The 55,023-nt window shown below is 58.2% G+C and carries 62 protein-coding genes and 4 pseudogenes (2 of these 66 only partly in view); 22 read left to right on the top strand and 44 right to left on the bottom strand.

Annotated elements, in window-relative coordinates; translation table 11 throughout:
* Positions 1-710, top strand: partial view of a DUF6908 domain-containing protein gene (locus PspTeo4_RS28315; protein WP_009681543.1) — the final stretch only. The gene continues 5,371 nt to the left of window position 1, outside the view; the window shows 710 of its 6,081 coding nt (coding positions 5,372-6,081); the start codon falls outside the window, past its left edge; its stop codon occupies positions 708-710.
* A 41-nt stretch (positions 711-751) separates the two neighbouring features.
* Here the strand turns inward: PspTeo4_RS28315 and PspTeo4_RS28310 are convergent, their stop codons facing one another.
* The 17 genes and pseudogenes from PspTeo4_RS28310 to PspTeo4_RS28230 all read right to left on the bottom strand — a co-directional run bounded on the left by PspTeo4_RS28310 (position 752) and on the right by PspTeo4_RS28230 (position 15,821).
* A complete protein-coding gene (locus PspTeo4_RS28310; RefSeq protein ID WP_009681542.1) occupies positions 752-985 on the bottom strand; it encodes a hypothetical protein in 234 nt (77 codons plus the stop codon).
* A gap of 236 nt (positions 986-1,221) precedes the next feature.
* Positions 1,222-1,815 (bottom strand): annotated as a pseudogene (locus tag PspTeo4_RS28305) (Tn3 family transposase); the annotation flags it as partial.
* Between the two features lie 39 nt (positions 1,816-1,854).
* Positions 1,855-2,138, bottom strand: a pseudogene (locus PspTeo4_RS28300) (DUF4158 domain-containing protein); the annotation flags it as partial.
* Positions 2,139-2,141: 3 nt separating this feature from the next.
* Positions 2,142-2,702, bottom strand: coding sequence for a recombinase family protein (locus PspTeo4_RS28295; protein WP_009681541.1), 561 nt, complete (start codon positions 2,700-2,702; stop codon positions 2,142-2,144).
* A gap of 294 nt (positions 2,703-2,996) precedes the next feature.
* Positions 2,997-3,563 (bottom strand): OsmC family protein, encoded by a 567-nt coding sequence (locus PspTeo4_RS28290; RefSeq protein WP_004574805.1) that lies wholly within the window; start codon positions 3,561-3,563, stop codon positions 2,997-2,999.
* A gap of 14 nt (positions 3,564-3,577) precedes the next feature.
* Positions 3,578-4,354: an SDR family NAD(P)-dependent oxidoreductase gene (locus PspTeo4_RS28285; RefSeq protein ID WP_004574804.1), complete on the bottom strand. Its 777-nt coding sequence runs from the start codon at positions 4,352-4,354 to the stop codon at positions 3,578-3,580.
* Between the two features lie 59 nt (positions 4,355-4,413).
* Positions 4,414-4,998 carry a TetR/AcrR family transcriptional regulator gene (locus PspTeo4_RS28280; protein WP_004574803.1) on the bottom strand — a complete coding sequence of 195 codons (585 nt, stop codon included), beginning with the start codon at positions 4,996-4,998 and terminating at the stop codon, positions 4,414-4,416.
* Positions 4,995-5,675 carry a cupin domain-containing protein gene (locus PspTeo4_RS28275; protein WP_004574802.1) on the bottom strand — a complete coding sequence of 227 codons (681 nt, stop codon included), beginning with the start codon at positions 5,673-5,675 and terminating at the stop codon, positions 4,995-4,997. The genes PspTeo4_RS28280 and PspTeo4_RS28275 overlap by 4 nt, the downstream gene beginning before the upstream one ends.
* Positions 5,676-5,852: 177 nt before the next feature.
* A complete protein-coding gene (locus PspTeo4_RS28270; RefSeq protein WP_198528928.1) occupies positions 5,853-6,392 on the bottom strand; it encodes an enolase C-terminal domain-like protein in 540 nt (179 codons plus the stop codon).
* A 4-nt stretch (positions 6,393-6,396) separates the two neighbouring features.
* Positions 6,397-6,609: pseudogene (locus PspTeo4_RS28265) on the bottom strand (GntR family transcriptional regulator); the annotation flags it as partial.
* 121 nt (positions 6,610-6,730) lie between these two features.
* Positions 6,731-8,308, bottom strand: a complete 1,578-nt coding sequence (locus PspTeo4_RS28260) for an aldehyde dehydrogenase (NADP(+)) (RefSeq protein WP_049696799.1) — start codon at positions 8,306-8,308, stop codon at positions 6,731-6,733.
* A 17-nt stretch (positions 8,309-8,325) separates the two neighbouring features.
* Positions 8,326-9,333, bottom strand: coding sequence for an Ldh family oxidoreductase (locus PspTeo4_RS28255; RefSeq protein ID WP_047150112.1), 1,008 nt, complete (start codon positions 9,331-9,333; stop codon positions 8,326-8,328).
* 60 nt (positions 9,334-9,393) lie between these two features.
* Positions 9,394-11,076, bottom strand: coding sequence for a choline dehydrogenase (locus PspTeo4_RS28250; protein ID WP_016715857.1), 1,683 nt, complete (start codon positions 11,074-11,076; stop codon positions 9,394-9,396).
* Between the two features lie 13 nt (positions 11,077-11,089).
* Positions 11,090-12,589 (bottom strand): aldehyde dehydrogenase, encoded by a 1,500-nt coding sequence (locus tag PspTeo4_RS28245; protein ID WP_049696798.1) that lies wholly within the window; start codon positions 12,587-12,589, stop codon positions 11,090-11,092.
* Between the two features lie 54 nt (positions 12,590-12,643).
* Positions 12,644-14,125 (bottom strand): APC family permease, encoded by a 1,482-nt coding sequence (locus tag PspTeo4_RS28240; protein ID WP_110676715.1) that lies wholly within the window; start codon positions 14,123-14,125, stop codon positions 12,644-12,646.
* A gap of 69 nt (positions 14,126-14,194) precedes the next feature.
* Positions 14,195-14,470: pseudogene (locus PspTeo4_RS28235) on the bottom strand (transporter substrate-binding domain-containing protein); the annotation flags it as partial.
* Between the two features lie 451 nt (positions 14,471-14,921).
* Complete coding sequence (locus tag PspTeo4_RS28230) at positions 14,922-15,821, bottom strand: LysR family transcriptional regulator (RefSeq protein WP_029380371.1); 900 nt, start codon at positions 15,819-15,821, stop codon at positions 14,922-14,924.
* Positions 15,822-15,954: 133 nt separating this feature from the next.
* Here PspTeo4_RS28230 and glyA point away from each other — a divergent pair, with 133 nt between their 5' ends.
* The 7 genes from glyA (at position 15,955) to pabB (ending at position 24,140) form a co-directional block, all read left to right on the top strand.
* Positions 15,955-17,226, top strand: a complete 1,272-nt coding sequence (gene glyA, locus PspTeo4_RS28225) for a serine hydroxymethyltransferase (protein WP_009683820.1) — start codon at positions 15,955-15,957, stop codon at positions 17,224-17,226.
* Between the two features lie 58 nt (positions 17,227-17,284).
* Entirely contained in the window at positions 17,285-18,610 is a 1,326-nt protein-coding gene (locus tag PspTeo4_RS28220) for a D-serine ammonia-lyase (protein ID WP_009683819.1), read from the top strand.
* Positions 18,611-18,711: 101 nt separating this feature from the next.
* A complete protein-coding gene (folD, locus tag PspTeo4_RS28215; protein ID WP_029380372.1) occupies positions 18,712-19,614 on the top strand; it encodes a bifunctional methylenetetrahydrofolate dehydrogenase/methenyltetrahydrofolate cyclohydrolase FolD in 903 nt (300 codons plus the stop codon).
* An 11-nt stretch (positions 19,615-19,625) separates the two neighbouring features.
* Positions 19,626-20,522, top strand: a complete 897-nt coding sequence (gene purU, locus PspTeo4_RS28210) for a formyltetrahydrofolate deformylase (RefSeq protein WP_009683817.1) — start codon at positions 19,626-19,628, stop codon at positions 20,520-20,522.
* 225 nt (positions 20,523-20,747) lie between these two features.
* Positions 20,748-22,094, top strand: a complete 1,347-nt coding sequence (locus PspTeo4_RS28205) for a gluconate:H+ symporter (RefSeq protein WP_016715860.1) — start codon at positions 20,748-20,750, stop codon at positions 22,092-22,094.
* A 95-nt stretch (positions 22,095-22,189) separates the two neighbouring features.
* Positions 22,190-22,753, top strand: coding sequence for a 2-amino-4-hydroxy-6-hydroxymethyldihydropteridine diphosphokinase (gene folK / locus PspTeo4_RS28200; protein ID WP_009683814.1), 564 nt, complete (start codon positions 22,190-22,192; stop codon positions 22,751-22,753).
* 43 nt (positions 22,754-22,796) lie between these two features.
* Complete coding sequence (gene pabB / locus PspTeo4_RS28195) at positions 22,797-24,140, top strand: aminodeoxychorismate synthase component I (RefSeq protein ID WP_009683813.1); 1,344 nt, start codon at positions 22,797-22,799, stop codon at positions 24,138-24,140.
* Positions 24,141-24,145: 5 nt separating this feature from the next.
* Here the strand turns inward: pabB and PspTeo4_RS28190 are convergent, their stop codons facing one another.
* The 3 genes from PspTeo4_RS28190 to PspTeo4_RS28180 form a co-directional block, all read right to left on the bottom strand.
* On the bottom strand, positions 24,146-24,829 hold the full coding sequence (locus PspTeo4_RS28190) for a serine O-acetyltransferase (RefSeq protein ID WP_009683812.1): 684 nt from the start codon (positions 24,827-24,829) through the stop codon (positions 24,146-24,148).
* 449 nt (positions 24,830-25,278) lie between these two features.
* Complete coding sequence (locus tag PspTeo4_RS28185) at positions 25,279-25,644, bottom strand: histone-like nucleoid-structuring protein, MvaT/MvaU family (protein ID WP_009683811.1); 366 nt, start codon at positions 25,642-25,644, stop codon at positions 25,279-25,281.
* A gap of 143 nt (positions 25,645-25,787) precedes the next feature.
* Positions 25,788-25,994 (bottom strand): hypothetical protein, encoded by a 207-nt coding sequence (locus PspTeo4_RS28180; RefSeq protein ID WP_009683810.1) that lies wholly within the window; start codon positions 25,992-25,994, stop codon positions 25,788-25,790.
* Positions 25,995-26,715: 721 nt separating this feature from the next.
* On the opposite strand from PspTeo4_RS28180, the gene PspTeo4_RS28175 reads away from it, so the two are divergent.
* Complete coding sequence (locus PspTeo4_RS28175; protein ID WP_157050342.1) at positions 26,716-26,886, top strand: hypothetical protein; 171 nt, start codon at positions 26,716-26,718, stop codon at positions 26,884-26,886.
* A gap of 441 nt (positions 26,887-27,327) precedes the next feature.
* Here PspTeo4_RS28175 and PspTeo4_RS28170 read toward each other — a convergent pair whose 3' ends face one another.
* From PspTeo4_RS28170 to PspTeo4_RS28155, 4 genes are all read right to left on the bottom strand, one after another.
* Positions 27,328-27,525, bottom strand: a complete 198-nt coding sequence (locus PspTeo4_RS28170) for a hypothetical protein (RefSeq protein WP_033690579.1) — start codon at positions 27,523-27,525, stop codon at positions 27,328-27,330.
* Between the two features lie 65 nt (positions 27,526-27,590).
* A complete protein-coding gene (locus tag PspTeo4_RS28165) occupies positions 27,591-28,319 on the bottom strand; it encodes a metallophosphoesterase family protein (protein WP_009683806.1) in 729 nt (242 codons plus the stop codon).
* A gap of 92 nt (positions 28,320-28,411) precedes the next feature.
* Positions 28,412-28,807 (bottom strand): DUF6957 family protein, encoded by a 396-nt coding sequence (locus PspTeo4_RS28160; RefSeq protein ID WP_009683805.1) that lies wholly within the window; start codon positions 28,805-28,807, stop codon positions 28,412-28,414.
* 3 nt (positions 28,808-28,810) lie between these two features.
* Positions 28,811-29,191, bottom strand: a complete 381-nt coding sequence (locus PspTeo4_RS28155; RefSeq protein ID WP_028686728.1) for a hypothetical protein — start codon at positions 29,189-29,191, stop codon at positions 28,811-28,813.
* A 198-nt stretch (positions 29,192-29,389) separates the two neighbouring features.
* Here PspTeo4_RS28155 and PspTeo4_RS28150 point away from each other — a divergent pair, with 198 nt between their 5' ends.
* Positions 29,390-29,908 (top strand): helix-turn-helix domain-containing protein, encoded by a 519-nt coding sequence (locus PspTeo4_RS28150; protein WP_120170241.1) that lies wholly within the window; start codon positions 29,390-29,392, stop codon positions 29,906-29,908.
* A 121-nt stretch (positions 29,909-30,029) separates the two neighbouring features.
* Here the strand turns inward: PspTeo4_RS28150 and PspTeo4_RS28145 are convergent, their stop codons facing one another.
* From PspTeo4_RS28145 to PspTeo4_RS28135, 3 genes are read right to left on the bottom strand one after another with little or no spacing between them, the layout of a single operon-like run.
* Positions 30,030-30,863, bottom strand: coding sequence for a thymidylate synthase (locus tag PspTeo4_RS28145; RefSeq protein ID WP_144820921.1), 834 nt, complete (start codon positions 30,861-30,863; stop codon positions 30,030-30,032).
* Positions 30,860-31,372 (bottom strand): hypothetical protein, encoded by a 513-nt coding sequence (locus tag PspTeo4_RS28140; protein ID WP_144820919.1) that lies wholly within the window; start codon positions 31,370-31,372, stop codon positions 30,860-30,862. The genes PspTeo4_RS28145 and PspTeo4_RS28140 overlap by 4 nt, the downstream gene beginning before the upstream one ends.
* Positions 31,372-32,679, bottom strand: coding sequence for a site-specific integrase (locus PspTeo4_RS28135; protein WP_304642799.1), 1,308 nt, complete (start codon positions 32,677-32,679; stop codon positions 31,372-31,374). Before PspTeo4_RS28135 ends, PspTeo4_RS28140 begins: the two co-directional genes overlap by 1 nt.
* Before the next feature lie 57 nt (positions 32,680-32,736).
* Here PspTeo4_RS28135 and PspTeo4_RS28130 point away from each other — a divergent pair, with 57 nt between their 5' ends.
* Entirely contained in the window at positions 32,737-33,753 is a 1,017-nt protein-coding gene (locus tag PspTeo4_RS28130; protein WP_008435491.1) for an IS30 family transposase, read from the top strand.
* A gap of 93 nt (positions 33,754-33,846) precedes the next feature.
* Here PspTeo4_RS28130 and PspTeo4_RS28125 read toward each other — a convergent pair whose 3' ends face one another.
* From PspTeo4_RS28125 to PspTeo4_RS28105, 5 genes are all read right to left on the bottom strand, one after another.
* Positions 33,847-35,466, bottom strand: coding sequence for a DNA sulfur modification protein DndB (locus tag PspTeo4_RS28125; protein ID WP_043092171.1), 1,620 nt, complete (start codon positions 35,464-35,466; stop codon positions 33,847-33,849).
* A gap of 287 nt (positions 35,467-35,753) precedes the next feature.
* A complete protein-coding gene (locus PspTeo4_RS28120; RefSeq protein ID WP_009683798.1) occupies positions 35,754-36,104 on the bottom strand; it encodes a hypothetical protein in 351 nt (116 codons plus the stop codon).
* A gap of 54 nt (positions 36,105-36,158) precedes the next feature.
* Positions 36,159-37,019, bottom strand: a complete 861-nt coding sequence (locus tag PspTeo4_RS28115) for a SprT-like domain-containing protein (RefSeq protein WP_023118077.1) — start codon at positions 37,017-37,019, stop codon at positions 36,159-36,161.
* Positions 37,020-37,135: 116 nt separating this feature from the next.
* Positions 37,136-37,414, bottom strand: a complete 279-nt coding sequence (locus tag PspTeo4_RS28110) for an HU family DNA-binding protein (RefSeq protein ID WP_009683795.1) — start codon at positions 37,412-37,414, stop codon at positions 37,136-37,138.
* A 65-nt stretch (positions 37,415-37,479) separates the two neighbouring features.
* The gene (locus PspTeo4_RS28105; protein ID WP_131201113.1) at positions 37,480-37,767 is read right to left on the bottom strand and encodes a hypothetical protein; all 288 of its coding nucleotides are present in this window, start codon (positions 37,765-37,767) and stop codon (positions 37,480-37,482) included.
* 418 nt (positions 37,768-38,185) lie between these two features.
* Between PspTeo4_RS28105 and PspTeo4_RS28100 the strand changes: the two genes are divergently transcribed.
* The 11 genes from PspTeo4_RS28100 (at position 38,186) to PspTeo4_RS28050 (ending at position 45,665) form a co-directional block, all read left to right on the top strand.
* Positions 38,186-38,470 carry a hypothetical protein gene (locus PspTeo4_RS28100; protein ID WP_009683793.1) on the top strand — a complete coding sequence of 95 codons (285 nt, stop codon included), beginning with the start codon at positions 38,186-38,188 and terminating at the stop codon, positions 38,468-38,470.
* Positions 38,471-38,478: 8 nt separating this feature from the next.
* Entirely contained in the window at positions 38,479-39,411 is a 933-nt protein-coding gene (gene rdgC, locus PspTeo4_RS28095) for a recombination-associated protein RdgC (protein WP_023118078.1), read from the top strand.
* A gap of 5 nt (positions 39,412-39,416) precedes the next feature.
* Positions 39,417-41,492 (top strand): DNA cytosine methyltransferase, encoded by a 2,076-nt coding sequence (locus PspTeo4_RS28090; protein WP_049696793.1) that lies wholly within the window; start codon positions 39,417-39,419, stop codon positions 41,490-41,492.
* Positions 41,482-41,712, top strand: coding sequence for a hypothetical protein (locus PspTeo4_RS28085; RefSeq protein ID WP_009683790.1), 231 nt, complete (start codon positions 41,482-41,484; stop codon positions 41,710-41,712). The genes PspTeo4_RS28090 and PspTeo4_RS28085 overlap by 11 nt, the downstream gene beginning before the upstream one ends.
* Positions 41,709-42,245 (top strand): hypothetical protein, encoded by a 537-nt coding sequence (locus PspTeo4_RS28080; protein WP_009683789.1) that lies wholly within the window; start codon positions 41,709-41,711, stop codon positions 42,243-42,245. The genes PspTeo4_RS28085 and PspTeo4_RS28080 overlap by 4 nt, the downstream gene beginning before the upstream one ends.
* A complete protein-coding gene (locus PspTeo4_RS28075) occupies positions 42,242-42,925 on the top strand; it encodes a hypothetical protein (RefSeq protein WP_009683788.1) in 684 nt (227 codons plus the stop codon). The genes PspTeo4_RS28080 and PspTeo4_RS28075 overlap by 4 nt, the downstream gene beginning before the upstream one ends.
* 8 nt (positions 42,926-42,933) lie before the next feature.
* Positions 42,934-43,353, top strand: coding sequence for a hypothetical protein (locus PspTeo4_RS28070; protein ID WP_009683787.1), 420 nt, complete (start codon positions 42,934-42,936; stop codon positions 43,351-43,353).
* A gap of 28 nt (positions 43,354-43,381) precedes the next feature.
* Positions 43,382-43,858: a single-stranded DNA-binding protein gene (gene ssb, locus PspTeo4_RS28065; RefSeq protein ID WP_023118079.1), complete on the top strand. Its 477-nt coding sequence runs from the start codon at positions 43,382-43,384 to the stop codon at positions 43,856-43,858.
* A 489-nt stretch (positions 43,859-44,347) separates the two neighbouring features.
* A complete protein-coding gene (locus tag PspTeo4_RS28060) occupies positions 44,348-44,596 on the top strand; it encodes an AbrB/MazE/SpoVT family DNA-binding domain-containing protein (RefSeq protein WP_009684309.1) in 249 nt (82 codons plus the stop codon).
* Positions 44,593-44,946 carry a type II toxin-antitoxin system PemK/MazF family toxin gene (locus tag PspTeo4_RS28055; protein ID WP_023118080.1) on the top strand — a complete coding sequence of 118 codons (354 nt, stop codon included), beginning with the start codon at positions 44,593-44,595 and terminating at the stop codon, positions 44,944-44,946. The genes PspTeo4_RS28060 and PspTeo4_RS28055 overlap by 4 nt, the downstream gene beginning before the upstream one ends.
* On the top strand, positions 44,943-45,665 hold the full coding sequence (locus PspTeo4_RS28050; protein ID WP_009684311.1) for a hypothetical protein: 723 nt from the start codon (positions 44,943-44,945) through the stop codon (positions 45,663-45,665). Before PspTeo4_RS28055 ends, PspTeo4_RS28050 begins: the two co-directional genes overlap by 4 nt.
* Positions 45,666-45,715: 50 nt before the next feature.
* Here PspTeo4_RS28050 and PspTeo4_RS28045 read toward each other — a convergent pair whose 3' ends face one another.
* From PspTeo4_RS28045 to PspTeo4_RS27990, 12 genes are all read right to left on the bottom strand, one after another.
* Complete coding sequence (locus PspTeo4_RS28045) at positions 45,716-46,168, bottom strand: hypothetical protein (protein WP_009684312.1); 453 nt, start codon at positions 46,166-46,168, stop codon at positions 45,716-45,718.
* A gap of 236 nt (positions 46,169-46,404) precedes the next feature.
* The gene (locus tag PspTeo4_RS28040) at positions 46,405-46,854 is read right to left on the bottom strand and encodes a hypothetical protein (RefSeq protein WP_015026481.1); all 450 of its coding nucleotides are present in this window, start codon (positions 46,852-46,854) and stop codon (positions 46,405-46,407) included.
* 26 nt (positions 46,855-46,880) lie between these two features.
* Positions 46,881-48,227, bottom strand: a complete 1,347-nt coding sequence (gene dnaB / locus PspTeo4_RS28035) for a replicative DNA helicase (RefSeq protein ID WP_009684314.1) — start codon at positions 48,225-48,227, stop codon at positions 46,881-46,883.
* Between the two features lie 186 nt (positions 48,228-48,413).
* Positions 48,414-48,911 (bottom strand): hypothetical protein, encoded by a 498-nt coding sequence (locus PspTeo4_RS28030; protein ID WP_023118082.1) that lies wholly within the window; start codon positions 48,909-48,911, stop codon positions 48,414-48,416.
* Between the two features lie 156 nt (positions 48,912-49,067).
* Positions 49,068-49,385 carry a hypothetical protein gene (locus PspTeo4_RS28025; RefSeq protein ID WP_110389097.1) on the bottom strand — a complete coding sequence of 106 codons (318 nt, stop codon included), beginning with the start codon at positions 49,383-49,385 and terminating at the stop codon, positions 49,068-49,070.
* Between the two features lie 92 nt (positions 49,386-49,477).
* Positions 49,478-50,191 carry a hypothetical protein gene (locus PspTeo4_RS28020; protein ID WP_009684318.1) on the bottom strand — a complete coding sequence of 238 codons (714 nt, stop codon included), beginning with the start codon at positions 50,189-50,191 and terminating at the stop codon, positions 49,478-49,480.
* Positions 50,192-50,204: 13 nt separating this feature from the next.
* Positions 50,205-52,184, bottom strand: a complete 1,980-nt coding sequence (locus tag PspTeo4_RS28015) for a DEAD/DEAH box helicase (protein ID WP_009684319.1) — start codon at positions 52,182-52,184, stop codon at positions 50,205-50,207.
* A 78-nt stretch (positions 52,185-52,262) separates the two neighbouring features.
* On the bottom strand, positions 52,263-52,451 hold the full coding sequence (locus PspTeo4_RS28010) for a hypothetical protein (RefSeq protein ID WP_288250856.1): 189 nt from the start codon (positions 52,449-52,451) through the stop codon (positions 52,263-52,265).
* Between the two features lie 595 nt (positions 52,452-53,046).
* Entirely contained in the window at positions 53,047-53,511 is a 465-nt protein-coding gene (locus PspTeo4_RS28005; RefSeq protein ID WP_031642858.1) for a hypothetical protein, read from the bottom strand.
* A 188-nt stretch (positions 53,512-53,699) separates the two neighbouring features.
* On the bottom strand, positions 53,700-54,026 hold the full coding sequence (locus PspTeo4_RS28000) for a hypothetical protein (protein ID WP_009684322.1): 327 nt from the start codon (positions 54,024-54,026) through the stop codon (positions 53,700-53,702).
* A gap of 12 nt (positions 54,027-54,038) precedes the next feature.
* Positions 54,039-54,239 (bottom strand): hypothetical protein, encoded by a 201-nt coding sequence (locus tag PspTeo4_RS27995; RefSeq protein WP_023118085.1) that lies wholly within the window; start codon positions 54,237-54,239, stop codon positions 54,039-54,041.
* 234 nt (positions 54,240-54,473) lie between these two features.
* A protein-coding gene (locus PspTeo4_RS27990; protein WP_009684324.1) for a hypothetical protein crosses the window boundary here: on the bottom strand, positions 54,474-55,023 show its 3' end. The gene runs 857 nt beyond the window's last position; 550 of the gene's 1,407 nt are visible here — the last part of the coding sequence; the start codon falls outside the window, past its right edge — the gene reads right to left on this strand; the stop codon is at positions 54,474-54,476.

The following is a 55,023-nucleotide window of genomic DNA, read 5'->3' as shown; positions in this document are numbered from 1 at the left end:
CTGTCGCAGCTCTACAGACAGAAACGGCCTGGTCACGGTTGAAGAATGAACGCGGCGACGCCGGCATCGAGATGGAGCGGGTCGCCCAAGGCTACGCCGAGTTCATGAGAGCGCAGGATCCGGATCGCCACAGCGGGATCCCCGGCCGGATGCACCGCGAGTTCGCCTTGGCGTTGATCGACAAGGACATCGATCATTTGCTGGGGTGGCTGGCTCGGCCGCGGGGGCAAAACGATCTATCCAAGCGCTACTTCACACAGGTCACAGGCATCAAACTAGCCAAGACAGCCAAGGAGATCACCGTAGCGATCTATGGGTGGGCAGGATACTCGCCGGAGCAGGCCAGCCAGATGGAGGCGGAAAAGCAACATCGCCGCGACGCCGCTGCGCAGCAACGTGCTGCTGAGAGCCACTTGCAGCACGTGCTCGCTCAGCTTGACCGCACGCACTACCGTTACAACGGAAACGTGGTGACCGCACGCCAGTTCGTCGACGACATCATTGCAGGCGGCTTCGATTCGCTGCAGACGAAGCGAGTAGGTGCCGTCGATCGCTATCGGTTGGTCAATCGTGCCGAGGACCGGCTGTACGAGATCTCTGGCCACCTGGTCGACTATGCGCGGCATGTGCTTGCTCAACGTGAGCAGCGACTGGATCTTGAAACGGCTGAAGAGCCAGTTGCAGAACCTTCCCGGCCACGCCTCGGATGACTGTCCACCCGCCCCCCGAGACATCCGGGGGCGGGTTCCTTTCAGCTGGTGAGCAAGGGATCTGCGCCCAAGTCAGCGAGGCGTTTATCGCGGCGTTGCTCTGCGGCCTTTTGCAGGCGGTCAGCCTCCGCCTGGCTCAAAAGTCCAGCATCAGCCAAGGCGTCAATATAGCCCCAGACGTAGGCCATTTTGACACGCACCTGGATCGGATCTGCTTCATCTGTAATGAGCTTTAGTGCGGCCGCTAATTTGGCCTGCTGCGCTGCGGGGTGCATAGTTAGTCAGCCGCAGCTTTTGGATCGGTCGCGACGATCGTCGCGACGCTCCCATCCGAAAATTTCAGGCTCTCGACCTCCTGCCATTTCAGGTCCCGGATCTCCGTTACGCTGACAGAGGAAGTAGCACCTAGGAGTACCTTACACCCAGTGGAGATTTCGACCAGCTGAGGTGACTTTGCAGCGGTCTTACTGATCGATATGGGGCGAATAGAGAAAACGGAAAAAATCGTACGCTAGGGTTTTCCGGGCAGCCTTAGCGGCCGAAACTTCCCGTCCTCCAGCCTGCGGCTCTGCCGCCAGACGTAATTGCCGGTCAGGTTGATGTGTTCCCAGCCCAGCGGCGACAGGTATTGCAGCAGCTCGCCGTCCACCGGTTTGCCGGCCTCGACCAACCCCTGGGTGGCGCGCTCCAGGTACACCGTGTTCCACAGCACGATGGCGGCCGTCACCAGGTTGAGACCGCTGGCCCGGTAGCGCTGTTGCTCGAAACTCCGATCCCTGATTTCCCCAAGGCGGTTGAAGAACACCGCCCTGGCCAGGGAGTTGCGTGCTTCACCCTTGTTCAGACCGGCATGCACGCGGCGGCGCAGTTCGACGCTCTGCAACCAGTCGAGGATGAACAGCGTGCGCTCGATCCGGCCCAGCTCGCGCAGGGCCACGGCCAGGCCGTTCTGGCGTGGATAGCTGCCGAGCTTGCGCAGCATCAGCGAGGCGGTGACGGTGCCCTGCTTGATCGAGCTGGCCTAGCGCAGGATGTCATCCCAGTGGGCGCGGACGTGCTTAATGTTCAGGGTGCCGCCGATCAGCGGGCGCAGCGTCGGGTAGGTGCGCAGTTCCTGGGCGTGCTCGCGGCGAGTCACGTCTCGCTCGCCGTACTTCGGCCAACTCGCCGGGTCGGCCTGAACTTGCTTGGCCACCCATAAGATGACCGGCTCGGGCGGCTCGCTGTCGGTGCCCAACGCATAGCCGGGGTAGCGCAGCAGGCTGAGCTGCACCGCGAAGCCAAGGCGGTTGGCGTCGCGCGTCGCTGGCGGATCAGCGACAGGTCGGAGTCGTTGAAGGTGTAGTAGCGGATCAGGTCATCCTGGCTTTCCGGTAGCGCAAGCAAGGTGTCGCGCTCGGTGGCCGAGAGGATCGAGCGACGCGGCATAAATCAGTCGTCCGTGCGGAGGTACTGGTAGAGGGTTTCACGGCTGATGCCGAACTCGCGGGCGAGCTGCGCCTTCGGCTCGCCGGCAGCGGCCCGCTTCCGCAACGTGATGGCTTGCTCGTCGGAGAGAGCTTTCTTGCGGCCACGGTACGCGCCGCGCTGCTTGGCCAGGGCGATGCCCTCGCGCTGCCGCTCGCGGATCAGGGCGCGCTCGAACTCGGCGAAGGCCCCCATCACCGACAGCATCAGGTTGGCCATCGGCGAGTCCTCGCCGGTGAAGACCAGCCCCTCCTTCAAGAACTCGATCCGCACGCCACGCTGGGTCAGCTTCTGCACCAGGCGGCGCAGGTCATCGAGGTTGCGGGCCAGGCGATCCATGCTGTGCACTACCACGGTGTCCCCTTCGCGGACGAAGCTCAGCAGCGCTTCGAGCTGGGGGCGCTGGGTGTCCTTGCCCGAGGCCTTGTCGGTGAACACCTTGCTCACCTCGGTCTGCTCCAGCTGGCGTTCCGGGTTCTGGTCGAAGCTGCTGACCCGGACGTAACCGATGCGTTGTCCCTGCAAGATGCCTCCATGGGCTGGATGGGCGGCAGGGCTTACGTTGGTTTTTGGTTCCATTGCACCCGAAGCCTTGAATTTATCAGGCTGAAATCTAAGACCTTGGCAAGCATGTGTCAAAGAATGTGAAAGCGGACTCTATTCTGACGGCGCGGCACGGGCATGCCTGACATCCGGTTAGGGTATACCTCAAATTGACACTGCGTATTCCAGAGAACGTGATGACGGAAGGTTGAACCTTCCGTCATAGCGCATCTGGTTTGGCCTCCCGTCAGCCAACCACGGGAAACACTGACTCGATCATTGGAGAATGGTCAGCTTGGCCTTGAGATCAATGGCTCTCGCGAAGTTGTGGTAATTCGGCGATGTTCGCTGCACCTGCGCGTGCAATGCTTTCAGCGCCGCCGAATCCGCCGACGACTCCATTTCGACCTCATACTCGACCTGGTCGTACCCTGGATTGATCCCAGGATCGATTCCAAGAAAACCTCTCAGATCGAGGCTTCCCTTCGTGCGGATAGTCAGCGATTGCAACTCGATGTTCATTGCCGCCGCATTTGCCGCGTAGGTTGCAGTCATGCATGCGTTCAACGCAGCCAGGATCAATTCTTGTGGATTAGCGGCCGTGTCGGTACCGAGCAATTCTGCCGGTTCGTCCGCGTCGATGACAAAGCCGCGCGCCAAGGCCGTGTCACCTAGTACGAGCGGCATGGTTCGCGCACGCGTCCGGGTGCCACCCTCCCAGGTTGTCACGACGCCGAACGTCGCGATGCCTGCGGCGGGCTTTGCTGCGACCTGATCTGCAAACTCACGCAATGCGCCGACGTTGATCCCGTTGCCGGGAGTTCCTTTAATGTTTGTGTTCATTTCTCGTTCCCCCATTATGTGTTACGCCCGGCCATCACGCCGCCGTCAACGTCCCAGATTGCGCCCGTCACCCATGCTGCCTTGTCCGACAACAGGAAGAGGATGACCTCGGCGACGTCTTGTGGCGTCCCAACCCTGCCGATTGGGTGGAAGCTGTTGAATCCCTGTAAGGCGCCATGAACCTCGGCCTTGGGTATGAATCCCTCGTAAATCGGCGTTTCGACAACCGCCGGAGAAACGGCATTGACCCTGATTTGTTTGGATGCCAGCTCCATCGCAAGGTGCTGGGTCAGCGAATGCAAACCTGCTTTTGCCATCGAATACGCGGACGACGGCGTAGCCGCAATCGCCTGCTTGCCCCACATCGAGCCGATGTTCACAATGGCGCCGGGACGCTCGCTGGCCACGAGATTGGCCACGACTTTTTGTGTGATGAAGAAGAACGCTTTATTCAACGTCAAATATTGTTCGTAATCACTTTCCGTGTGCTCAAGAAACGCCTTCGGGAAGAACACCCCAGCCGCGTTGACCAGAAGATTGATGTCCTTGTGGTGTTCATCGATGGTATGCAGGAGTCGCTTCACATCTTCGGCTCGCGAGAGATCGGCAGTCAGGGCGGTCACGGTGCCCAACGACGACAGCGCCTTGCGGGCCTCTTCGGCCTTGTCTTCACGGTGACCGACGATGACGACGCTTCCGCCTTGCTCAAGAACCATGCGGGCAGTTTGCAGTCCCATCCCGCTAGTGCCGCCGATGACCAACAACTTCTTGCCATTAAATTCAGTACTCATAATAATCTCCTTAACTACCAACTAAATGGTAGGGTTGTGTTGCAAAAAAAGTGCCGACCTCAGGTCAACACGGTGGAAAGAAAAGTGTTTCCAACTTCGGCCGGTCCGCGTGACGACCGCATGCCACGGCCCACCATCATCGAGCCTTCCAACGCGCACAAGAATGCCTCTGCGAGAGCCTCTGGGGTGGAATTCGAGGTGATCAGCGCGGCACGCTGACCATCGGCAACGACAAGAGTCAACCAGTCGAGATTGACTTTAAAGAATCGCTCGACCTCGCTCACAACGGCGTCCGGCAGCGAGTCCGACTCGGCACCCAACATGCCGCAGACACAAAGGCGCCGGTCCTTGGCGAAGGTGCGTTCGAAAAGTGCCGCATACGCAGTTAGCCTGTCAGGCGCTTTCGCATGCTGCCCTTCGATGCTCAGCAACTCCTCACGAAACCGGTGCGTGTAGCGCTGTGCGACCACGGCCACGAGTTCACCCTTCTTGGGAAAGTGGTGGTGGATACTTGGTTTTTTGATGCCTACCAACTGGGCCACGTCGTCGTATGAGAAGCCGTTGTAGCCGTGCTGCTGTACCAACCCTTCAGCGGCATCGACCACCCGCTCGGCGGTCGGCGAGATTTCGGAGAAATGCTTCATGCAAGCGCCTCATTTGATTCGGCGACTGGCAGGTGGCCTGTCTTGACCAGGATGGTGCAGCCTGTATTGCTGAAGGGACGGTGAGCACTCAAATGCGGACTGCGCATCCATGTGCCGGTAGGGTAGCTTCCGAACTCATCCTCAAAGACGCCTTCCAACACATAGATTTCTTCACCGCCGTAGTGACGATGCGAATTGAATCGTGTCCCCGGGGCCCAGCGCACCAAAGCCGTATGTTGTGTGTCGAACTCAGAAAGTGGCATCACCGACAGACCCGGCACGAGGCCTGGAAACCAGGGGCCGTTACGGGTGTCGACCACGGTGCGTTGGCTGTCGGCTAGATCAAGATGGCGCAGCTTGACGAACAACGTGCAACCCGTCGCGGAGCTCGGTGCATGCGAAGAACCTGGTGGATTCTTGATGTAAGTCCCAGGCCCGAAGGTCCCGGATTCGTCGCTGAATTCGCCGTCCAGGACCAGAATCTCCTCGCCCAAGTCGTGCTTATGATTTTCAAAAGCGGAGCCCGGCGCGTATCGCACGATCGAGGTGGCACGCGCCACTTCGTCGCCATCACGCTCCAGTAACTGGCGTTGAATCCCGGTCGCTGGCGAATCGACCCACTGTAAGCTTGAAGGCTCGACGACAACACGCTGCGAAAGATCTGAATTGAGTTTCATGGCTTTATTTCATCTACCGACTACTTGGTAGGTAAGTTATAAGATCCCGATTTGTTTGTCAAATAGCTTTCGCCATTTTCTTTCATCCATTGAAAAAACAATGAATTGGTTACAAGAACTCGCGAAGCTTAGCGTACGATTTTTTCCGAATTCTCTATCGTCCCCAACAAGAACCGTTTATTCGACGCTGAACAGCGGCGCCCCCAGCCGGCCGACATCCACTTCGATGCCCAGCCCCGGCCCCGTCGGCGCGCTGCCGAAGCCGCCCTGCGAACGCGGCTGGTAGTGGGCCAGGTGGCCGTCGGTCCAGTCGTTGAAGAACGGTGTCATCAGCAGGCTTTCAGGGCGGGTGGTGGCTGCTACGTGGCTGGTGGCAGCGGTGATGATGTCGCCGCCCCACATGTCCTCCACCGACACCGCCATGTTCAGATCCTGCAGCAGGTCGCGGGCGCGCACCAGGTTGGTCAGGCCGCCGAGCTTGCCGAACTTGATGTTCACCGACACCGCGTTGGCCTCGTACTTGGCGCGGAACACTTCGTCGGCGCTGACGATGGATTCGTCCAGCACCAGCGGCAGGCTCGAGCCGCGGGCAGCGAGGATGCAGTCAATGGTGCTGCGGCACGGCTGCTCGACATACACCGGCAAGCCGGCCATGCCCTGGATCGCCAGCTTGGCGCTGGCCAGCGACCAGCCGCCGTTGGAGTCGGCGACGATCACCGTCGCGGTTGCGGTGGAATTCCACCAGCCCTTCCGACTCCAGGCGCTTGAGCGCCTCGCGCACCGGGATCTTGCTGACGTTGAACGACTTGGCCAGTTCGTCTTGGCGGATCGGTTCGTCTTCCGGCAACTCGCCCTTGATAATCGCGTCCCGCAGGTGCTTCAGGATGATCTCCGAGCTGGAAGGGGCAATGCCCAGGTTGGGGACGTTTTTCAAGAAAAGAGACACGGTGGTTTTTCTCCAGGGCGGACTTCGAATATTTTATACGAAATTTTTCAGCCCGCACCATAGCCCGATCCGCGCCTGCCCCGGTAGCCCGGAGCAGGTACAGGATATGTCAGGCCGCCGCCGTGCTCGCCCGGCCATTGACCAGGCGCGTGATGCCCAGCGGGTTGTCGCGCTTGAGAGCATCGGGCAGCGCGCTGTCCGGGAAGTTCTGGTAGCACACCGGGCGCAGCCAGCGCTCGATCGCCAGGCTGCCGACCGAAGTGCCGCGCGCATCCGAAGTGGCCGGGTAAGGCCCGCCGTGAACCATGCCGTCGGCCACCTCGACCCCGGTCGGGTAGCCGTTGACCAGCAGGCGCCCGGCCTTGTCCTCCAGCAGCGGGATCAGTTCGGCGAAGGCCTCCAGGTCTTCGTCATCGCCGATCAGGGTCACCGTCAGCTGACCTTGCATGGCCTCCAGGCCACGCAGCAGTGCGGCCTTGTCATCGAGGGCAATCAGCACCGATGCCGGGCCGAACACCTCTTCCTGAAGCACTTCATCGCCTTCAAGCAGCAGGCGCTGATCGGCGCCGAACAGGCGGGCCGGCGCCTGCCCGTCGGCCGCGCCCTCCGCCAGCAGGCGAATTCCGTCAGTGTCCTGCAGATGCTGCGAACCGCACTGGTAGCTGCGTAGGGTGCCGGCATTGAGCATGGTCTGCGCCGGCTTGCCTTGCAGGGCGCTGCCGAGCACCTCGCCGAAGGCGCTGAAGGCCGGCGAGCGCAGGCCGAGCACCAGCCCCGGATTGGTACAGAACTGGCCGCAGCCGAGCACGATCGAGTCCGCCAGTTGCCCGGCGATGACCACGCCACGCCGCTCGGCGGCACGGGGCAGGACGATCACCGGGTTGATGCTGGACATCTCGGCGAACACCGGGATCGGCTCCTTGCGCGCGGCGGCCATGTCGCACAGGGCACGGCCGCCCTTGAGCGAGCCGGTAAAGCCCACGGCCTTGATCCGCGGGTGCTTGACCAATTGCTCGCCGACCCCGCTCCCGTAGATCATGCTGAACACCCCCGCCGGCAGGCCGCAGCGCTCGACCGCCCGGGTGATGGCGCCAGCCACCAGTTCCGAGGTCGCCATATGCCCGCTATGGGCCTTGAACACCACCGGGCAACCGGCGGCGAAGGCCGAGGCGGTATCACCGCCCGCAGTGGAAAAGGCCAGGGGGAAGTTGCTCGCGCCAAACACCGCCACCGGGCCAATGCCGATCTTGTATTGGCGCAAATCCGGCCGCGGCAGCGGCAGGCGCTCCGGCAATGCGCTGTCGATCCGCGCGCCGAGGAAATCACCACGGCGCAGCACTTCGGCGAACAGGCGCAACTGGCCCGTGGTGCGCTTCTGCTCACCCTGGATCCGGGCACTCGGCAGTGCGGTTTCGCGGCAGACGATGGCCACGAAATCCTCACCCAGGGCATCGATCTCGGCGGCCACGGCGTCGAGGAAATCGGCTCGCTGCCCGGGGCTGGTGCTGCGGAATCGAGCCGCCGCCGCAGCGGCGGCATCGCACGCCTGGTCCACTTCCTCCGCGCTGGCTTGCCAGAAGGTCCAGGGCAGTGCCTCGCCGGTGCTGGCATCGACACTGCGATGGGGGGTGGTGCCGTTGGCGCAACGCGCACCGGCGATGAAGTTCTTGCCTGATATAGCCGTCATCACATGTTCTCCAGGCGCTACCGATGCAGTAGCGCGTTCAGTTCGTCCAGCAGTTCATCGTTGATCTCGACGCCCTGCGCCAGGCTGCGCCGACGCGCCTCGTAGCGCCGGGCGGAAGGCAGGCGGGCACCCTGCTGCTCGATGCTGTCGAACAGGGTTTCCGCGCTGTGCAGGTAATGCTCGTAGCGCTCGCCAAGAAAGCGCCTGGGGTCGAAGGCCAGGATCAGCTCGCCATGGAACGGCGAGGCTCCCGCACCAGCGTCGTGGGCCAGCGACTGGGCGCTGGTCAGGTCGCCGATCAGCGGCCCCGCCAGCAGTTCGATCATCGCCGCCAGGGCCGAGCCCTTGTGCCCGCCGAAGGTGAGCATGGCGCCCTGCAGCACGGCCTCGGCCGACGTGGTCGGCTCGCCGTCGGCAGATACGCCCCAGCCCAGCGGCACCGGTTTGCCGGCACGCCGGTGCAACTCGATATCGCCACGGGCAATGGCGCTGGTGGCCATGTCGAAGACAAACGGATCCTTGCCCGGGCGCGGCCAGCCGAAGGCGATCGGATTGGTCCCGAACACCGGCCCGCGCCCGCCCGCCGGAGCGACCCAGGCATGGCTCGGGTTGCAGGCCAGGGTCACCAGGCCGAGGTCGGTCAGGGTCTCGATCTCGACCCACAGCGCCGAGAAGTGCACGCAGCGGTTGATCACCAGGGCCGCCACGCCGTTGTCCACCGCCTTGCGCCGCAGCAGCGGTACACCGCGGTCGAAAGCCAGCTGGGAAAAGCCACCGGCGGCATCCACCCGCACACTGCCCGGCGCATGGTCATGCACCTGCGGCTCGGCGCGCGGGTCGACCTTGCCGGCCTTCAGCGTGGCGATGCACACCAGCAGGCGGTAGACGCCGTGGGAAGCGCACTCATCCCGTTGTCCGCAGACCATGGTCCGCGCCACGGCAAGCGCCTGTTCGCGACTGAAACCGTGCAGTTCGAGCACCGCGCGGGCGAGGCTGTCCACCTCGCTCAAAGCAAGACGCGCCAAAAGTCGTTTCTCCATCAGGATGTCCGGCGGCGAACGGGTCGCCGCCGGACCGGGGCAGGGTCAGTGGGGCATGCCGGCAGGCAGTCCGGGTTTGTCCAGGGCCGGCGCCAGCGCTTCGCGCCAGGCCGACACTTCCATCGGCGCAGCGACCTGGCCGAGGATGTGGTCGGACAGTTTTTCCGCCAGCATGATGGTCGGGGCGTTGGTGTTGCCGGTGGTCAGCGCCGGGAACACCGAGGCGTCGACGATGCGCAGCCGGTCGATGCCATGGACGCGGCCGTCATGGTCGACCACCGCCATCTCGTCCACCCCCATGCGGCAGGTGGAACAGGCGTGGAAAGTGGTGCCGGCGTTGTCGCGGATCCAGGCTTCCAGCTCGGCATCGCTCTGCAGGTGCTTGCCGGGGCTGAGCTCCTCGCCGCGCAGTTCGTCCCAGGAGCGCTGGGCGATCATTTCCCGGGTCTTGCGCAGGCCTTCGCGCAGTTGCTCCAGGTCGCCCGGCGCGGTGAGGAAGTTCAGGCGGATCAGCGGATCGGCCTTGGGATCCTTCGAGGCCAGGGTGACGCTGCCACGACTGGCCGGGCGCATGACGCTGGTGAAGTACTGGAAGCCCGGGGTGATGCGCGCCTTGCCGCGGTAGAACTCGCCCACCATGGGGAGAAATTCGTGCTCCAGGTTGGCGTACTCGACCTGGTCGTTGCCACGGAAGAACGCCCCCACCTCGAAGTAGTTGGACGCCCCCAGGCCACTGCGCGCGGCCATCCAGCGCGCCCCGACGAACAGCCGCCCGAGCGGCGACAGCGCGCGGGTCGGCGACACACCCTGCTTGGGCGTCGAATACTGGATCGCCACGGCCACGTGGTCCTGCAGGTTCTTGCCGACCCCGGGCAAGTGGTGGCGCAGCTCGATGCCGAGGGCCTTGAGCTCGTCCTGATCACCGATGCCGGCGAGCAGCAGCAACTGCGGCGAACCGAAGGCACCGGCACTGAGGATCACTTCCTTGGCGGCATGGCTGATCTGCTCGACGCCATCGATCTCGTACTTCACCCCGACCGCGGCCTTGCCGGAGAACACCAGGCCGGTGACGAAGGCGCGGCTTTTCACCACCAGGTTGTCGCGCCCGGCGGCCGAGTCCAGGTAGCCACGCGCGGTGCTCCAGCGCTCGCCCTTGTAGGTCGAGGCCTGGGCCACGTTGACTCCTTCCTGGCGCTCGCCGTTCTGGTCCGGGTTCAGGCGCAGGCCGTAGTCCTGGCCGGCGCCGAGGAAGGCCTGGTACAGCGGGTTGTCGGCCTTGCAGCGGTGCACGTGTAGCGGCCCGGAACCACCACGGAAGTTGTCCGTGCCACCGTCGAAGGTCTCCATCTTCTTGAAGTACGGCAGGCAGTGGCTGTACGACCAGTCGGGCAGCGCGGCCGCCGCCCAGCCGTCGAAGTCCAGCGGGTTGCCGCGGACGAAGACCATGCCGTTGATCGACGACGAACCGCCAAGCACCCGGCCACGGTGCTGGTCGCTGCGGTTGCCGTTCAGGCCCGGCTCGGGCTCGCTCTTGAAGCCCCAGTTGAAACGCTTGCTTTCCAGGGGCAGGCCCAGGGCGGCGGGCATCTTCAGGATCACGCTATCGTGGCGCGGCCCGGCCTCCAGCAGCAGGACCCGGGTGGTGCGTTCGGCGCTGAGGCGGTTGGCCACCACGCACCCCGCCGACCCGGCACCGACCACGATGTAATCGAACTCGTTCTTGCTCATTTGCCGCGCCTCATTATTTCAGTTGGATCCAGATCGTCTTCACTTCGGAATACTGGTCATGGGCCAGGAACGACTTTTCGCGACCGCCGAAGCCGGACTGCTTGAAGCCACCGAACGGCACCGACTGGTCGCCTTCGGAGAAGCAGTTGACCGACACGGTGCCGGCACGGATGGCGCGGGACACCTTGTGCGCGGTGTGCAGGTTGTTGGTGTAGAGCGATGCGGCCAGGCCATAGGGGGTGTCGTTGGCAATGGCGATGGCCTCCTCGACGCTGGAGAAGGTGATCACCGAAAGCACCGGGCCGAAGATCTCTTCGCGGGCGATGGTCATCTGGTTGCTGACGTCGTCGAAGATGGTCGGCTCGATGTAGTAGCCGCCGGTCTCCTGGCGAATGCGCTGACCGCCGAGGATGATCCGCCCACCCTCCTCCACGCCCGCCTTGATGTAGCCGAGGATGTTGTTCATGTGCTTCTCGTCGATCAGCGCACCGATGCGCGTGCCTTCGACCAGCGGATCGCCGACGGTCCAGGTCTTGAAGTGCTCGACCAGCGCTTCCAGCAGCCGGCCCTTGACCTTCTCATGGACCAGCAGGCGCGAACCGGCGCTGCAGTTTTCGCCCTGGCTGAAGAGAATGCCGATGGCCAGTTGCTCGACGATCGGCTGCAGGTCATCGACATCGTCCATGACGATGGCCGGGCTCTTGCCGCCCAGTTCGAGGATGACCTTCTTCAGGTTGGACTCGGCGGCGTACTTGAGGAAGTAGCGGCCGACTTCGGTGGAGCCGGTGAAGCTCAGGCAATCCACGTCCGGGTGGCGACCGAGGGCCTGGCCGACGGTCTCGCCGAAACCGGTGACGATGTTGAATACGCCGGCCGGGATCCCGGCCTCGGCCACCAGTTCGGCGAAGCGCAGGGCGCTGAGGGTGGTCTGCTCGGCGGGCTTGACGATCAGCGAGTTGCCGCCGGCCAGGGCCGGGGCGGTTTTCATCGCCAGGATGACCAGCGGGAAGTTCCACGGGATCACCGCGCCGACCACGCCGACCGGCTCACGCACCACCAGCGAAACCAGGTCGCCGGGCGTCGGCGAGCTCTGGTCGTAGAGCTTGTCGATGGCCTCGGCGTGCCAGCGCAGGGTCTCGATGGCGTCCGGCAGGTCAGCGGCCAGGGCGTCGTCTACCGGCTTGCCGTTGTCCAGGCTTTCGATCAGGGCCAGCTCTTGGGCGTGCTGCTCGACCAGGTCGGCCAGGCGCAACAGCGCACGCTTGCGCTCCTTCGGCGCCAGGCCGGCCCAGCGCCGGTCCTCGAACGCCGCCTTGGCGGCCGCTACCGCCACCTCGACATCCGCCGCGTCGCACTCGGCGATGCGGGTGAGGACTTCACCGTTGGCCGGGTTGACGGTAGTGAAGGTCTTTCCGTCCAGGGCATCGACGAAGCGTCCATCGATAAAGGCCCTGGTCTGGAAGCGCTGGGCCTTGGCCCGCTCGGCGAAGTTGGGGCGAAGAGTGTTGGTCATGCTGTTTCCTCATTGCTGGATAGGTGACTGCCGCACGGGCATGGCTGGACCGGGTTACTCGCAGAGCACCGACTTGATCCGTTCGTACTTGGCTGGATGGCATCGCTTGACGTAGAAGCCGTAGGCCCAGCCGGCGGCGAACACGATGAACACAAGCGCCGCCAGCAGGTTAGCCCAGGTGCCGCTGAGGCCCAGGAGCAGCTCCACGCTGCTGAGCGCGTAGTAAAGGAAGACGCACAGGCCGGCGACGGCGATCAGCGGGGCCAGGAAGGCATTCCAGAAGCGCTGGTCGCAGCGGGTGCGGCGGAAGAACACGAAGATGGCGATGCTAGCGATGGTCTGCGCCAGGACGAGGCCGATCGCGCCCATGCCGGTCATGCTGGCGTACAGCACGTTGTACGGGTCCAGGCCCATCACCGCGAAGAAGCCGACGCAGATCACGGCACTGACGGTCTGCACGATCGAGGCGACGTAGGGGGTCTGCGCCTTGCGTCCGGTGTAGCCGAGCGGCGACCAGACCAGATGCTGGCGGCCCAGGGAGTACAGGTAGCGGGCGATGTTGTTGTGGATGGTCACCATGGCCGCGAAGATCGCCGTGACGATGAAGATATTGAAGAAGCTGGTGGCCCAGCCGCCCAGGACCATGTCGCTGACCCGGAACACCAGGTTGCCCGACTCCTTGGTGGCGATCTCCACGGCGTGATCGGTGCCCAGGGTGCAGATGATCAGCCAGGTGACGCCGCTGTAGATGGCGGCCATGAAGAACACCGAAAAGTAGGTGGCGCGGGGAATGGTGCGTTTCGGGTCGCGGGCTTCCTCGCTGTAGATCGCGCTGCCCTCGATGCCGCTGAAGGTGACGCAGGCGAACATCAGGGCCACGCCCAGGCCGGGGCTGAGCAACGCCGACGGTGCGAAGGGCGCCAGGCTGAACGAGGTTTCGGCTGGGCTGTTCAGCAGCATGCCGCCGGCCAGGACGAACAGCAGCAGGCATTCGAAGCTCATCAGGAAGCCCAGCACCCGCGCGCCGGAATGCACGCCACTGACGCCGAGGTACAGGCAGGCGGCCGCCGCCACCGCTGCGCACAGCCACCAGGGCACGGCCACGCCGGTGGCCTGGAGGATCAGCTCGGCCGCATAGAAGCCAAAGCCGCCATAGAGGCCGACCTGGATCGCCGTATAGGAAAAGATGGTCAGGGCCGCCGTGCCCAGGCCGGTCAACTGGCCCATGCCCAGGGTCACGTAGGCATAGAGCGCACCGGCATTGCTGACATGCCGGGCCATGGCCACGTAGCCCACGGCGAACAGCATCAGGATCGACGCAGCAAGAATGAAGGCCGCCGGCGAACCGACGCCGCTGCCGATGCTGAGCATGATCGGCACGACGGCGACCACGCTGGTCATCGGCGAGGCCGCCGCGATGATGAAGCAGGCGATGGACGTAACGCCGAGGGTGTTGCGTTTCAGACCGTGGTTGCTACCGCCGCCGAGCGCTGGGGCATCGGCGGAGCGCACCTCGGGTTGCTGGGTATGATTCATCGTTTCAGCTTCCTGTAGTTATTTTTGGCAGCTAAACAAAGGGGAAGGCCCATTATTTTATATTGTATACGATTGTTTCCAATCTCGTGAAAGAAGGTCGACCTCACCAGACTGCAGCGCCGTGAAGCGTTCCTTGGTGGTTAACTGCGTGTACTTGACCTTGGTTGCATCACCAAAGAGGGCTGCAGCAACAGCCCTGCAAACATCTACATCGAATCCGTGAAAATTACCCTTGGGGTCGGTATAAGAGAAGCCTGGCAGGCCATCACTGATACCACATTGAACAAATCCCTTCTTCTTGACATTGTCGAGCGTCGTACCGGCCATGGCACCCATTGACATCATCGAACTCAGCGTCAGTGCTGCGACTGTCAGGCCAACTTTGAAGATCTTGTTTTCATTTTTCATGTTATTGCTCTCATGGATTGCAGCACAGACATTCCGCCCAAGCGATGACGCTCTAGCAGGTACTCAACCAACTCTCAGAGGCAGAAAACATCAGACAGGCCACTACGGCCCAGAGAAACAATCAGAAGATTTTTTAAGTGGCATAGGCTGCCCTCTTTTTATTTTTAAAAAGCCCCGTTTCCGGGGCGAAATATGAAGCACCGTCAGACCTACCGAATTACTGAATGTCAGGATCAGCAATTGAGTGTGCCCAACCGAGAGTCTCCTCCCGGTTGAGATCAACCTAGCGCCTATAGAAAAAGAGAAAAAGCGAATAATTTTACAATATTACGTAAGCTAAGCTTACGAATGCGGCTACACGCCACTATGATGTTGATTTTTAGGGGGGTCACCGAATCTCAGCCGCGTGTTGCTCTAGGCATTGTACGAACACCTGAAGCGCCGGGCTCCTCTTCTCACCCTTGCGAAATGCAATGGATATGCGGCGCCGAATCTCTGGTTCCAGTCGACAAATTCGTGTGCCCTGTAAATCTTTACGAGCCCTAAGTCCAGGGAGTATGGCAATCGCGCACCCCTCGCTAACTAACGCTCTGGTAACCTCGAATCCCTTGCAACGCGCGATGATGTTGGGCGTGTACCCTGATTTCTGGCAAGCATCGGTCAACATCCTGGTGTAAGTGGAGGAGGCTGTATCCATCACCCAGTTTTCATGCTCAAGATCCTGCCACGTGACAGTCTCCATCACTGCTAAGCGATGATCAGGCGACATCATCACGTTGAACACGTCTTCGATGAGTGGTGTGATTTCGATACTGGGGTCAAGCAGGCCGGGTGGTACGTTCAAGTCATCGATCAGCGCAATATCTGTCTGCCAACTGCGCAGAGCATTCATCCCTTCCTCAGGCTCCATTTCCTCAAACAGCACCTCCAGGCGAGGATGAGTGGCATGGAGTGTTTGAATTGTCTTGGGCATCAACGCTGCTGCAACTGAGGGAAATGCAGCAATCCTCAGGTCTCCAGCCACGACCTTTTTCAACTCGGCCATATCGGCCCTAGCGGATTCGAGCTCTTCAAAGATCCTATTGGCTCGCTCAACGAGCTTTCTGCCAGCGATGGTCAGATCTACGCCTCTCCCGCGCCGTTCTACCAGATCGATCCCCACCTCCTGCTCCAACAGCGAAATCTGCTGGGAGACAGCGGATGGCGATACGTGCATCGCTTCAGCAACGGCTGCCATGGTCTTACGTACCGCAAGCTCTCTCAAGGCACGCAACTTACTGATATCCATCAAGTTTCCCCTAAAAAGCGACATCTCAGAAAATCATTAAGTATTGCTTACGTATTATTGAAATATTATTCGCTTTTTTTGATCTGGGACAGGGTATAGGTTTGAAAAAAACCCCAACAAAGGTAACGCCGTAATGACCCACTCCTACTTCAACGACAATCTTGCTGAGCGCGACCCGCTGATCTTCAAAGCTCTCCAAGACGAGAAAAAACGTCAGCAAGGCCAGATCGAACTGATCGCCTCTGAGAACTCGGTGAGCTTCGCCTCTCTGGAGGCCATCGGTTCGGTCATCACCAACAAGACCGTTGAAGGCTACCCAGGCAAGCGTTTCCACGGCGGCGCTGATTTCGCCGACGTTGTCGAGCAAGCTGCCATTGACCGCGCAAAAGAACTTTTCGGCTGCGGCTTCGTGAACGTGCAACCACACTCCGGCACCCAGGCCAACCAAGCTGTGTTCTTTGCACTTCTGCAACCAGGCGACACAGTATTGAGCCTGGATCTGGCTTCGGGTGGGCACCTGAGCCACGGCGCAAAGCCGAACCAGTCGGGCCGTTGGTTCAGCATCGTTTCGTATGGCGTAGATCGCGAAACTGGCCGAATCGACTACGACAACGTCGAAGCTCTGGCCTTGGAGCACAAGCCGAAGCTCATCATCTCGGGTGGCTCGTCTTACCCACGTGAAATCGACTTCCCGCGTATGCGAGAGATTGCCGATAAGGTTGGCGCAACTTACCTGGTGGACATGGCCCACTTTGCCGGACTTGTCGCTGCTGGAGTGCACCCTTCGCCGATTCCACACGCAGACATCGTGACCTGCACCACCACCAAGACCCTCCGTGGTGCTCGCGGCGGCTTGGTCATGACCAACCGCGAAGACCTCTTCAAGAAGCTTCAACCGGCTGTTTTCCCAGGCGTACAAGGCAGCGCACACCTGGCAACCATCGCCGGTAAAGCAGTGTGCCTCGGTGAAGCTCTGACCGATGAATTCAAGACCTATGGTGCAAACGTCAAAGCGAACGCTCGCCTGCTTGCAGAAGTTCTGCAGAAGCGTGGTGTACGCATCGTCAGTGGCGGCACTGATACTCATGTTGTTCTGGTAGATGTTTCGTCCAAGGATCTGACCGGTCAGCAGTCGCAGGACGCGTTGTCGGAAATCAACATCACCTCGAACAAAAACCCGATTCCGTTCGACAGCGCCAAGCCATCAGAGTGGAAAGGCCTGCGCCTGGGTTCGTCAGCGGGTACTACTCGAGGTTTTGGTGCCAAAGAGTTCGAAGTCATCGGCAACCTGATCGCAGATATCTTCGATGCACAAGTTGCTGACGAAACTACCCGTGCCGCCGTCATCGCGAAGAGCCGCGCAGTAGTTGCCAAACTGGTTGCCGACTTCCCAATCTATGCCTAAGGGGTACATGGCGGATGCCTAGACCATCCGCCTCACTCCACGCTGTAGGAAAATAAAAATGAGCGTTCAACTTCCCAATGATCCAGCGCGTGACGATGTCCTGGCTGGCCGACCTGCGCTTTGGCTAAACCCGAACCTGAAAGCCAACGGCATTGCTGACCAATCGCTGCCGATCCGGGCTGCTCAAGTTAAAGAGGCCGAAGAAAACTGGCAGCTGCTGGCGCCAGTGCTGGAGACGTGCTTCCCCGAACTCAAGGCATCGAAGGGCCGGATCCAGTCCAAGCTGATCGAAGCCGAAGATCTGCGTGGTGCTCTCGGGTATGGCACTTCGGAATACGGTCGTGTCTTCGTCAAGGCAGACGGGGACTTGCCCGTCGCGGGTTCGATCAAAGCACGTGGTGGCGTTTATGAAGTCTTTATGCACGCCAAGAAGATGGCTGAAAAGCGCGGCATCCTGACTCCTGGTGGCGATATTACCGTCCTGGTGGGAGAGCAGGCCCGCGCTCTTTTTGCCCAGCACACCATTGCCGTGGGCAGCACAGGTAATCTGGGGCTGAGCGTTGGTATTGCCGCTCGCGCTCTGGGCTTCCGAGCAGTGGTGCACATGTCGTCGGACGCCAAACAATGGAAAGTTGATCGGCTCACACGCCTGGGCGTGGAGGTCGTGCAGCACAAGGCCGACTATACCACTGCAGTCGAACACGCTCGCATTGATGCAGAGGGCGATCCAAGCATCTACTTCGTGGATGATGAGCGCTCGGAAATGCTGTTCTTCGGTTACAGCGCTGCTGCCAGCGAGCTGGCAGTGCAGCTCAAAGAGCAGGGGGTCACCATCGATGAAGACCATCCATTGTTCATCTACCTGCCATGCGGTATTGGCGGTGCACCCGGTGGCGCGGCATACGGACTGAAAGCTATTTTCGGCGATGCCGCTCACGCTTTCTTTGTTGAGCCGGTTCAGTCTCCATGTGCCATGGTTCACATGATGAGCGGTTCTAAAGAGCTGATTTCGGTGTATGACGTTGGCCTGACTAACCGAACTGAAGCAGACGGTATGGCGGTTGCCCGTATGTCGGAGTTCGTAGCGGATGTCATGAAGCCAATGCTGTCCGGCGTTTTCACTGTCGACGACGACGACTTGTTCCGCTGGCTCTGGAAGGCGCAAACCACTCAAGCAATTCGCCTTGAGCCATCAGCTACTGCAGGCTTTGCCGGCCCAGAGTTCATCGTGAACAGCAATCAAGGTCGTGCTTATCAAGAAGCTCACGGACTGAGCAATAAACTCGCTCAGGCAACACACGTCATTTGGACAACTGGTGGCGCTTTCGTTCCTGAAGAGCAATTCAAGGAATTCATGGCGCGCGGAGCTTTACTGGTCAAATAAGACCAGAGCTCTAAAGGGGGTGGCAAACAACACCCCCACTCCTCAAATTTGCGCCAATGAAAACCAATCACGCCAGTCAATGACGTTGAGGTGTTAGTTTCATGAACAATCAATTCTTGGCCGACCGTATCGACGGGAAAGGCTTTGCAGCCAATCTCGTGGACAAACTTACGGAAGAAGTAACCGAGATTAAAGAGCAAACAGGACTCATTCCTGGCCTGGCTGTTGTACTTGTTGGCGAGGATCCAGCAAGTGGCGTTTATGTAAGTGCCAAACACCGCCAGACATTGGCCATCGGTATGCAGTCGTTCGTTCATAGGCTGCCCGCTGATACAACCCAAGCTGAGCTAATGGGTCTCTTGGACGAGCTGAATGCCGCTCCGGAAGTTAATGGCATTCTCGTGCAACTACCTCTTCCTGCACACCTTGATACCAACGCGGTTATCAATGCCATTGATGCAGACAAAGATGTGGATGGTTTTCACATCCTGAACGCTGGCCGTTTGGCCACAGGCCAAGACGCCTTGGTTCCCTGCACCCCGCTGGGCTGCTTGATGATGCTGAAAGACCGTTTGGGCAGCTTGGCCGGAATGAATGCTGTAGTTGTCGGCAAATCAAACATTGTTGGTAAGCCAATGGCCCAGCTGCTGATGGCCGAGAACTGCACCGTGACCGTCGCGCACTCCAAAACGCGAGATGTCCCTGCGTTGTGCCGAACTGCCGACATTTTGGTGGTAGCGGTAGGGCGGCCTGAGATGGTGAAAGGCGATTGGATCAAGCCAGGCGCTGTCGTTATCGACGTAGGTATCAACCGCATTGAACGTGATGGCCGGTCGCGCATCGTCGGCGATGTTGCATATGACGAAGCAGGGCATGCATCGGCGATTACACCAGTACCAGGCGGTGTTGGCCCGATGACCATTGCGTGCCTGCTGGCCAACACTGTGACCGCGTTCAAGCGTCAGCACAAAATCGTAACCAAAAAAGAAGCTGTTGCTGTTTAAGGTGATCCCAAATGACCAAGACTAAAAATAATTATGTACTGCGAGTAACTTGCCCTTCGATCCGTGGCGTCACAGCTGACATCACCAGCTTCTTGTCTTCTCGCGGCTGCAACATCCGCGACAGCGCACAGTTCGACGATGAGAGCACCAACCACTACTTCATGCGTATTACCTTCCGTTCGGAAGAAGGCCAGTCGCTTGAAGATCTGAGAAAAGAGTTCCAACCCCTTGTTGATAAATACAAGATGGAGTTCGAATTCTTCGATGAGCGCGCCAAGCGCAAAGTCATTCTGATGGTTTCCCGTTTCGGCCATTGCCTGAACGACCTGCTGTATCGCTGGGGCATCGGCGCCCTGCCAATCGATATTGTCGGTGTGATCTCCAACCACCTGGATTTCCAAAAGGTGGTCGAAGGGCATGGTATTCCCTACCACCATATTAAGGTGACCAAGGAGAACAAGGCTGAAGCTGAAGCAGCACAGATGCGCATCGTCCGCGAGGCGGGTGCAGAGCTGATCGTACTCGCCCGTTACATGCAGATTCTGTCTGACGAAATGTGCCAGCAGATGTCGGGGCGGATCATCAACATCCATCACTCGTTCCTCCCGTCGTTCAAAGGCGGCAGCCCCTACAAGCAAGCCTTCGAGCGAGGCGTGAAGTTGATCGGTGCAACCTCTCACTTCGTCACCGCCGACCTGGATGAAGGCCCCATCATCGAGCAAGACATTGTTCGAATCACCCATGCGCAAAGCCCAGAAGACTATGTCTCCTTGGGTCGAGACGTAGAAAGCCAGGTGCTGGCACGGGCCATTCATGCCTACGTGCACGGGCGTGTGTTCATGAACGAGAACAAGACGATTGTGTTCCCGCCGTCGCCTGATTCGTACTCCTCTGAGTCTATCGGTTGAGATGAGCGCGTCCCGCGCTCGTTTCGCCATAGTACCTAAGTGTTTGATCAAAAATTGGTGTAGGTGACTTGTACCCTCTTGGACGTCAACCCAAGGGGGTATTCCTACTCGTAAAAATTGAAATTGCAAGTTGAAGTAAGCCATGCCTAATCAATAAAGCTTCGGCACTTTACCTATCTCATTTATAGCTGCCCAAATAAAGAAAACAAGGTGCGGGGCATAGAAATGCAAGATACAACTTGGCTGTTAGGAGTTCTGTTTTCCTCCATTGCACTGATCATCTTCTTGATCATGAAAGTACGACTTCACGCTTTCTTGGCGTTGATAATCGCGTGCTTTGTCGTCGGCTTCGGCTCCGGCATGCCGGCAACTCAAATCGTCAAATCACTGGAGTCGGGAATAGGCGGAACCCTTGGGTTCCTGATCGCCATCATCGGGCTCGGCGGCATCTTGGGCAAAATGCTTGAGGAGTCAGGCGGGGCCGAGCGGCTGGCCAAGACTCTTCTCGACAACTTGGGATCAACACGGGCCCACTGGGTCATGGCTATCGTCGGCGCTATCGCTGGCATTCCTGTGTTCTTCGAGGTTGGATTCGTACTTCTCATACCTTTGGTGTATGTGGTGGCCCGCGAAACCAAGATCAACTTGATGTTTCTTGGGATCCCACTGGCCATCTCTCTGATGACCATCCACTGCATCCTCCCCCCCCACCCGGCTGCCATGGCCATCACTGGTATGCTACATGCCGATGTAGGTACCGTGATTCTTTACGGCCTTATGGTCGGCATTCCGACCATGATCATTGCCGGGCCCATCTGGGTGAGTCTGTTCTGCGGAAAAGCAGCGAGCGAAAAGCAGCAAAGCTTCTTGGAGTCGCACGGAAAGCACTTGCCTGCTGAACGGGCACTCCCAGGCATCGGCATTACGCTGATGACCATCGCCTTGCCACTGATCCTGATGGTCTTCAAAACCGCTGCTGCTGGCCTACCGGCTGACTCTCTGGTACAGCATGTCGCGCAGTTTGTGGGCAACCCACTGACCGCCCTGATGATCTCCGTCGCCTTTGCCTACTGGTCTCTTGGCTTGCGCCAAGGCCGCACCATGCAGCAACTGCTAGAGATTACCCAACGCGGTTTCCCAGCGCTTGCAAACATCATCTTCGTGATCGGCGCCGGCGGGGCTTTCAACGCCGTCCTTATCGAGAGCGGCGTTGGTAAAGCGATTTCGAACATGCTGGCCGGCACTGATATCAACCTGATCATCCTGGCATGGTTCATCGCATGGCTGATGCACTTCGCCGTGGGCTCGGCAACTGTGGCCATGGTAAGCGCTGCGAGCATGATCAACCCAATGCTGGCCGCTGACCCTCACCTGAAACCGGAAATCTTGGTCGTCGCTATTGGCGCCGGCTCCATAGGCTGGGCACACGTCACCGACTCGGCATTCTGGGTCGTGAAGGAGTATTTGAATGTCTCGCTGTCGGAGGCACTCAAGAAGTTTACCGGAGGAACCGTTGTTGCCTCCCTCGTTGCACTCCTGGCCACCCTGATACTGAATTACTTCCTAGGTTGACTTTAGCCATTTGCCATTGACGGCCTCCTTTCCCAACCTATTTGACGCCAAGCGGAATGGACGTCAAATAGGTAAGCACCTGGTGAATTGAAACTATGCCAACACATTATGTTTATCTCGGCCTTGGCAGCAATGTAGAGCGGGAAATCCACATTGATATGGCCCTGTCGATGCTTGAAGAACACATCGACCCTCTGCGCCGTTCGCCTATCTATGAAAGCGCCTCGATAGACCCTCGACAATCCCCGTTTTACAACCTGGTCGTAGGGGGCAGTACCGACCTCAGCCTGGCCGAACTCAACGCGTGGATCAAAGACATCGAACTCCTTCATGGGCGAACCAGCAGCACTCAACGCTTCATTCCCCTTGATATCGATATCTTGCTGTTTGATGACCTCGCGGGCCTCCATGAGGGGATAGAGCTCCCCAGAGCAGAAATTCTCGACCGGGCGTTCGTGCTCTATCCGTTGCAGCAACTGGCCCCACACCTCAAGCACCCAGGCCTCGGCATTTCATTCGCCGAGTTGTGGCGTCAGTTGCAGCCAGGGCCTCAGCTGTCATCTGTACGTTATCCCTTCGGTGTCAGCTCGTTTGCTCTTACAGTGCAAGCCGGGAGATTTCCGCTACCGGGTGATCCCTGCCAGCTCGCAGCGATATAGCCCGATCAACGATCCACACGTCTTGAACTCGCTGGAGCCTTGTATGCAGCCTTTTCACGTGCATCCTCTCCCTTACTTGGCAGACCCCACCGTCTTTTTCGCAGTTATCCGTAATGCCCCTGGGGCTGTTCTCTTTGACTCTGGTCGCCCAACGTCCCAACGAGGCCGCTACGATCTGATGAGCGCCTGGCCGATCAGAAGCTTTCAACCGTATGAAGGTGAGTCTTCAGCAGCATTCGCAGAGCGTTTACGGGCTGCGCTCAAGAGCCTCGGGCATAGGCGCCCAGATGAAGAGTTGCCATTCACGGGCGGCCTCATGGGGTATCTCAGCTATGACTTTGGCCGAGCAGTGATTGGTCTCAAGCCGTCGGAGAGGGTGCAGATCCCAACTGCCCTTATCGGTCTATACACCTGGGCCCTAGTATCAGACCATCAAACGCGCCAATCACGACTGATCTTCAATCCGGCTGTAAATAACCAGGAACGCAAAAGCATCATTTCGCTGTTTCAATCGGGCACGACAAGGAAAACAGACGAGCCTTTCACATTGGGCGCCAAGTTTACTCCGACCGTTACCTACAACGCTTACGAAAATGCCATCTCCAGCATCCATGACTACATCGCAGCGGGTGACTGCTACCAAGTGAATTTCACACAGAAGTTCTTTACCAGCTATTCGGGCAATCCATGGCGCGCCTATGAAATCCTCCGAAACCATTGCGCAACCCCTTTCGGTGGCTACATCAACCTGGGTCAGCATGACGCCATAATGAGTTTTTCACCCGAGCGCTTCATTCAGAGCATCAATGGGCGGGTTGAAACTCGACCTATCAAGGGCACGATGCCTAGGGGCCGGACAAGCGCTGAAGACCAACACTACGCAGAAAAACTGGCAGCCAGCGAAAAAGATAGGTCTGAAAACCTGATGATCGTTGACCTGCTTCGTAACGACATCGGGAAGAACTGCAGATCCGGCTCAGTCAGCGTCCCTGAGCTGTTCAGCATCGAGTCATACCCAAACGTTCATCACCTGGTCAGCACTATCCAGGGCGAGCTAGCCGAGGGCAGAGATCCGATAAACCTGCTGTTCGATGCGTTCCCCGGTGGATCGATCACGGGTGCACCGAAGAAGCGCGCCATGCAAATCATCGATGAGCTGGAAGCGACTGAGCGCAGCATCTACTGCGGCTCTATGTTCTATCTCGACACAGCCGGCCATATGGACAGCTCGATCACCATCCGGACACTGCTCGCCAACAGTGGGACGATCAGTTGCTGGGGTGGTGGAGGGATAGTGGCCGAGTCGACCGCCCAGGGTGAGTATCTAGAGTCCGTGACGAAGATCCGAAACCTCCTGAAGTGCCTGGAGAGCTACTTTCTACCGTAATCAACCTAGTTCACGACATCAGCAACAGATTCAGTGAACAGGGTGCACTCCGGCAACGTGACGCCCTTCTTGACGATCACGCCTCCACACAACACTGACTGAGCGTGAACAGTGACGCCCCGCTTCAACACCGGGCTTTTGCATGCCCCTACAGGGCTGCGAAGGACGCTAACCGCATTCCAAAGCGTGACATCGTCTTCGATCACCACACCGTCATCAATCACCAAGCCTTGGCCATGGCGGACAACTACACCTTTGCCGATCTCCGCGCCAGGATGAATATCGATTCCCCACACCTGAGCAGCCCAGTTCTTCAACATCATGGCGTTGTGGTGTTCGAGATTGAGCCAGAGCATATGACTGATGCGATAGAGCTGCAGAGCCTGGAAGCCTGCACAGGAGGACAGCGCGACATAGTGATCGACACAGGACGGATCATCTTTTACGAAACGCTCGAGATCAGCTGCAGACTGCACAGCGATTGCCGGCTCAGAGCGGAGCAGCGCCGTCAGCCAGGCCTGCAGCTTGTCTCCGCCCAGGTGCCTCAAGCTGAACCCGAGATTGGCGCCCAGAGCTGCCTCGAAGCAGTCATGTTCGAGAACGCGGTACTCCACATTCCATCGCATAACGGGGTTCCAGCCCGCAAACTGCTCAGCTTGTTGCCTGAGCGAACGCCATACCTTGCTCATGTGGCCTCATGAATTTCAGAATCAAGGAGATGATGAGTTAATGTGGCACGTAGTTCCACAACAGTATAGCTTAAGTTTCCTTAAGCATTAGGTAAGAATAGCTTACCAAAAGGAGGAACCTACCCAAGCCTTACGCTGATGAGTAATTTTGAAGCATTAAGGATGTGAGGTGCCGCAGCGCATCATAATCTTCTAAGGACTATCAAATTTGAGAACTTCCCCGGCACTCTCATTAATACTGCCTATTATCCACAAAGTGCTGTCCAATAGCTGGGCATAAAAAACCGCCACAAAAGGCGGTTTTTCAATGGTCTTGCACGGGGCCTCCGACTCTCCTCGATGGGGTTTTAGTTGCCCCGAAAGAGTTCTCTTCTTCGGTGAGGTTTTGATGTCGGACACTTACCAGATGAGGCTACCTAGGATGCCATCATCCTGTTCAGGCGCGTTGTTCACTGGCGCCACGACTCCACGGTCTCAGCGCCGTGTTCGGCCTTCCAAGCTTTGAGAACTGCGTGGTTACCACCTTTGGTTTGCACCAATTCACCGCTATGTGGGTTTTTGTAGACCTTCACCTCACGTGGCTTGCGGGATGGCTTTTCTTGCACTTGAGTAGCCTGACGGCGAGTGCCTGCTTGCGGATCAAGGATGTTGATTACGTCCCGAAGGGTGTAGCCATACTCACCGAGCAGAGCGCGCAGCTTTTCCTCAAACTCCATTTCCGCCTTGATTGCGGAATCACCTTTCATAGCTTCCAGCTCTGCGAGCTGCTGAGCGAGTTGCTGCTCCAAGCGTCGGAACTCGACGAGACGAGACATATGCTTGCTTCCTAAATGGTTGTTTCAAGAAGAGGATAGTTTGTCATATTCGACTGCTACATCGAAGTGAAAATGTACGGCCCAATTGGGCCTAATGCCAAACTCATACTTAGGAATGCCAGTCGACTAACCAGTATCATCGTTCAATGACTGGTCGCTGCCGGGCCGCCCAGAGCCTGAAGCTGATAGTCCGTGACCGCCTGGAAGCGATGCTCAGCGAGCAAACGCAGCCGCTCAAGCTCAGCGCCAGTAATACCGCCATTCTGCGCCTGGTGATACGCCTTCAACGCCTCGACGGCTTCCGCGTACATCGGATGATCATGAGGAAGCATTTTGCTGAGGTCTTTCATGACTGCTGCTCCAATGGACAAAGGTTCCGGGTGGCGTGAGCTCAAGATTACTCAGGCTTGAGGGCGTTGAGTATGTCGGTCATCCCTCTCTACCACCCCTATATTCTCGAGGATACAGCTCACGAGCTCTGGGTGTTGGCCAGCTGCCTGAAGCTCTTTGGCCAGCCGTTTCAACTCAGCAGATTCTTGGCTCGTGAAGATCAAATCGCAATAATGAAGGTCTGCGGTAACCTCATTCATCCTGGCCTGATTATCCTTCATGGAAGATACCTGGGCTGGGCAAGAGCTATCGGCCACTAGGCCAGCCTAGACCGCCCATTGGTGCCTTCAAATTGGCCTCGAACGGGCTCGGAAACGGCGTCACGGCCACCGAGGCCGTAATAAGGGCTGCTCAAAAAAAATCTAAGCCGCTCTGCATTTGAGGTCAACAGAAAAGCTAGCCGGCCTAGCGGCCGGATAAGCGATTTTTTTTACGACGGCTCAAGCCAGGAGACATCGTAGCCTTTGATCAAAGAAGCATCAAAAGCCACTCGACCTTCATGTTGATAGCGAAAAGAAAAAGCAAAGCAATAGAAGCAGCTGAAGGTTATTCGACGAGTGACGGGGGAGAGGTGGGAGAGAGCAGCTTTTTTTTGATTACAAATAATATACTCCGTCCCGCAAAAAAAATTTCAAGGGGGGTCTTTGAAAAATATTTCGGAAGTCGCCATTTCAATGGCTCATGGCCATCAACTACCTGCAGGATCTACCTAAGAGCGGAACCCTCAACGATCCCGCTTCAACCCCTCCCCCTCGTGGAGTTTTCTATCCGCCCAAAGGCTTCATCGGCCAGGAAGGCGTCCGCTTTTTCTTCGAACATCATGCCGAGCCATCGCGCTCGCTTGATGCCTGATAGCTGAGTGAAGAAACAGCTTTCGCAGAGGTGCAACTCGTACACCTCACTGTGGTGTGTCGCCCCGTCACCCCATGCCCCGTGCAATGTTCCAAACTGAAAATCGCCCTCGCGCCCCCGCGTGGAACACCCACAGCCGTCACACGTGACGTCAACAATTTCGTTGGGTTCATGTAATCGCGTGAGCTTCATTTCATACCCCACTCTTTAACTCGCTCATCAGGACTCAAGCCATACACTCAGTGCCTGGTTTTCGAATTCTCACCAGCGCAGTCGCCAGCCCAATCGCACACCACATAGACACTGCGTAGGGTTCGGACAACCAGGAAGCCCTGAAGCTCTTGGGAGTCGAGGACGATTGATGTGATGATCGACGACCCATCCTCGAAGCGACGCTCGCGATCGCCGAAAACGATCCCTTTGAGGGATAGCTCACCGGCCTCATATCGCACACTCGACAAGTACCCCGTTATCTCGACCCCAAAGGAACGTTGCATTGCCTTTGCGACGCTGCTTGACCACATCACTCAGGTAAGCCGTGATGGGCATAGGGTACTTCTGAGCCATTGCCCGGATGACCCGCTTGAGTTGAAAAGTCGAGAGCTCTTCACCGCAGTATTCCTTGATTTGATCTGCCATTTACACTTCCTGTTCATGCACCTAAACCACACCAATGCACTTGGTGCTGATCGCTTAAGCGACCTTCAAATATCGACGGTGAACTCTGAAGAAAACCCCGAGCGCTCACCCGGATACCCTTTCGGATTGGAGACCACACGACAGCCAGAGACGACTGTGTCCACCGCGTGATGCGTATGGCCAAAAATCCACACGTCGGCCTGCGCTACCAAGTCGTACCATGTATTGAAATAAGCAGCCCCCAAGTGACCCTCATGACCACTCCCGGCAACCTCAGGGATAGGGCAATGGTGCGTGACCACAACGGTCGAACCGTCAAAGCTCTTGGCGAGCTCTGAGGCCAGGTAAGCACGAGCAGCAATGTTTCGGGCAATGAGGTCGACCGGGCGAAGCTTGCTGTAGCCCGTTCCGACGCGGATCCGTTTGAAGTCAGTCATCCACTCTGCGCATTCCCGCATCGCGGCCCTGTAATCGCCGGTTGCGGTGTAATCCGTCCAAGCCGTAGCGACCAAAAAACGGACGCCGCCAATGACGATGCTCTGGTTGTCCAGCACATGCACGTGGTGCGCAGCGGCCTCACGCATTTTGGCCAACGTCCGATCAACGTTTCCGCCGTAATGCTCGTGGTTGCCACAGGCATAAATCACCGGGCAATCGAAGACCTCATTCGCCCAATGCACACCCCGGCTACGCACTGAAATGTCGCCCGCCAGTACAACGAGATCCGCGTCTACTGAAGGTGGCTGGAAGTCAGCAAACTCCAGGTGCAGATCTGAGAAAACCAAAACCTTCATACGGAACCCCGTACTCCACGCTACGGAAGGCAAAAAACGTCGCCCATCTAAGGCCACCCAGAGGGGGCCGGGCTCAAAAAATCTGGAATGCTCTACGGCTGCAACGACAAAACCAGCTCGAGCTTCGCCTGCTTCCGGTAACCATCACCGACGAGAAGGTAGATCGTGCTTCTCGTTTCAAACATGCACGGGTGCTCGAACGAAACCGCATACGTAGATCTCACCCAGGAGCGCGGTGCAAAACGCCTCCGGCTGTCATGGATCACGTCATGGGCAAAGATCACCATGGGCGCGATTCCATTCGGCAACGGCTCGACCTCTTCCGGAGGTAGTTCGACCAGAATCCAGCGCTGCACCAGGCAAAACGCTTTACCTGAAAAGCGTTCGTGCGCAGCTTGAACCAGGTCAACTCTCGTACCTGTCCAACCCTCCAATAGCTCCCCAGCGCCGTAAAGAAACTCCGTTACCTCATCCAACGAGATGACCATGATTCAGCCTCTCGCGCTCGAATAGACGTGGCCATCACTCGTGACAAATTCGTACACCGGGGTCGGCTGGGTACCATCCTTGATCCGAATTTCGGAGAGCAGCTTCATCGAGAACTCGGATTGATTGGTCATCGCTGGAGGGGCGAGGAGCTGGACTTTGTTAACGCTTAAAAAATCCACTGCATCCCCTTTGCAGAGGGAATCAACAACCTCAACGCTCGACACCAAACGCACGGAGGGGCCTAAACAGCCATTAACGAAGCCACTTCCTTCAACGACAAAGTAATAGCAATCAGGATTGAGGCTTGCTGAATCCCAAAACAAATTCAGGCTGTCCAGAGCTAAAAACTGCCCTCGTAGTTCGGTTCTTTGGGTGACCAGCACGACACACTCCACCTATCAATCGCGGGCAACTGGCTAGCACTTCGCCCCTAAACAATTCATATAAATTGACAACCTCGCGCCCACGGATGATCGTGCTTTAAGAACAAAAGCCACATGCGGGAACGGATGGCGCCACCATAACACCATTCTACATTCACTGCCTATAGTACGTAGATGTAGAATTTTCAGTGTGGCCTTATGCTTCCCTTTGCGGGAAGCCATCACATGCCATCGCGATACACTCTGGCAGCCGTCCTCCGCACCACGCGTGCCGCTCGTGGCCTATCCCAGGAACATCTCGCAACCACGGTGGACGCTAGACACCTGCACAGGGTCGAGCACGCGAAATCCAACATCAGCCTTGAGATGCTCGAAGACATCAGTAAGCGCCTGGACGTCGATTCGGTTGCACTCCTCGCAGCTGCCGCTTGCTACGAACGCCACGAGTCACTTGAAGAGTTCATGACGCACCTCTGGACAGAGCTGAGCAAGCTGCGTGAGATGCGTGTGATGGAAAACCTGCCGGCGCAGTTCTCGAATGGGGTGCTGATAGCGGCGAAATCCGGCAAGCCGCCGACTCCTCCAGACAGGATCAAAGCAATCCTCGACTGCAAGGCTGACGGCCTCAGCCAGAAAGAAACTTCAGTGAAGCTTGGGATGCCTTACTCGACTGTCCACAAGTTCTGGCACATGCCAGCGGGGGAGCGGAAGGCCTGAGCAGCTGAGCCTTCAAATTCTCACCAGGGGGCGCTGTAGGCTCCCGGAGTTGTACTGCCGGCGGAAAGTCAGCTGAACACGACAACCGACCCATAGGGCCGGTAATCGTATGCCAGGTCAATCAGACCGAGACGGCTGCCGCGATGTGAGGGTGCGGGTCGTAGCCAACGAGTTCGAAATCTTCGAACTTGTAATCGTAGATCGATGCCGGCTTGCGCAGCAGCTTCAACTCAGGCAGCTGCCGAGGCTCACGAGCGATTTGAGTCTTCACCTGTTCCATGTGATTGGAGTAGATGTGGACATCACTCAATGAGATCACGATCTCACCCACATCCAGATCGCACTGCTGAGCCAGCATGTGGGTCAGGCACGCCAAGGACGCCGTATTGTATGGCAGCCCGAGGAAGCTGTCGGACGAACGGATGAATAGGTGTGAAGACAGCTTGTTGTTCACAACATAGAACTGGTACAGCAGGTGGCACGGAGGGAGTGCCATCTTGCCGTTTTTGGCGTTCTCTTTCGGGCTCACCTTCTCATCAGGCAGGAATTCGACATTCCACCCATGGAACAAGATCCGACGACTATTAGGGTTCGTCTTCAACGCATTGACGACATAGTCGATCTGGTTGATCGTTTTCCCATCTTTGGTAGGCCAGGCTGTCCACTGCTTGCCATAGACCGGGCCTAGGTCACCGTCTTCGGTGGCCCACTCATTCCAGATCTTTACACCATTCTCATTAAGCCACTTGATATTGGTATCCCCATTGAGGAACCAAATAAGCTCATTAACGATACTTTTGAAATGCAATTTCTTAGTTGTGAGTAGTGGAAAGCCTTTCGACAAGTCGTGGCGAAACTGACGACCAAATACACTCACAGTACCGGTACCAGTGCGATCACCTTTGACCGCACCGTTTTCTAGAACATCAGTCAGTAGTTCCAGGTAGCTTTTCATGAATTTTTCTCCGCCTGGGCAGCTTCCAGGATACTGATAACCTGCTTGAGTCTATCAATTTCCTTCTGCGAGTCCAAGAGCCGCTTGTTAGCATCCGCCAGAAGGTTTTGATAAGTATCTCGAGAACTTACCATGTTAATATATTTTCTTTCGCTCTTCTGATGCTCTTCCTCCGCATCCTTGCACTTAGTGAACCAATGCAGAATCTCAACCCTTGCGTTCTCCAGCTTTTCAGTCAGAAGCACCACAGGATCAACTGGTTTCTTTTTTGTGACCTGTTGGCGAAGAACTTCAATGCGCCGGTTTTCTTTGATGGTCTCCAGCCGTTCCAGAGGCCATACACGCTGCCTGATAGTATTGCGGTGAATACCCGTTAGCCGGCTCAGTTCCGCCGCCGTTGCTTTCAGTGAGTCATTCGCCGCGATATCCAGAAGCGCTTGCGCGAGCAGCTCAGAATAACGATCAAAATCTTCTTTGTTTTTCTGATCGAAAGCGTGGGAGTCCGTCATCAGAGTTCCTCTCCCAGCAGCTCAAGCACCCCGTAGGCCTCTTCCATTGCAGCTTTGCTTTGGGCATGCAGATGGGCGTACTCAGGGTTCCCCAGCAGCTTCTTGTTTTGATAGTACACATCTCGCCAGGCAGGGGCGTTGGCCTTGCTGACGACAGCATTTTCGCAACGGTTCGGGTTGCAGCGAAGCCCACCGATGCAGGGGATCGATTCATCGAACTCCATGGGCCCACCGCCATAGCAGAAGCCCTGGCCCACGCTGATGACAGCAATGTGCTGATCAGCCATGGCCTCGAAGATATCGTCCTTGGTGTGTCCGGATGCCATGTAACCTTTGAAGACCTTCTGCAAACGCTCCTTGTGCGCTGCAGCGTTCACACCGGCATAACTCCCATCAGGATCGAATCGCTGCTTGATGCTCTCAACCTCGGCGACATGGCGTAAGGACTTGCCGCTTACGCCCCTACCGCCACTTTTCGTCAGCATTTCAGCGATTTCACCGTACCCCAGAGTCGTCTTACTGAAGCCCCGCTCGGAATGGCCAACCCCTACGATTTCGCCAAAGTGCTTCAGCTGGTGAGAGATGAAAGGCAGGCCCACATCAGCACGATAGAGCTGATAGGCTAGCGTGTGCCGCATCATGTAAGCATTGAATTCAAGATCTGAAAACTGCTCAGCAGTCAGAACTCTTTCGAAAAATTTATCGAGTGTAGCCTTGGTTCCCACACTACTCAGCGGCTGACCCAGCATACCAAAGAGCACCGTATCGACGTTCGAGAAGATAAAATCATTATTCTTATATTTGGCAAGCAGTTGTGCAACACGCACAGCATCTCGAACTATCGGAATAGCCAACCAGAAGTCGTCGAAAAGTTCTACAAGGTTGTCTTCATGCTTGCTGACATTGCTTCTCAAAACCCAGTACGAACCATCGAAAATAAGGCACGAACTAGCCAGAAGCTCGGTATACTCCGAAGGACGCATGCCGGTATACTGCCCAATGATATACAAGCAAGCGTAGTTCACGTAATTCAAATAACGCCTGAAATCATCATCAATTGGGGAGCCTGTGTCCAACAAGTAAAGCTTAAGAGCATACGGTGCTACCACGCTAAAATAACGACTTGCTCTAAAGTCATCGCAACCAATTATTCTTGAAATCTCGTGCTTAGGAAAACCTTTCTGCTCAAGCCGCTTGTAGACGTACAAATTAAACTTCAGCCGACAGGCACCTTGCTCTTTCGCAAGATAAACACCTTTACTGTTTCGCCGATTAAGAGTAGAAGTATCAATAACTTCCTCGCCCATAGCATGGCGGCGGCAAAAACTGAGTGCAACACCTGACCTTTCCGGTAGGGTGTTGCCATGTCTTATCACGAACTCAGCGTTGAAGAACGCTCCGATATCCAGGTCAGTCTGCTGCGTGGCATGAGCCAGCGCGCCATTGCCCGAATGCTCAACCGCAGCCCCTCAACGATCAGTCGCGAGATCCGTCGCAATCGTGATGCCCGGGGTGAGTACACCACCCAGCATGCCCAACAAGCCATGCGCGATCGTCGATTGCCCTGCCGGCCCCGGCAAAAGCTGGTGCCCGGCAACGAATTGTTCGAGCTGGTCGCCCACCTGCTGCGACAGCGCTTTTCTCCCGAGCAGATTGCCGGCAAGCTGCGAACCATGAAATCCCCAAGCTTCGAAGACGCCTACGTCTGCCGCGAGACGATCTACAACGCGATCTATGCCCTGCCGGTCGGCGAACTGCGCAAGGAGCTGATCATCTGCCTGCGGCAAGGCAAAACCTCCCGCCGTCCGCGTTCTGGCGGCGTAGATCGCCGTGGCCAGATCCCGGACATGGTCAGCATCCATGTGCGTCCGCCGGAGATCGAGGATCGCGTGATGCCGGGACATTGGGAGGGCGACTTGATCAAGGGCAAAGCCAACGCATCGGCCGTGGGTACGCTAGTCGAACGCACCAGCGGCTACCTGATGCTGGTGAAGATGCAAGACGCGACGGCGACCTCGGCCGTGGAAGGCTTCAGTTCGGCGCTGAACCATATGCCGCTGGCGGCCCGCAAGAGCATGACCTACGACCAAGGGCGGGAGATGGCGCGTCACGCGGAAATCACCCAGAAGACCGGGGTGGCAATTTACTTCTGCGACCCGCACAGCCCCTGGCAGCGCGGCAGCAATGAGAACATCAACGGACTGATCCGCCAGTACCTGCCCAAGGGCACGGATCTGTCGGTGTGCAGCCAAGAGCAGTTGGATGCGATTGCCTACGAGTTGAACATCCGACCGCGTAAGCGCTTCGGTTTCAAGTGCCCCATCGAGGTCATGACCGAGCTGATGGCCAAGCATCACGAGGCTCCCGCCTCAATCCAGTAACTGTGTTGCACTCAGCTCCTGCAACCGCCAACTCATTTGCCATACCTCGTGATTGTGATTGCTTTGTAGTGTCTTTTCTGGGGAGCAGCCTCGCTATTGCGAGGCTTCAACTCGGGCGTTCACAGCCGCTAAGTCCTCAGGTAGGGAGAGGCCGGCGATCTTCAGAAGTGTGGCAGCAGTGGACTTCGTACCGTCGGTAGTCTTCTGCATCTTGCCGAGCACCACGCAACGGTTTTCCCACATAGCGTCGCCTTTGCTCGTTTCTACAGCAGCAAGGCGCTGCATGGAATGCCACCGGGCGCGGCTCGGATCTATGACTTTCGCATCGCGGTCGATTGGCGTCAGGTAGGTACCTGCGAACAGCGCTTCCCGACCAAAAATCCCCAGCGCCTCCAAGAACACCGCATGACCAATAACCATGACTTCTCGCACATCAGCCGCGGGAATCCCGCCACTGATCATGTGGGCCCATTGAGGCAGATGTTTTCCGCACTCCTCCAGGAATTGACGAACCAATCCCTCGATCCCATGCAGGCGTGTTTCGTCGACCAGGCCGATGGTTCGCTCGCTGACACCGGTGAGCAGGGTAACGAACTTTTTGAACGCCACCAGGCTCCATAGCTTGTACGAACGCTGCCCAGGCGTCGCGTTCTCGAAGTCGATGCGTTTTTTGATGTTGGGCATGCCGTTGAGCAGTTTCTGGATCCAGGCGTTGTAGGGATTTCGGTGGTCGTACAGCGCGTTGATGGCAGACGATGGTTTGACCGCCTTGCTGTTGATGTCAGCGAAGATCTGCTGCGAGCGTTTTAGGCCCTGGTCGAAATGAATTTGTACCGGCGCCGTCTCGTTCTGCAACGTGGTGTCGCCCTTGAGAGCCAGTTCGATCGCGTAGCGCCGATGCTGGCCATCGTTGATCAACATGGTCGCGCTCATCGGGATGTGGAGCATGCCGAGTTGAGGAATCCCCTCGAACGGTTCGAAGGCCATGGCGATGTCGACGCTGGCAGTCAACGCCGGCAGGACGTACTCGTCGCGGTTGGCCAGCATGTATTCGCTGATGTCCTCTGCCCGCTTCTTGTTGAGGGCACGCTGTGCCCTCAGCTCCGCCGGCACCGCCTCTTCTTCGTCAAAGACGAATAGTTTCGCCAATATCGGATAGGGAATCTGGGCCAAGTAGAACTCGCCACGTGCCTGCACGCCGCGGACTGCAGGCACGGAGAAACATGGCTCGTTGCGGATCATATCGATGGCCTTTTGCGCCTCGTACCCGCGTGCCCGCAAATGCGCAGCCTCCTGCTGCTGGAGCACATGTTCCTGGTGCTCCTCGCGAACTTCCTGCTCGTAGCGCTCGCGCAGCTCGTCCAGGGTGAGGCCTTCCTGCTGCAGGTAGAAACCCGCATCATCGGCCAGCCGGTCCGGCTTGCCCGTGAGTTCCATCGAAAGAATCGCTGCCATCAGCCGCTTGCAAAAGGCCCGACGCTGCTCGCGGTCGTAGTCCTCGATCAGCTGCTCAACGATATCGCCCTTGCGAAGCGCGTTTTCCGAATGTACTGCGATGAACGCGCTCTCACTGTGGATAGCGCGCTTGCGCTTGTTCAACTTGTCCCGGGCGCTCATGGCAGCGACCATGTCGCGGTGGACTGACACGACCTCTCCCCGCGAAATGGATTTGTCTAGAAAGCAGGCTTCGCGAGCGATAACAACGTCGTACATGAGGACCTCCAGCGAGAATGAATTCGACGGAGGAATATTGAACCCCGGTTCAATCTATAGCAAGTGCTATTTTGAACTGGACTTCAATTTTTTAACGGTCGGGAGACCCCGAACGGCATCATCCCAGTGCGCTTCCCGATCGGGATCATTGCCGAGCTTACTGATCCAGGCAGGCGACAACGACCAGCGCTCGGCGAGCGCTAGCCCAGTCCATCCCTTGCGGCGATACTCGCTCTTGAACTGCTCGGGAGTCATTCTGTCAGCCATAAGAGCCCCTTCCGCCTGAGTCAATCATTGAGCTCGACAACGGCAACGCCAGTACCGACCACCGCCTGGAAAGCAGCAGCATCCAGCGCTTGGTATTCGCCGCGGTGCAGGTGGACACGAATCACCGGGTCAGCTCCGCCAGAAGAGATCAACGCCAACGAACGCTCTAGCAATTCGCGCAGTTGCTCGGTCGGTCCGCCCTCAGGACCTGCAAGACGGGTATAGAACACTGCAGTGTTCTCAACGGTCGGTTTCGCCTTCTCGGCCAGTAGCGGACACCAGGTGTCCGGCCCCATGATCTGAATGCCGGCCTGATGGAAAACGCCCGATGCGGTTTCCAGGGTGAACTCATGAGTCGCTCCATACTGCATAGTCTTCTCCAGTCTTTTGAACATCGCCATGGGGCCAACAGTTTGAACTGAGGTTCAATCAGCAGCAAGAGCTTCCTGGGTAGAGTCTGCAGACAGCTCCAGGACAACCAAGCGCTCCTCGCATTCCTCACAAATAACTTTCAACCCTGGCTTGCCCCACATGTTTAGCCGGCAGCCTGGGCAGGAATATTTCAGCCTGTTGCTCCTGTCACCTGGTTGCCTCACTGACACATCGAGACTCGCCACTGCTGCTGGGGCCTGATAGGCCAGGGCGATAGCCGGATCCAGCTCGTCAGCTATTTCGTCTACGCCGGCGTCCAAATCATCGTCCCCCTGGTAGTCCTGACTTGCCGGAGGCATCAGCGATGCTGGCATAAGCGACATCGGACGCGATGGTCCCCTCACGTCGACCGGGAATCGGTCCATCCACGAGATGGCGAACCCTCTTTTCAGCAACTCCCGGGTTGCGACATCGAACCGACCGCCAGGTATGACGTAGTCGTTCATCGACTGCCCTACCCTCTTGCCGCCAGGCTTGCCCGTGTCGGAGGGCATCAAGCCCAGAGCCTCCATTTTGTTGGCCCACTCTGTGTTGTGGTAGCAGGCTCGACTTGGCTTTCCAAAATGGTATTGCCAGAGGTGCACCATTTCATGCACTAGCGTCTGTAGGATCTCGACCAGGGGAATCACTGCGAAGTAGTCGGGATTCATCGCAATCTCATCCGCCTTGATCCCATCGCGGCGAATGAAACGGGCCTGAGAGAAATACCCCATGGTCCGCTTTTCGCGCTGATATGTGATCAAGCACGCCGGCAGCCGCTCCTGGCTCGCGAACAAATGGTCATTGTAGAAATCGTAGGCAGCCTGCAGCTCTGCATAGGCTTCCTCGGTCGGCCGTCTGTGGCTCACCAGCACCCCCGCTGCTTGCAAGTCTGTAATGTGCAATACAGAAAAAACATTCAAGTCTCTGTATTGTGCAATACAGAAACCACGCCTGAAACAAGGCCCCGAAGGGCCTGGCTCTACATCTATTACTGAGCGTTCACTGCACGCTTCAGCGGTTCCCCCGGGGTGAATCTCACCGCCTTCCTGGCTGCCACAGTCACAGGCTCACCAGTATTCGGGTTGCGTCCGTTTCGCGCAGCACGGTCGACAACGCTGAACACGCCGAAACCGACCAGGGAAATACTCCCTTGACTGACCAGCGCACTCTGTATACCAGAAAGCACGGTATTCACGATTTCCGATGCTTCTGCCTTGGTTAACCCGTGTTTCTCGGCGACAAGCCCAACAAGCACAGCCTTGCTCATCCTCCGCTCCTTTGTTCGTCCTGGCTCAGTTCCAACGGAAAACGCCTCACAGCCGCGGCCAACACTCAGGAAGTCGCGCTTTCCGTGATTCCAAGCAGCTTGTTGATGTCTGCTGGCCTACAGCCAGCATACTCTAGAAGTTGATCTATTGCAGGGTACCTCTCGCCCTTTTCGGCTTGGTAGCGCTGAATTGTGGCATCCAGCACGAGCATTGCTGCAGATATCGCCAGTGACTGCTGCCGCTGCTTACCCGGCGCTCGCGCAGGAATTTTCAGCGTTACCTGGCATTTCTCGAAATCGAGAGCCGCATCGCCTACGAGGACGCAGGAAATCTTCAAGTTGTCTTCACCCACGTCAAAACCTCCGCGCACTATGACAATACGTATTAAAACCATTTTTCCACCAAACCGCCACTCTACTTCTCTCCCTCATCACTGAAAGCTGCCTGCGCGATACCTCGCCAATGACCGCTGAAACGGCCTCAGGCCGCCCTAGACATGGTGTAAATATGTTATTTACACCATGTCTAGCAGTTATAATACAACGAAAGTTGACAGATGCCCGCCCATTCGCTCAAATCAGGCGCGGATAGTCTAACGATAGTCAAGGCATGGCCAGGTGATTGGCTCACGTTGAAGCGTTACCGGTGATCGGAGCAGGAAATCCCTGCTTCGGTAGAAATCAGCCGATTTTCTAAATTTCCTTGCATCGTTGTTATTTTTGCGTATTGTCTGCGATTATAGCACAACGAAAGTCAAAAGGAGATCACGCATGAAGCTTTCGCAGCTCGCCGGGCTCTGGTCGAAGGACAGGGGGTTTATCCAGTTCTTGAACGAAGAATCTGCTTTCCGCTCGGAAAGCTCGCCATTTGGTCTGGCCAGCGGTGATCGGGATCCCGCTGACCTGATCCGTGCCAAATGCTCGATTTCTTCCCGCCGGGACCTGGACACCGACAAGGCAGCTGCTGCGATCTTCAATCGCGAATTTCGTCACCCGTACATGGCTTGGGCTGCAAAAACCAGTCGGACTCAGCAAGCCATCCGCACAACGTTCTAGGAGCTGTCATGTTCTTCTCTAACCTGTTGCTTTACCGCCTGACGCAAGACCTCGCGAAAGATCTTGGAATCGATGGCGAATCGCTCGCCCATGCGTTGAAGTCGAAGCCAGCTCGCGCCTGCGGCAGCCAAGAACTCACTACCTACGGCTTCATTCCTCCGCTGGGCAAAGGTGAAGATGCTCCGCTCGTGCACGAAAGCAGCGGCTTCTACCTAGTGGCGGCTCGGAAAGAGGAACGCATCCTTCCCGGCAGCGTCGTCCGTGACGCATTGACGGAGAAAGTGGAAGAGATCGAGACCGAGCAAAGCCGCAAGGTCTACAAGAAAGAGCGCGACCAACTCAAAGACGACATCGTCCAGGCGTTCCTCCCTCGGGCCTTCATCCGCAAAGCAACTACCTACGCCGCGATCGCTCCAGCTTTGGGACTGATCATCGTGAACGAGTCGAGCGCCAAAAAGGCCGAAGATCTCCTCTCGACACTTCGCGAAGCTGTGGGCTCTCTGCCGGTACGACCGATAGCGGTGAAGGTGGCCCCCAGTGCCACTTTGACCGATTGGCTGAAGAACCAGCAGGCCAGCGAAGGATTCTTCGTCCTGGACAACTGCGAGCTAAGCGACACCCACGAGGAAGGCGGCACCGTTCGCTGCAAACGTCAGGACCTGACCAGCGACGAGATCCAGAACCACCTTTCCGCAGGCAAGCTCGTCACGCGGCTGTCGTTGGCCTGGAACGACAAACTCAGTTTCACCCTGGACGAAAAACTCACCGTCCGCGGTCTCCGCTTCGAAGATCTGCTGCAGGAACAGGCCGAGCGCGATGGAGGCGACGATGCTCTATCCCAACTCGATGCCAGCTTCGTTCTGATGATGCTCACCCTGAGCGAATTCGTTCCGGAGCTGCTGGATGCCCTGGGCGGCGAAGAACAGCCGCAGGGGATCTGAGCGATATGACTGCCTATATTCACCCCAAGATCCTTACCCGCGAGATTCGCCATTTCCACCTGTTCTGCGGGCTGGGCGGTGGAGCTAAAGGTTTCAACAAAGCCAACCCTCGCGTAGGGAACCTCCAAGGCAAGTTCCGCTGCATCGGTGGCATCGACGTCAACGCGGCAGCAATCCGGGATTTTGAACGCCTCAGCGGATCTCGCGGAACCGTCCTCGATCTCTTCGATCGTGATCAGTTCAAGGACTTCCACGGCAAAGAGCCGCCGCGGGAGTGGCGCGAAGCCACTGCGGCAGATATCCGTCATGCGGCCGGCGGCGAATACCCCCATATCGTCTTCCTCTCGGCCCCCTGCAAAGGGTTCAGCGGACTGCTGTCGGAAAACCGCAGCAAGACCGCCAAGTACCAGACATTGAACCGTCTAACCCTACGTGGCGTATGGCTGATGCTGGAGGCCTTCCAGGATGACCTCCCGGAGCTGATCGTTTTCGAGAACGTGCCTCGCATCCAGAATCGTGGCCGCCGCCTCCTCGATCAGATCGTTCAACTGCTGCGCCGCTACGGGTACGCCACTGCCGAGACGACGCACGATTGCGGCGAGCTCGGTGGCCTCGCTCAATCCCGTAAACGATTCCTGCTCGTCGGCCGCAACATCAACAAGGTGCCGGACTTCATCTATGAACCTGTGAAAAAGTCGCTTCGTTCGGTAGGCGATATCCTGGGCCGTATGCCTCTCCCCGGCCATTTCGACGGCGGTCCAATGCACCGCGTACCGAACCTGTTTTTCAAGACTTGGTTGAGGCTGGCCTTCGTTGAAGCGGGCAAGGACTGGCGATCGCTGAACAGGCTGAATGTCGAAGACGGCGTGCTGACCGACTACTTAATCGTACCCGAGCAGACCTGGCGCGATGGTGCCCTTGGTGTTCACCGCTGGGATTCCCACGCCGGGACCGTTACCGGGCGTGCCGAAGCCACCACGGGGCGATTCAGTGTTGCGGACCCACGCCGCTTCGACGCCATGCACAACGGCATTCTGGGCGTTCACGAATGGGCAGATCATTCCGGCACCGTCACGGGTAATTCCCGGCCGATGACTGGCGCCTTCGCTGTCGCGGATCCGCGACCGGAAAGCAAAGCCGAGTATGCGCAGTATGGCGTCATGCACTGGGGAGACACTAGCGGCACGGTGACCAGCCAGCGCTCGCCTGGCCAGGGCACCTTCAGCGTGGCTGACCCGCGCCTGTCTGCAGACAGCAGCACTCACAAGAACGTCTTCCGCGTCGTCCGCTTCGATCAAGCGTCCGGTACCGTTACCAGCGGGCATGGTCCAAGCTCAGGCGGCCAGGCAGTGGCGGATCCTCGTCCAGGTTGGAATCGCCACAGTAACAACCTGGCAGTCCTGGAATGGGAGAAACCCTCGTCCACAGTCATTGCCGGCGGCAAGGGCGTGCAAGGTGGCCAACTCTCCATTGCGGATCCTCGCTATACCAACTGGCATCCTGGTGCGAGCAGCCGAAAGCTCGGCGTTACACGCTGGGACGAAACTTCTGGTTGCGTCATCGGTGCCCAGCAGGTTGCGTCAGGTGCTCTCGCGGTCGCTGACCCGCGCCCGGGCCTGGACCGCAAGAAAGGCGACAACTACCTGACTGCCGGTCACTACGGCGTGGTCCCTTGGGACTCGCCTGCAGGCGCGGTATCCGCAGCAGCAGGCCATGACAACGGATCCTGGTCGGTAGCTGACCCAAGGATCCCTGCAGATAACGAGCGCGTTGTGGCTCGGATCATCGCCCCTGACAACACCTGGCATCGTCCCTTCACCACGCTCGAACTCTGTGCGCTCCAAAGCCTGATCGAGCCGGAAGAGTATCTGGAACTCGACGGGCTCTCCGATGGTGACTGGAGGGAGCGGATCGGCAACGCGGTGCCCCCGGATGCAGCCGAAGCGATCGGCGAGGCGTTCGGTACCACCCTACTCCTGGTCTGGAGCGGGCAGACCTACTCAATCGGCAAAACCCCAATCTGGGTACGCAACAGCCTCGCAGCGCTGTCCGTTGCCCAAGGAGATTTCAATGTCCAGTAACCATGCCAACGGCCGTATTCGCTACTTCGTCAACGACACCTCGCGCAAGGCACTCGCGGCTGCAGGGCGAGGCCCTGCGCGAGAGGCCCTGGAGAACGGTTTCCGAGAGGTATCCCAGGAAGAGCATCGCCAGTTCACCGCAGAGAATGCCCGCCTGCTGCAGGCAGTCCTCTCGAACGTAACAACGTACCTTCCACTAAAGGAAGAGGTTGCGGCATGACCCAGGTATCGATTCCTGAGCAGCAGCTTCGTCTGCTGCATCACACGCTTGGCCTTCGCCCCGACCAACGCGAGTCGCATCGGAACCATTACTTGGCCGGACCAGGGCATTACGCGATGCCGGATCTGGAGGCGCTGGTCAAAGTGGAGTTGATGGTTGTCGGCCGGACACCGGCATTCTGCGACCCCACCGACGTGGTGTTCCACGTCAGCGAGGAAGGCAAGCGATATGCCTTGCAGCATTTGCCGCTGCCGCCGAAAAAGACCAAGTTCGCGGAATACCTCGACTGGGACTGCTGCGAAAGTTTCGGCGATTGGTTGCTTGGCGGGATGAAGCCAAAAGTCGAATGGCGCGAAAGCGGAGGGAAATTTGAGTACCGCATGTACCGCTGTCGGCATAGCGAACAGCACTCGGAAGTGAAGGGAGAGTGGTGTCGCACCCAGAAAGATGCCAAAGCCAGCTACAAGTCCGCCCTGCGGCAGCACCGCCAAACCATGAGCCAGATGCGCTCGGCAATGCAGAAGGCCGCATGAAGCCCTCCAATCAGCCCGACTTCACCCACCGCGATCTGTGCGACATCGCGGTGAAATGGCTTCAACGGCCAAACAGCGCCGGTGGTCCAGGCTGCCATGTTGCTGTCAGTGAGTGCCGCACGGGCTGGACCGGGGAAATTCCCGACGCAATCGGCTTCCGCGCCGCGGGATTCGAAGACGGATCCATCGTCATCGAATGCAAGGTCAGCCGCTCTGACTTTCTCGCGGATCGTCGGAAGTCTCATCGGGTGTCGGGAGGCGTCGGCAACTGGAGATACTTCTTGGCCCCGGCCGGTGTGATCCAGGCGGACGAACTCCCTCAAGGGTGGGGCCTCCTGGAAGTGAACCGACGTGGCCACGTCAAAGCCCTCGCGGGCGTAGCCGCCTATTACCGGTGCGGCTACGACGAGCTGCGAGAGCAAACCGCCGTGTGGCGTCACGAGGCCGATCGTGACCGCGAGCAATTCCTCCTGGTGAAGGTTCTTCATCGCGCCGGCAATCCCGAAACGGCCAACCGGAATCTGCAGATCGCCTTCACCGAGAACCAGCGCCTGAAGCAGCGCGTCAACGAGCTCACCGAAGAGATCCGCTCCGACCGCCTACGCCGGTTCTCCAAACCGCCTCGAAACGAACAAGCAACGCCCCGATCGACCACGCGCTCCGTCCCCTGCGAACTGTGAGGTAACAAATGAGCAGCTTCGTCAATGTCATTTTCCGATTGCCCGAGGATCCGGCCGAGGCCCGAGCCTTCTTGGACTCCATCGGGGAAGCCTTCGAGAACGACAAACCCCTGCAGGGTGCGCTGATCAGCTCCGCCTCTCTACTTCCCCAGGACGGCAGGGTAATCGCTTTACCCCCGATTTCTGCGCCTGACCTGCTCGCTCCCGGCCTGCAGGTAGCAGGCGCGATATTCCGCCAGATCGCGCAAGCCTACCGACGCGACCATGAGCGCCTGGTGGCAGCAGGCGCTGACCCACAGAGCAACAAACACCTGCTGGACGCCGAGATGATCATCCGCATCGCGCTCAAGCAGATGAATCAGGAGACCGAACGTCTCCTTTACAAGGCATCCGGCGAGCACGCTGAGGCCGAATCTTCCTCCACCTGAGCTTCACTCATCCGATAGGAGCAACACCATGGCACGAGGCGTCAACAAAGTGATTCTCGTCGGCAACGCCGGCGGCGACCCGGAAGTCCGCTACACCCCGAACGGCAACGCCGTAACGAACATAACCCTGGCCACCAGCGAAAGCTGGAAAGATAAGCAGACCGGCCAGCAGCAGGAGCGTACCGAGTGGCACCGCGTAGTGTTCTTCGGCAAGATCGCCGAAATCGCGGGTGAGTATCTGCGAAAAGGGAGCCAGTGCTACGTCGAAGGCACTCTCCGCACCCGCGAGTGGGAAAAAGACGGAGTGAAACGCTACACCACCGAGATCGTCGTCGACCAGGTGAATGGCCGACTTCAGCTGCTCGGCGGTCGCCCTCAAGGCCAAGGCGAAGAGCCCGCTCAGCGGCCGCGACCGCAGACCCCACCGCCGTCGCAACAAGGTACTCCGCCAGACTTCGACGACGACATCCCGTTCGGGCCGCTACCTTACCTCGCAGGGGCATAAAGCGTAGCTGGTAGTTTGATTTCCCCTGCGCAGGGTAATAACATTGTTAGCACCTTGCGCAGGGAGAACCAATATGCCGGATATCACTCCGAACACTGCCGTAAACCACCCTCAAGCACTCAGCCTACGAGCAGCTGCAGATCGAGTCTGCAGTTTGATCAGCGCCTCGCCGATAGAGCGTGGAGACCAGCTCGAAGCATTCGTCTCCGAGCTCACACCGGAACATGCGCAGATCTCCTTCAACTTCCAGGGGGGAGTGGTTCAAGGCCATCTCAACCTGACCCTACGATCAATCCCACCGAGGATCTGGGTGCAATTCCCAGTACCTGGCCACGAGCCGACAGCAATATCTGGTGACGGGGTGGATGCACAGGCGTCGACGCTTGCGGAGCTCGTCCGCAAGCAAATGGCAAAACGCCCACCTGTCTCCGAGCGATTCAAAGCGCTCCAGGCGCAGCGCAACCGCCTTTCGCAAGAGGCTACAGAACGTTGAAAACGACTATCCGTGCGATTGGGAATTCTCAGGGCATCACGATACCCAAGCCGTTGCTGGCCGAACTCGGCGTAAGCCTTGGCGACCCTGTAGACGTCTCCTTCAAAGATCAGACCCTGGTGGTGTCCAAGGTCGCTACCGAATACGACCTCAGCACGCTAGTCGCCCAGTGTGACCTGGAGGCCCCGGAGCCGCCGGACATCCACTGTTGGAGAACATCCGCGCCGGTAGGAAACGAAGCATGAGCAAGCGCCCGCAGCATCAATTCGACCGCGGTGACATCGTCTCCCTGGACATGGGTAGCGCTTCAACGCAGGTGGCCTGTAAAGCGCTCGTGCTTTCCCCAGCAGCGTACAACGCCCTGGGGCTCGCCCTAGCCGTTCCTATCACCGAGCACGACAGCAGCCGCTACGCCGGCTTTGCCGTCGCGATCGTCCTTCCGGGGCGCACGCCGGCGAGCGGGGCAGCCTTGGTCAACCTGGTGCGGCCGGTGGATCTTGCTGCAAGAGGTGCGAAGCTGCTCGGGAAGGCACCCCAGACAACCATAGATGAAGCCCTGCAGCGCCTGCAGGCGGTTGTTGGGAAAGACCAATGAGCAGCGAACCCACGCTTCGGCAACGCACTGGTGTTGTCATCATGGCAGTTCACCCAGCGCTTGGCCCGCTCTACTGGGAGTTCGTATCCGAGGCCAGCGTGGGTGGTCCTGATTACCACTCGATCACCACCCGCATCGACAGAGCTCTGCTTCTCGCCCCTGACTGGCGTACATCCTCCACTTTCAGGCTGCACAGCAACCATATGGAACGTGTTCTGCGCGATCAGGTGACCGTCGTAGACGACTTCGACCCCGACGGCGGCCCCTGGTCCCAGATCGATTTCGAGGGCGAGCTCAGTGCCCTGCACTCGCAATCAGGTCAAAGTGATAAAGAATTTCTGGATTGGATACGGTCTGCCGAATGGGGTGATGCCCCCGGTCCAATCGTAATCGAGAGGCTGGTTGATCATGGCTACTTCTATGAGTGGGAACGATCAAGTATGAGTGACGCACTTTCGCATCGAGGTCCGGTCGACCTGACAGTGGTGTACGGCGATGGCGGCCAGGCGAATCGCCCGGCCGCCGACGTCGTGATCAGCCGCGTCGCCGCCGGCGAAACAGTCGCAGTGCTGCTTGATACCGCCTTGGGATTCGCGATGCTCAGCCGCGGGGATGTGAAGCGGGCTCGTCTCGTTCTGCCAGACGGCGCGGTTATCGCCGGCAACGTCGGCGAAGTGTCAGCGGACTATTTCGAGCTGATTGAAGATTGGCACCAGTAGCACCTGGTGCCCGTGGGCTGGCAACCACCAACCAGGGTGGATAGGTCCACTCACTTCAAGGTCTGAAAGAACACTCGATCGGCAAAATCCATTTCCTTGTGCACTTCCCAGGCCTTGGTCACCAGTTTCACGTCTGAGTGTTTCTTGATAAACCACTGCTTCTGCCCTTCGGCGAGGCTCTCCCACCAATCCACGGCCTCGTCGTAGTTCGGGTGCATGGAATCGGCGATCTGCTCTGCAGCGGTCGGCTCCCCGGGCTCACGCGCCTGGTCCATCAGATCGAACAGACGCTCCATCGTCATGGGCACTTTCGGGAGGTTGGATTCCAACTTGTAGCTATAGTGGCTCTGCGCAGTGCGGGAGCCACTACCCTCACTGGAGAGCCCGAGGTTATCGAGGATGCCCTGCAGGACTTCTCCAATAAGCGGTTGATCTTCTTTTGCGAAATCCAGCTCAATGGTCAGCTTCGCCTTGATGCGATCCGGGATTTTTTCATCGCTCATTTTTTGTTTCCTGCTCGATCCTGCGAAGTAAAAAAAGTGGTCGGAGCCGCGAAAACCGCTCCGAGAGCGGAAGGATATTACTGTCACTTGCGAGGCCGGCAAAGAACCCTCGCCACCAGTACGTCCAGCGCTCTGTAGGTGTTGGCTCTGGATCTCCGTAATGGGCATGAGCTTCTTCCGCAGAGGCCACGCTGTAAGCCGCATAGTCGAATGCTGCCGCGAGCCGCGGCCACCTGCTACCCATGGCTCCCTCGTGGCACAATCCGAATCCAGCTCTTGCGGGCCTGGTATTCAGAGAAGGGATGGCAATGCACGCCAGGCGGCGCCGAACTGAAGCTCGGCAGATCGAAATCCGGATCATGGAGGACAACACCGAAACTCGTGTGTCGCTCAGCCACGACCCAATGCCAGTTCCGGCTGGCAGTGCCCTGGCCGTTGTTTACAGCCACGATGCCAAGGCCTTCCACTGCATCCCAGGTGCTCCAGCGCTTCAGCTCAGACTCGATCCCGAGGAGCGCCAGAGCGTACTGCATCTCTGAGAAATTGGTGGCGAGGGGCCGCTTCTTGCGAGCACCTATGCCATTGTCGACGAACAGCTGTCGCACGACACCGTATGGTTTGCCGGAAACCATCGCTGCACAGGCCACCCCGCACCCCAGGCGATCCCGCTGCATCACTTTCTGCACGCGGCAACTCTGTTCCCAGCAGCTCATCAATCGAAGTTCCGAAATTGCTCGGCCGAGAGCGGCACAAAACGAGTTTCCTTGCCAATAAACGCGGTCCGCACGGTACCGGTTTCACCGTTCCGGTGCTTGCCGAGGATCAACTCGGCAACCCCCTTGTACTCAGTGTCCGGGTTGTAGACCTCGTCTCGATAGACGAACATGATGATGTCCGCGTCCTGCTCGATCGCGCCGGACTCCCGCAAGTCTGCGTTCACAGGGCGCTTGTTGGGCCGCTGCTCACACTGGCGGGACAACTGCGATAGCGCGATGACGGGGCAATTGAACTCTTTGGCCAACCCCTTCAATGCCCGGGAGATCTCCGCGACCTCCTGAGTGCGGTTCCCCTCGTAGCCTGGGCAGCGCATCAGCTGCAGGTAATCAACCATGATTGCCGCCGGCGGACCGTACTTACGGGCACCACGCCGAGCCTTCGCTCGTAGCGATGTCGGCGTAAGGTTCGCGGAATCGTCGATCGCCAAACGGTCCTGCATACCCTGAAAGACACCAACGGCTGCCGTCAGCTTCGGCCAGTCTTCATCCTGAAGCTTGCCCCGCAGCAGCGCCTTCAGGTCGATACGCCCCAGCTGGGCGAGGAATCGGAACTGCAACGCCCTTGCCGGCATTTCCATGCTGTAGATCTGGATCGACTTCCCGGGAGAAGCGTCAAGGATCGGCTTGGCCCAGTTCATCACCAGGGACGTCTTGCCCATCGAGGGACGCGCCGCGACGATGATCAGATCTGCAGGCTGCAGGCCGCCAGTCATTGCATCCAGATCGGGCAGGCCAGTAGGAACACCCGTCACCTCCGTTTCGGAGTTGAAGTTGCTATCGATCTCGTCGATGACGGCGCTCAGGACTTCGCCCATGTCGGCAAAGTCCTGGTCGCGTTCATCCTGGCTGAGACCGAACAGGGCGCGCTCCGCTTCTTCATGAACCAAGGCTACGTCGGCCCCAGGCTCGTAGGCCTGCCGGCTCATCTCGAAGCCGATGGAGATCAAGCGGCGCAGATGGGCTCGCTCAGAAACGATCTTGGCGTAGTGAACGATGTTCGCGACCGAGGGAGTATTTTTGGCGAGCTCGGCCACGTAGGCCAGGCCTCCCCAGCCAGACCGCCCTTCCAACACCTCACACACCGTCACGATGTCGAACGGTTCGCTACGGTCCGCCAACTCCAAAATCGCTTCGAAGATCTGGCGATGATCGTTCCGGTAAAAATCCTCCGGGTGGACTTTATCCGCGACCAGATCCCAGGCCTTGTTATCCAGCAGCAGACCACCAAGGACGCCTTGTTCGGCCTCAATCGAGTGCGGAGGCACATTGAGCTGTCTTTCCATTGTTCAGGAACTCCTCATTAGCTCGAAAGAATACGCCATCCGACATACAGGATCACGCCAACAACAACGCAGATCAGGACCTGCCACCTCGCTCGGTCTTCGCCGGCATGCCGCCCGCGAATGAACGCTCGGCGCTCAACCGTTTCCGCAAGGTCAAGCTCCAGATCTCGAAGCACTCGCTCACAATCAGGCATTCGGGTCCTCCGGCAGAAAATCCGCGACAAGTGGAAGCAGGATCCTCACCGAGCTCCGCATGTGGAACTTGGTCGGAGACCGTGCAATGCGATCCATCAGCAGATACCAAACGGCGAAGAGGCTACCTCCCTCCATCGGCCGCAGCTCGATGTCGGTTTTGGTCGACTGGAACTCGACTTGAGCTCGGTTGAATAGCACCGTCTGCCGGCAAGCCGCCGCGAGTTCCCTGATCGGGCCTTGGAGCTCAGCAAGCCGTTGACTGATCGCTTCCGGGCTATCGTACCCATCGAGAGCGTCCATCAGCTCAATGAACTGGTCGTCGATCGATTTGCGTCCGATCTCGGCGTCCCATTCGGCCACCCGCTCGGAGCAACAACTGCAGACGCCCTCGCCACGGCTGTAATCCACCCGCAGCCAGTAACAGGGCCCATCCTCTGAAACGCAGGCGCACATATCAGTGCACCCGCAACCGATACACTCAGCAATCATGGGCACCCCCTCAGCTCATCTTCACAGGCACGGTTAAAGCCGGCCTGCCACTCTTCCGCCAACTTTGTTCCAGCCGGATACGGGTTATCGTCCAGATTCTTTCCGTCACGAAACGCCTGGTTGCCCAGCTGCCAGGCAGCGCCTGCAGCGGGCTGCTCAGTAGTCATTCAACGTGCCCTCGGCCTGGGTCTGCTCGATCAACCGCACGAGCTCGGTTTCACCCTGAACGCGAACAACCTCCGCGAGATGTCGCTCAGCAGCGGAGATCAAGCGGCGCTTCGCTTTCATGTGCAGCAGGCCGCACTGCCGACCTGTCTTGAACTCGGAAATGACGTAGGCGACGTGCTCCAGAGGCGCAACAGGGGGATGAATGGCGAAACGGAACGACCGCCCTGCTATCGGGTAGTCGAATGCGCGAACCACGCGAACTTCACTGAAGATGAGCCCGCGCCCGTTCGAGCGGGGTACAAGCATGGTCGCTTGAACTGACTTTCCGACCACGACAGCCTCCGAAGGCTTAACCAAGTAATAACAATGTTATTACTTGGTTATCACCTGGTCAACCCTCACATCCGAAGAGCGGGGCGCCCGACCTGGCGCTGCAGCGCGTCCTCGCGGAAGTCCTCGTCAGGGGAAACCCGGTCTCCACCGCCTCGCGGCCAATACCCGACGGCGCGAATATCAAGCGTCCGGCCAGCCAGCTCGAAATTGCGGTCGCTGACAGAGTGGAACCACTCGGCCAGCTCGCGAATATCGACGCGCTCGATCGAACGCAACGTTTCCGCCGCGGCGTCCTTGACGATGCCTTGAATGCTCACTTCCAGGACGTCACCACTATTCGCCGAGCAAACCATCGAGAACCCTTCGCCCGAGACAGTGAAGCGATCATGCCCCCAGTAGGGCGACGGATTAGCTCGGTTGACGACCTGCGCGGCCGCGAGCTGGACATACTCGTTCAAGAGCCCGTCGTACTCGCTCCTATGAGCCCGGAAAACCGAGAGCCCGTCGACCGACGTGCAGATCCGGCTGTAGAGCTCGTGAATGCGGTTGTATACATTGAGCAACCTGGTCGCCGGTGCCTTGCCGTCGACAGAGGGTTGCGCCTGTTGGGCACGGGCCGTGCCCCCAGCTGACACCTGGTTGAGTGAGTCGCAGCGCCGAAAGGCCGCCTCGATACTCCGGTAGCTCACTTCCAGCTTCTTGTTGAGCAGCGTGTCGTAGGGAACAAAGCCCAGCTTGGCATCTGCTTTCACCATGAAGCGCATCAACGATAACGACATGACTCCCCTCCACTCACGCTGCGTTAAAAAGCTTGGCGGCCATCTGCTCTTCGACGAGGCCGGGATCCTGAACAGAGTCATCGAGCAGATCCTGCTCAATGCTTTCCTTGTGCTGCAGCAGTAGTACGACCTGCTCGTCGATCGTCCCGGAGATCACGGGCATCAAGACGGTGACGGCTCTTTTTTGGCCGTTTCGGTAGGCGCGATCTTCGGCCTGTCGCTTCGCCGCAGCAGTCCACGGTAGCGACGCGAAGAACACGTAGTTGGCAGCGACCAGGTTCAGGCCTACACCGGCTGCTTTGGTCGTGCCGATGAACACCTTGACCGCCGGATCCGACATGAAGGTGTCGATCGCTTTTTGCTTTCTTGTTCCAGAATTAGATCCGGTGAAGGTCACCGTCTGGATCCCGGCCTTGGCGAACTCGTCGGCCAGGTAGGCCACAGACTCGGTGTACTCGCAGAAGATGATCGACTTGTCGTCGTCACCCAATGATGTGATCGTATCGATCAGCCACGAAGCCTTTAGACGCTCCAGTAGCTGACGGATCTTTCCGATTTTGACGATGGCGGTCTGCGTGTTGTCGGAGACCGCTGCTAGGTACTGATCACGCTCGCCAGTCGCTAGATCTACATACTTAAATTCGTGACGTTTGCCCTTCAACGAAGCCAGTACATCTTTACGCCGGCGCAACATCCATTCGGAAACGCGCTCGCTCAATGCCTTCCTGAGCTCTGGAGAGCCGGCAAAGTCCGACAGAAAATCGCTAAGCGGAATGGCTCCGATTGGGTGACCGGAGAGCCGCAGCAGGTTATGCAGCTCGCTCTCCCGGTTCAGCACCGGAGTCGCAGTCAGAAGGAACCGGCGCTCGATATGCTTCGAGAGCAGGAAGGCATTTCGGGTACGGGTGGAGTCGGGCTCCTTGAGATAGTGAGCCTCATCGCACAGCATCACTCGGAAGCGCACATCGCCGTCGCTCATGGCCTGAACGACGGCGCCCAACCTCTCGTAGTTCACGATCAGCCAGTCAGCCTGCGACCAGGCCTCGCCATCGCCGCAAATCACAACCTTCGCGTCGGGCTGGATTATATGGATCTCCCGCTCCCAGTTGATCCGCAGGCTGGCTGGGCAGACCACCAGCACTGCACCCGGCCCCGTGACCAAGCTCGCAGCGACGACAGCCTGGCGGCTCTTCCCGAGCCCCATATCATCGGCCAGCAGACAGCTTGAGTACCTTAGGAGATGACGAACGCCCACTTCCTGGTAGGCATACTCACCATGCAGCCCATATGCCTGGACAGCCTTCGCCAAATCCGCCTCGTTGATCCAAAGCTCCTTCATCGGTTTTGCGATCACGCTCAACATCGCGTTCTCGCCTTCCGCATCCCCAGCGCCGACTCGCTCAGGGACCATACCGCCCACCTGAACACCTGGTCGGTCTCCCTCACCCATCGAAGCATGCTGCTCCAGAACGATTTCGGTATCGCTGAGGAAGATGTGTTCTCGACGGATTCCAGCCTGCGTCTCCAGCACCTCAAGCAATCGCGGCAGGGCAACCTTCACCCGCCAGGCATTTCGATTACGCAGGAAGGTGCCCTGCAGGCCCTGCAACGTGCTAACTAGGAGAGGATCAAACCGCGATAGGCAAACGAAGTCTCCGCCCTCAACAGGGAAGATCTGGACATCCAGGAAGGGCGCGAACAGGTCCGGATCGGGAGACGCCAGGGCGATGCGAAGCTTTTGCGCAAACTGCCCGACATCGTAGAGGATTCCGGATGGCAGGTTTTCGGCCAAACTCGCCGCGAATGCGCCATTGATTTTCGAGCGGTCGAAGGCCCACATACGGCCCTGGCCAAACCAGGTACCACCATGCTTCTCACGGAAAAAGGCGCTAATCCAAGGAGCGAAAGCCGTGGACAAGCCCACCCGGAACCCGTCAGAACGGACCCCCTGAATGAACTCTTTCGGTGACTTCTTGTAGTCGGACAGCTTCATGCGCTAAAGCTTTCTCAGCAAATTAGCGCTTACTATAGCCTAATGAAAGTCAAAAGATCGAGAGCAACCCATCTGCTCTCAGAGAGACCACCAAGCCAGCAATTTCGCCAGGTCGACCTCGCCAAGCCGAGCCCTTCCCCACTCCAATGCCGTGCGGAAGTCAGCCTGCCCGGATGTAGCAGGCTCGACGCGCACCGAGTCAGCGCCGGCCAGTGGGGCACTCAGCATGCCAGCCACCAGCAAGGCTTCATCTACTGAGGAAATCACATCCGCGTGCTCAGCACCCCTGAGACGATAACGAACTGAGCAGGAGCCAACCCAACCCTGGAACTCAGCCGCGACCACACCAGGTAGGCGCATATCGGCGACCAAGCGCCTATGGCGAATGAATTTCGCCACCGGTGAACTATCCGCAGCCAACTTGATCACGACCGGCTCCTATCAACAACAGTCCTGCACATGCCAATTCGCGCAGCGACAGCCCTCTTCCGGCCCCACCGATACCCCCATACCCAGACAGCAAAGACAACCAGCAATCCCCACAACCCAAGCCCGAGGCCAATCGGGACAGCCACACCGAAACAGCTAGACACTACCACCGGCAACAGAAACAGGACTGCAAAGGCAATAGACGCCCAGACCGCCCCTGCAGCACCCGCTCCTTTCGAAACCTCTTCCGGAAGGGCGCCATAAACGATTCGACCGTGACACCCCCGGCACACATGATCGCCGGGGGAAAATTCCGCTCCACAGCCACCACAGGTATATGTCTCTGCCACCACCAACACCCCTTCGCTCGCAACTTACGGTGGACTATCCGTGGCGTGATCTAGGTTTCAAAATCACGCCACGGATAGATGCCTCAGCGCTCAGCCTGGCGCTTGATGAAACGAAGAGCGTCAGCATTACCTGCCTCTGCTGCCTGCTGCATCAATGACTCGAATTCGCCTTCGTCGCCGTCACGGAGGCGCAGCGCCGCGAGGGTGAAGAGCGCCGTTCCGTTCCCTTGGCTCGCCAAAGCTTCGAGAGAGGTCCTGTTCTCTTTCGGGAAGTTCTGCGCAAGCCAGATGATCGCTTCCGGCTTGCCCTGCTCAGCGAATTTTCGCATCACCGGCTCCAACTTAGCGCGATCAGCCTCTCGATCCATGGACTGCAGCCACGACGAGACAGGGCCACGTTCGCCGAGGACCGCCATGCCCCCGCAAAATAAAATGGCGATGGCCAAGAGGGTGAGACCTACCCGCTTGCGCGCACTGGGTTTGACCAGCAAGACGACGTCCCGCTTATGCGGCCAATCGGCATCGCTCAAAATGCTTGTATTCGACATCTAGCGTCCCTAGTAAGGTGAATGGATATGGGGCGCCCTACCCGAAAGGTGAACGGATATGGGGAGACCGCGCCAGACGTGCGTTCTACGCGGCTCACAGAAGCGCCCAGGCACTTCAAAGGTGAAAGTTTATGGGGAGCGCCTTTTCACGGTGAAAATCCCCCCACTTCAACATCATCATTTAGCCGCTACATAGCGCATCTGCTCCCATGCAAGGCGGATTCGACAGCCTCCTCGACGCTTTCGCCATCCAGCACAAATCGCCAGACATCATCGAGCCGCCCATTCGCTTCCAGATCTCGCCATACGTCGCCATCGATCACATGACCGATACCGGTACGCCCTTCGATCGTCGGCACAACTCCAACCTTCTCCGTCGGCGAGTCGGAGGGACTTTCCGGCTGCCACTCTGGCGCTGTGGACACCAACTCGCCTTGCTCGTTAATCGAAACCTTGAACGTGCCGGCATTCCCATCGCGACAAAGGACCATTGCGCTGATGTAGTTCTGGTTCATCGCCCCTCCCACTCAATCGGTCGTAACCACGATCTTGACTGCCTTCGTCGGCATCCCCCACCTGGCGGCCAGCTGGATCGCCTCTCGACGCGATACCGGCCCATGGCAGTCACCCCAGCCGCGACCATGGGCGGCATACCAGCCATCCGGGTTTCTGCATACGCCGGCCTTGCCCCGCGCTGCACGCTGTTTAAGTACCCGTAAACGATTCATCCGACCTCCTTACCAACTTGTTCGGCCACAACCACCCTCTACGCCATCGACCGCCCCTTCAGTGCTCGAAAATGACTTTGTGGCCCAGAGAGGGCCCTACGAGCGTCAAAGGACGTTCGACCTCTACATGCCCTGTCTGGCGTCCAAATTGGCCTTTGGGTTTTCGATCACAACACTCAACATCAACATTCAGCGCGCCCAAAATAATCTGATGGCCACCCTACCCTTTGCGACCTAGATCGGCGAGGGCCTCAACGAGTCCGCCTCGTGCTGTCGAACTATTTCCTGAGTAAGCCCGCTGGATTGAGCATTCAGCATGTCCAGATACCCTTCCGCCCCCAGACCTTGATCGCCTGGCAACTGAAAGACGGGCTGACGTCCGTGAGCCGTGATTTCGTCGACCAAAGCCATTCTGGCAACTTGCTGAGCAGTGGCGTGCTCCCCAACGAGATCGAGCAGCGCCTTGTACATCTCGGAAGACCGCAGCTTCTCTTCAGCGAGAATGTGCGGATGACGCAGATCGTTCTGCAGGAGTACATCGACCAGGCGTGAAGCCCGACCATCGACATCCAGGGCAGGTCGGCTCTCACCAGAAAGGACCAGTGCCGGCAACAACTTCATAGCCTCGTCAGCCCATGTCGCCGGCCGGCGCTGAATCCGCTCGTAGAGCTCAGCCTTCTCGGCAACTTCGCTCACAAAGGCATGCCGCAGCTGCCTGTTAGAAAGGGGATCCAACGTCTCGAAAATTTGCTCAACGGCGTCATACAGTTCGGCGACGTGCATG

Origin of the sequence: Pseudomonas sp. Teo4, from assembly GCF_034387475.1 — a bacterium.
GTDB lineage: Bacteria > Pseudomonadota > Gammaproteobacteria > Pseudomonadales > Pseudomonadaceae > Aquipseudomonas.
This window is presented reverse-complemented; position numbering and strand designations above follow the sequence as displayed.

Coding starts and splice junctions, on each gene's coding strand:
- PspTeo4_RS28245 (WP_049696798.1), bottom strand. CDS start 12,589: ATGACCAACACTCTTCGCCCCAACTTCGCCGAGCGGGCCAAGGCCCAG.
- ssb (WP_023118079.1), top strand. CDS start 43,382: ATGGCACGAGGCGTCAACAAAGTGATTCTCGTCGGCAACGCCGGCGGC.
- folD (WP_029380372.1), top strand. CDS start 18,712: ATGAACAATCAATTCTTGGCCGACCGTATCGACGGGAAAGGCTTTGCA.
- PspTeo4_RS28280 (WP_004574803.1), bottom strand. CDS start 4,998: ATGAAGCATTTCTCCGAAATCTCGCCGACCGCCGAGCGGGTGGTCGAT.
- PspTeo4_RS28145 (WP_144820921.1), bottom strand. CDS start 30,863: ATGAAAAGCTACCTGGAACTACTGACTGATGTTCTAGAAAACGGTGCG.
- purU (WP_009683817.1), top strand. CDS start 19,626: ATGACCAAGACTAAAAATAATTATGTACTGCGAGTAACTTGCCCTTCG.
- PspTeo4_RS28045 (WP_009684312.1), bottom strand. CDS start 46,168: ATGAGCGATGAAAAAATCCCGGATCGCATCAAGGCGAAGCTGACCATT.
- glyA (WP_009683820.1), top strand. CDS start 15,955: ATGACCCACTCCTACTTCAACGACAATCTTGCTGAGCGCGACCCGCTG.
- PspTeo4_RS28180 (WP_009683810.1), bottom strand. CDS start 25,994: ATGAAAGACCTCAGCAAAATGCTTCCTCATGATCATCCGATGTACGCG.
- PspTeo4_RS28110 (WP_009683795.1), bottom strand. CDS start 37,414: ATGAGCAAGGCTGTGCTTGTTGGGCTTGTCGCCGAGAAACACGGGTTA.
- PspTeo4_RS28000 (WP_009684322.1), bottom strand. CDS start 54,026: ATGAACCAGAACTACATCAGCGCAATGGTCCTTTGTCGCGATGGGAAT.
- PspTeo4_RS28080 (WP_009683789.1), top strand. CDS start 41,709: ATGACCCAGGTATCGATTCCTGAGCAGCAGCTTCGTCTGCTGCATCAC.
- PspTeo4_RS28030 (WP_023118082.1), bottom strand. CDS start 48,911: ATGATTGCTGAGTGTATCGGTTGCGGGTGCACTGATATGTGCGCCTGC.
- dnaB (WP_009684314.1), bottom strand. CDS start 48,227: ATGGAAAGACAGCTCAATGTGCCTCCGCACTCGATTGAGGCCGAACAA.
- PspTeo4_RS28015 (WP_009684319.1), bottom strand. CDS start 52,184: ATGAAGCTGTCCGACTACAAGAAGTCACCGAAAGAGTTCATTCAGGGG.
- PspTeo4_RS28165 (WP_009683806.1), bottom strand. CDS start 28,319: ATGAAGGTTTTGGTTTTCTCAGATCTGCACCTGGAGTTTGCTGACTTC.
- PspTeo4_RS28005 (WP_031642858.1), bottom strand. CDS start 53,511: ATGTCGAATACAAGCATTTTGAGCGATGCCGATTGGCCGCATAAGCGG.
- rdgC (WP_023118078.1), top strand. CDS start 38,479: ATGTTCTTCTCTAACCTGTTGCTTTACCGCCTGACGCAAGACCTCGCG.
- PspTeo4_RS28055 (WP_023118080.1), top strand. CDS start 44,593: ATGAGCAAGCGCCCGCAGCATCAATTCGACCGCGGTGACATCGTCTCC.
- pabB (WP_009683813.1), top strand. CDS start 22,797: ATGCAGCCTTTTCACGTGCATCCTCTCCCTTACTTGGCAGACCCCACC.
- PspTeo4_RS28250 (WP_016715857.1), bottom strand. CDS start 11,076: ATGAGCAAGAACGAGTTCGATTACATCGTGGTCGGTGCCGGGTCGGCG.
- PspTeo4_RS28220 (WP_009683819.1), top strand. CDS start 17,285: ATGAGCGTTCAACTTCCCAATGATCCAGCGCGTGACGATGTCCTGGCT.
- PspTeo4_RS28205 (WP_016715860.1), top strand. CDS start 20,748: ATGCAAGATACAACTTGGCTGTTAGGAGTTCTGTTTTCCTCCATTGCA.
- PspTeo4_RS28125 (WP_043092171.1), bottom strand. CDS start 35,466: ATGTACGACGTTGTTATCGCTCGCGAAGCCTGCTTTCTAGACAAATCC.
- PspTeo4_RS28230 (WP_029380371.1), bottom strand. CDS start 15,821: ATGGATATCAGTAAGTTGCGTGCCTTGAGAGAGCTTGCGGTACGTAAG.
- PspTeo4_RS28150 (WP_120170241.1), top strand. CDS start 29,390: ATGCTTCCCTTTGCGGGAAGCCATCACATGCCATCGCGATACACTCTG.
- PspTeo4_RS28085 (WP_009683790.1), top strand. CDS start 41,482: ATGTCCAGTAACCATGCCAACGGCCGTATTCGCTACTTCGTCAACGAC.
- PspTeo4_RS28240 (WP_110676715.1), bottom strand. CDS start 14,125: ATGAATCATACCCAGCAACCCGAGGTGCGCTCCGCCGATGCCCCAGCG.
- PspTeo4_RS27995 (WP_023118085.1), bottom strand. CDS start 54,239: ATGAATCGTTTACGGGTACTTAAACAGCGTGCAGCGCGGGGCAAGGCC.
- PspTeo4_RS28170 (WP_033690579.1), bottom strand. CDS start 27,525: ATGGCAGATCAAATCAAGGAATACTGCGGTGAAGAGCTCTCGACTTTT.
- PspTeo4_RS28120 (WP_009683798.1), bottom strand. CDS start 36,104: ATGCAGTATGGAGCGACTCATGAGTTCACCCTGGAAACCGCATCGGGC.
- PspTeo4_RS28130 (WP_008435491.1), top strand. CDS start 32,737: ATGTCTTATCACGAACTCAGCGTTGAAGAACGCTCCGATATCCAGGTC.
- PspTeo4_RS28190 (WP_009683812.1), bottom strand. CDS start 24,829: ATGAGCAAGGTATGGCGTTCGCTCAGGCAACAAGCTGAGCAGTTTGCG.
- PspTeo4_RS28135 (WP_304642799.1), bottom strand. CDS start 32,679: ATGGGCGAGGAAGTTATTGATACTTCTACTCTTAATCGGCGAAACAGT.
- PspTeo4_RS28275 (WP_004574802.1), bottom strand. CDS start 5,675: ATGAAACTCAATTCAGATCTTTCGCAGCGTGTTGTCGTCGAGCCTTCA.
- PspTeo4_RS28025 (WP_110389097.1), bottom strand. CDS start 49,385: ATGCTTGTACCCCGCTCGAACGGGCGCGGGCTCATCTTCAGTGAAGTT.
- PspTeo4_RS28140 (WP_144820919.1), bottom strand. CDS start 31,372: ATGACGGACTCCCACGCTTTCGATCAGAAAAACAAAGAAGATTTTGAT.
- PspTeo4_RS28090 (WP_049696793.1), top strand. CDS start 39,417: ATGACTGCCTATATTCACCCCAAGATCCTTACCCGCGAGATTCGCCAT.
- PspTeo4_RS28100 (WP_009683793.1), top strand. CDS start 38,186: ATGAAGCTTTCGCAGCTCGCCGGGCTCTGGTCGAAGGACAGGGGGTTT.
- PspTeo4_RS28075 (WP_009683788.1), top strand. CDS start 42,242: ATGAAGCCCTCCAATCAGCCCGACTTCACCCACCGCGATCTGTGCGAC.
- PspTeo4_RS28175 (WP_157050342.1), top strand. CDS start 26,716: ATGGCCATCAACTACCTGCAGGATCTACCTAAGAGCGGAACCCTCAAC.
- PspTeo4_RS28050 (WP_009684311.1), top strand. CDS start 44,943: ATGAGCAGCGAACCCACGCTTCGGCAACGCACTGGTGTTGTCATCATG.
- PspTeo4_RS28160 (WP_009683805.1), bottom strand. CDS start 28,807: ATGGTCATCTCGTTGGATGAGGTAACGGAGTTTCTTTACGGCGCTGGG.
- PspTeo4_RS28070 (WP_009683787.1), top strand. CDS start 42,934: ATGAGCAGCTTCGTCAATGTCATTTTCCGATTGCCCGAGGATCCGGCC.
- folK (WP_009683814.1), top strand. CDS start 22,190: ATGCCAACACATTATGTTTATCTCGGCCTTGGCAGCAATGTAGAGCGG.
- PspTeo4_RS28285 (WP_004574804.1), bottom strand. CDS start 4,354: ATGAGTACTGAATTTAATGGCAAGAAGTTGTTGGTCATCGGCGGCACT.
- PspTeo4_RS28020 (WP_009684318.1), bottom strand. CDS start 50,191: ATGTCGTTATCGTTGATGCGCTTCATGGTGAAAGCAGATGCCAAGCTG.
- PspTeo4_RS28310 (WP_009681542.1), bottom strand. CDS start 985: ATGCACCCCGCAGCGCAGCAGGCCAAATTAGCGGCCGCACTAAAGCTC.
- PspTeo4_RS28185 (WP_009683811.1), bottom strand. CDS start 25,644: ATGTCTCGTCTCGTCGAGTTCCGACGCTTGGAGCAGCAACTCGCTCAG.
- PspTeo4_RS28290 (WP_004574805.1), bottom strand. CDS start 3,563: ATGAACACAAACATTAAAGGAACTCCCGGCAACGGGATCAACGTCGGC.
- PspTeo4_RS28260 (WP_049696799.1), bottom strand. CDS start 8,308: ATGACGGCTATATCAGGCAAGAACTTCATCGCCGGTGCGCGTTGCGCC.